Source organism: Caballeronia sp. LZ029, from assembly GCF_031451275.1.
In the GTDB taxonomy this organism is placed as follows: Bacteria; Pseudomonadota; Gammaproteobacteria; order Burkholderiales; family Burkholderiaceae; genus Caballeronia; species Caballeronia jiangsuensis.
The window spans coordinates 266,689-322,954 of the sequence record NZ_JARUXO010000004.1 but is presented as its reverse complement, the minus strand read 5'-3'; the positions used below and the strand labels follow the sequence as shown (position 1 = coordinate 322,954).

General features: G+C 62.4%; 56 protein-coding genes (2 of these 56 running past the window's edge). 30 read left to right on the top strand and 26 right to left on the bottom strand.

Annotated features, from left to right (window positions below; translation table 11 throughout):
- Positions 1–1,291: the 3' portion of an MATE family efflux transporter gene (locus QCE73_RS27440; RefSeq protein ID WP_309885266.1), read on the top strand. 74 nt of this gene lie to the left of the window's left edge; 1,291 of the gene's 1,365 nt are visible here — the last part of the coding sequence; its start codon lies off the left edge, out of view; the stop codon is at positions 1,289–1,291.
- 1 nt (position 1,292) lies between these two features.
- Here the strand turns inward: QCE73_RS27440 and QCE73_RS27435 are convergent, their stop codons facing one another.
- The gene (locus QCE73_RS27435; protein ID WP_309884427.1) at positions 1,293–2,342 is read right to left on the bottom strand and encodes an alpha/beta hydrolase; all 1,050 of its coding nucleotides are present in this window, start codon (positions 2,340–2,342) and stop codon (positions 1,293–1,295) included.
- A 137-nt stretch (positions 2,343–2,479) separates the two neighbouring features.
- Between QCE73_RS27435 and QCE73_RS27430 the strand changes: the two genes are divergently transcribed.
- The 3 genes from QCE73_RS27430 to QCE73_RS27420 are packed head-to-tail and all read left to right on the top strand — an operon-like array spanning position 2,480 to position 4,045.
- Complete coding sequence (locus QCE73_RS27430) at positions 2,480–3,238, top strand: DNA/RNA non-specific endonuclease (protein ID WP_309884426.1); 759 nt, start codon at positions 2,480–2,482, stop codon at positions 3,236–3,238.
- Entirely contained in the window at positions 3,231–3,491 is a 261-nt protein-coding gene (locus QCE73_RS27425; protein ID WP_309884425.1) for a hypothetical protein, read from the top strand. The genes QCE73_RS27430 and QCE73_RS27425 overlap by 8 nt, the downstream gene beginning before the upstream one ends.
- 38 nt (positions 3,492–3,529) lie before the next feature.
- Positions 3,530–4,045 (top strand): methylated-DNA--[protein]-cysteine S-methyltransferase, encoded by a 516-nt coding sequence (locus QCE73_RS27420; protein WP_309884423.1) that lies wholly within the window; start codon positions 3,530–3,532, stop codon positions 4,043–4,045.
- Between the two features lie 85 nt (positions 4,046–4,130).
- Here the strand turns inward: QCE73_RS27420 and QCE73_RS27415 are convergent, their stop codons facing one another.
- From QCE73_RS27415 to QCE73_RS27405, 3 genes are all read right to left on the bottom strand, one after another.
- Positions 4,131–4,667, bottom strand: coding sequence for an OmpA family protein (locus tag QCE73_RS27415; protein ID WP_309884421.1), 537 nt, complete (start codon positions 4,665–4,667; stop codon positions 4,131–4,133).
- 396 nt (positions 4,668–5,063) lie between these two features.
- Complete coding sequence (locus QCE73_RS27410) at positions 5,064–5,690, bottom strand: DUF2968 domain-containing protein (protein WP_309884420.1); 627 nt, start codon at positions 5,688–5,690, stop codon at positions 5,064–5,066.
- Between the two features lie 102 nt (positions 5,691–5,792).
- Positions 5,793–6,152, bottom strand: a complete 360-nt coding sequence (locus QCE73_RS27405) for a hypothetical protein (RefSeq protein ID WP_309884419.1) — start codon at positions 6,150–6,152, stop codon at positions 5,793–5,795.
- Between the two features lie 306 nt (positions 6,153–6,458).
- On the opposite strand from QCE73_RS27405, the gene QCE73_RS27400 reads away from it, so the two are divergent.
- The 3 genes from QCE73_RS27400 (at position 6,459) to QCE73_RS27390 (ending at position 8,664) form a co-directional block, all read left to right on the top strand.
- Complete coding sequence (locus QCE73_RS27400) at positions 6,459–7,970, top strand: ATPase domain-containing protein (protein ID WP_309884418.1); 1,512 nt, start codon at positions 6,459–6,461, stop codon at positions 7,968–7,970.
- Entirely contained in the window at positions 7,967–8,323 is a 357-nt protein-coding gene (locus tag QCE73_RS27395; RefSeq protein WP_309884417.1) for a response regulator, read from the top strand. Before QCE73_RS27400 ends, QCE73_RS27395 begins: the two co-directional genes overlap by 4 nt.
- An 86-nt stretch (positions 8,324–8,409) precedes the next feature.
- Positions 8,410–8,664, top strand: coding sequence for a CsbD family protein (locus QCE73_RS27390; protein WP_035502499.1), 255 nt, complete (start codon positions 8,410–8,412; stop codon positions 8,662–8,664).
- A 69-nt stretch (positions 8,665–8,733) separates the two neighbouring features.
- On the opposite strand, the gene QCE73_RS27385 is transcribed toward QCE73_RS27390, so the two are convergent.
- From QCE73_RS27385 to QCE73_RS27370, 4 genes are all read right to left on the bottom strand, one after another.
- The gene (locus tag QCE73_RS27385) at positions 8,734–9,441 is read right to left on the bottom strand and encodes a hypothetical protein (protein WP_309884416.1); all 708 of its coding nucleotides are present in this window, start codon (positions 9,439–9,441) and stop codon (positions 8,734–8,736) included.
- Positions 9,442–9,452: 11 nt separating this feature from the next.
- Positions 9,453–10,241 carry a fumarylacetoacetate hydrolase family protein gene (locus QCE73_RS27380; protein WP_309884415.1) on the bottom strand — a complete coding sequence of 263 codons (789 nt, stop codon included), beginning with the start codon at positions 10,239–10,241 and terminating at the stop codon, positions 9,453–9,455.
- Between the two features lie 270 nt (positions 10,242–10,511).
- The gene (gene frc, locus QCE73_RS27375) at positions 10,512–11,774 is read right to left on the bottom strand and encodes a formyl-CoA transferase (protein ID WP_187605218.1); all 1,263 of its coding nucleotides are present in this window, start codon (positions 11,772–11,774) and stop codon (positions 10,512–10,514) included.
- Between the two features lie 44 nt (positions 11,775–11,818).
- Positions 11,819–12,028, bottom strand: coding sequence for a hypothetical protein (locus QCE73_RS27370; RefSeq protein WP_309884413.1), 210 nt, complete (start codon positions 12,026–12,028; stop codon positions 11,819–11,821).
- Between the two features lie 160 nt (positions 12,029–12,188).
- Here QCE73_RS27370 and sucC point away from each other — a divergent pair, with 160 nt between their 5' ends.
- Entirely contained in the window at positions 12,189–13,379 is a 1,191-nt protein-coding gene (sucC, locus tag QCE73_RS27365) for an ADP-forming succinate--CoA ligase subunit beta (RefSeq protein ID WP_035502492.1), read from the top strand.
- A 12-nt stretch (positions 13,380–13,391) separates the two neighbouring features.
- Positions 13,392–14,264, top strand: a complete 873-nt coding sequence (sucD, locus tag QCE73_RS27360; protein ID WP_309884412.1) for a succinate--CoA ligase subunit alpha — start codon at positions 13,392–13,394, stop codon at positions 14,262–14,264.
- An 89-nt stretch (positions 14,265–14,353) separates the two neighbouring features.
- Here the strand turns inward: sucD and QCE73_RS27355 are convergent, their stop codons facing one another.
- The 5 genes from QCE73_RS27355 to oxlT all read right to left on the bottom strand — a co-directional run bounded on the left by QCE73_RS27355 (position 14,354) and on the right by oxlT (position 18,895).
- Complete coding sequence (locus QCE73_RS27355) at positions 14,354–15,097, bottom strand: GntR family transcriptional regulator (RefSeq protein WP_035502489.1); 744 nt, start codon at positions 15,095–15,097, stop codon at positions 14,354–14,356.
- Positions 15,087–15,308: a hypothetical protein gene (locus QCE73_RS27350; protein WP_075583861.1), complete on the bottom strand. Its 222-nt coding sequence runs from the start codon at positions 15,306–15,308 to the stop codon at positions 15,087–15,089. Before QCE73_RS27350 ends, QCE73_RS27355 begins: the two co-directional genes overlap by 11 nt.
- Before the next feature lie 114 nt (positions 15,309–15,422).
- Positions 15,423–16,436: a 2-dehydropantoate 2-reductase gene (locus QCE73_RS27345; protein WP_035502487.1), complete on the bottom strand. Its 1,014-nt coding sequence runs from the start codon at positions 16,434–16,436 to the stop codon at positions 15,423–15,425.
- Positions 16,437–16,597: 161 nt separating this feature from the next.
- Positions 16,598–17,536, bottom strand: a complete 939-nt coding sequence (locus QCE73_RS27340) for a LysR family transcriptional regulator (protein ID WP_309884411.1) — start codon at positions 17,534–17,536, stop codon at positions 16,598–16,600.
- A gap of 12 nt (positions 17,537–17,548) precedes the next feature.
- Positions 17,549–18,895 carry an oxalate/formate MFS antiporter gene (gene oxlT, locus QCE73_RS27335; protein WP_309884410.1) on the bottom strand — a complete coding sequence of 449 codons (1,347 nt, stop codon included), beginning with the start codon at positions 18,893–18,895 and terminating at the stop codon, positions 17,549–17,551.
- A 479-nt stretch (positions 18,896–19,374) separates the two neighbouring features.
- Here oxlT and QCE73_RS27330 point away from each other — a divergent pair, with 479 nt between their 5' ends.
- Both QCE73_RS27330 and QCE73_RS27325 read left to right on the top strand, forming a co-directional pair.
- On the top strand, positions 19,375–20,322 hold the full coding sequence (locus QCE73_RS27330; RefSeq protein WP_035502484.1) for a LysR family transcriptional regulator: 948 nt from the start codon (positions 19,375–19,377) through the stop codon (positions 20,320–20,322).
- A 97-nt stretch (positions 20,323–20,419) separates the two neighbouring features.
- A complete protein-coding gene (locus tag QCE73_RS27325; protein WP_035502482.1) occupies positions 20,420–20,758 on the top strand; it encodes a hypothetical protein in 339 nt (112 codons plus the stop codon).
- Between the two features lie 102 nt (positions 20,759–20,860).
- Here QCE73_RS27325 and QCE73_RS27320 read toward each other — a convergent pair whose 3' ends face one another.
- Complete coding sequence (locus QCE73_RS27320; protein WP_309884409.1) at positions 20,861–22,312, bottom strand: aldehyde dehydrogenase family protein; 1,452 nt, start codon at positions 22,310–22,312, stop codon at positions 20,861–20,863.
- A 623-nt stretch (positions 22,313–22,935) separates the two neighbouring features.
- On the opposite strand from QCE73_RS27320, the gene QCE73_RS27315 reads away from it, so the two are divergent.
- Together QCE73_RS27315 and QCE73_RS27310 are read left to right on the top strand one after the other, a co-directional pair.
- Positions 22,936–23,337 (top strand): hypothetical protein, encoded by a 402-nt coding sequence (locus tag QCE73_RS27315; RefSeq protein WP_309884408.1) that lies wholly within the window; start codon positions 22,936–22,938, stop codon positions 23,335–23,337.
- 218 nt (positions 23,338–23,555) lie between these two features.
- A complete protein-coding gene (locus QCE73_RS27310) occupies positions 23,556–23,897 on the top strand; it encodes a zinc ribbon domain-containing protein YjdM (RefSeq protein ID WP_309885265.1) in 342 nt (113 codons plus the stop codon).
- Between the two features lie 126 nt (positions 23,898–24,023).
- Here the strand turns inward: QCE73_RS27310 and QCE73_RS27305 are convergent, their stop codons facing one another.
- The gene (locus QCE73_RS27305; protein WP_309884407.1) at positions 24,024–29,951 is read right to left on the bottom strand and encodes a DUF3320 domain-containing protein; all 5,928 of its coding nucleotides are present in this window, start codon (positions 29,949–29,951) and stop codon (positions 24,024–24,026) included.
- Positions 29,952–30,246: 295 nt separating this feature from the next.
- Entirely contained in the window at positions 30,247–30,675 is a 429-nt protein-coding gene (locus QCE73_RS27300; RefSeq protein WP_309884406.1) for a hypothetical protein, read from the bottom strand.
- A gap of 332 nt (positions 30,676–31,007) precedes the next feature.
- On the opposite strand from QCE73_RS27300, the gene napE reads away from it, so the two are divergent.
- From napE to QCE73_RS27230, 14 genes are read left to right on the top strand one after another with little or no spacing between them, the layout of a single operon-like run.
- A complete protein-coding gene (gene napE / locus QCE73_RS27295; protein WP_035502476.1) occupies positions 31,008–31,166 on the top strand; it encodes a periplasmic nitrate reductase, NapE protein in 159 nt (52 codons plus the stop codon).
- A gap of 25 nt (positions 31,167–31,191) precedes the next feature.
- Positions 31,192–31,539, top strand: a complete 348-nt coding sequence (locus tag QCE73_RS27290) for a chaperone NapD (protein WP_035502474.1) — start codon at positions 31,192–31,194, stop codon at positions 31,537–31,539.
- Entirely contained in the window at positions 31,511–33,994 is a 2,484-nt protein-coding gene (gene napA / locus QCE73_RS27285) for a periplasmic nitrate reductase subunit alpha (RefSeq protein ID WP_309884405.1), read from the top strand. The genes QCE73_RS27290 and napA overlap by 29 nt, the downstream gene beginning before the upstream one ends.
- Before the next feature lie 11 nt (positions 33,995–34,005).
- On the top strand, positions 34,006–34,491 hold the full coding sequence (locus QCE73_RS27280; RefSeq protein ID WP_035502469.1) for a nitrate reductase cytochrome c-type subunit: 486 nt from the start codon (positions 34,006–34,008) through the stop codon (positions 34,489–34,491).
- Positions 34,492–34,500: 9 nt separating this feature from the next.
- Positions 34,501–35,106 (top strand): NapC/NirT family cytochrome c, encoded by a 606-nt coding sequence (locus QCE73_RS27275; RefSeq protein WP_284509012.1) that lies wholly within the window; start codon positions 34,501–34,503, stop codon positions 35,104–35,106.
- Between the two features lie 40 nt (positions 35,107–35,146).
- Positions 35,147–35,770, top strand: coding sequence for a cytochrome c biogenesis heme-transporting ATPase CcmA (gene ccmA / locus QCE73_RS27270; RefSeq protein ID WP_309884404.1), 624 nt, complete (start codon positions 35,147–35,149; stop codon positions 35,768–35,770).
- The gene (gene ccmB, locus QCE73_RS27265) at positions 35,767–36,435 is read left to right on the top strand and encodes a heme exporter protein CcmB (protein WP_035502462.1); all 669 of its coding nucleotides are present in this window, start codon (positions 35,767–35,769) and stop codon (positions 36,433–36,435) included. Before ccmA ends, ccmB begins: the two co-directional genes overlap by 4 nt.
- A gap of 4 nt (positions 36,436–36,439) precedes the next feature.
- Complete coding sequence (gene ccmC, locus QCE73_RS27260; protein ID WP_309884403.1) at positions 36,440–37,183, top strand: heme ABC transporter permease CcmC; 744 nt, start codon at positions 36,440–36,442, stop codon at positions 37,181–37,183.
- Positions 37,180–37,320 (top strand): hypothetical protein, encoded by a 141-nt coding sequence (locus tag QCE73_RS27255; protein WP_309884402.1) that lies wholly within the window; start codon positions 37,180–37,182, stop codon positions 37,318–37,320. The genes ccmC and QCE73_RS27255 overlap by 4 nt, the downstream gene beginning before the upstream one ends.
- The gene (ccmE, locus tag QCE73_RS27250) at positions 37,317–37,772 is read left to right on the top strand and encodes a cytochrome c maturation protein CcmE (protein WP_309884401.1); all 456 of its coding nucleotides are present in this window, start codon (positions 37,317–37,319) and stop codon (positions 37,770–37,772) included. The genes QCE73_RS27255 and ccmE overlap by 4 nt, the downstream gene beginning before the upstream one ends.
- A complete protein-coding gene (locus QCE73_RS27245) occupies positions 37,769–39,739 on the top strand; it encodes a heme lyase CcmF/NrfE family subunit (RefSeq protein WP_309884400.1) in 1,971 nt (656 codons plus the stop codon). The genes ccmE and QCE73_RS27245 overlap by 4 nt, the downstream gene beginning before the upstream one ends.
- Positions 39,736–40,275 carry a DsbE family thiol:disulfide interchange protein gene (locus tag QCE73_RS27240; protein ID WP_309884399.1) on the top strand — a complete coding sequence of 180 codons (540 nt, stop codon included), beginning with the start codon at positions 39,736–39,738 and terminating at the stop codon, positions 40,273–40,275. Before QCE73_RS27245 ends, QCE73_RS27240 begins: the two co-directional genes overlap by 4 nt.
- Positions 40,268–40,660, top strand: a complete 393-nt coding sequence (locus tag QCE73_RS27235) for a cytochrome c-type biogenesis protein (protein ID WP_309884398.1) — start codon at positions 40,268–40,270, stop codon at positions 40,658–40,660. Before QCE73_RS27240 ends, QCE73_RS27235 begins: the two co-directional genes overlap by 8 nt.
- Positions 40,657–41,679, top strand: coding sequence for a tetratricopeptide repeat protein (locus tag QCE73_RS27230; protein ID WP_309884397.1), 1,023 nt, complete (start codon positions 40,657–40,659; stop codon positions 41,677–41,679). The genes QCE73_RS27235 and QCE73_RS27230 overlap by 4 nt, the downstream gene beginning before the upstream one ends.
- 91 nt (positions 41,680–41,770) lie before the next feature.
- Here QCE73_RS27230 and QCE73_RS27225 read toward each other — a convergent pair whose 3' ends face one another.
- From QCE73_RS27225 to QCE73_RS27185, 9 genes are all read right to left on the bottom strand, one after another.
- Positions 41,771–42,895, bottom strand: a complete 1,125-nt coding sequence (locus QCE73_RS27225) for a porin (RefSeq protein ID WP_309884396.1) — start codon at positions 42,893–42,895, stop codon at positions 41,771–41,773.
- 57 nt (positions 42,896–42,952) lie between these two features.
- Positions 42,953–43,618, bottom strand: a complete 666-nt coding sequence (gene ribB / locus QCE73_RS27220) for a 3,4-dihydroxy-2-butanone-4-phosphate synthase (RefSeq protein WP_309884395.1) — start codon at positions 43,616–43,618, stop codon at positions 42,953–42,955.
- 49 nt (positions 43,619–43,667) lie between these two features.
- Positions 43,668–44,081, bottom strand: coding sequence for a GFA family protein (locus QCE73_RS27215; RefSeq protein ID WP_309884394.1), 414 nt, complete (start codon positions 44,079–44,081; stop codon positions 43,668–43,670).
- Between the two features lie 87 nt (positions 44,082–44,168).
- Positions 44,169–45,794 (bottom strand): 3-(methylthio)propionyl-CoA ligase, encoded by a 1,626-nt coding sequence (locus tag QCE73_RS27210; protein ID WP_309884393.1) that lies wholly within the window; start codon positions 45,792–45,794, stop codon positions 44,169–44,171.
- 12 nt (positions 45,795–45,806) lie between these two features.
- The gene (locus QCE73_RS27205) at positions 45,807–47,234 is read right to left on the bottom strand and encodes an aldehyde dehydrogenase family protein (RefSeq protein ID WP_309884392.1); all 1,428 of its coding nucleotides are present in this window, start codon (positions 47,232–47,234) and stop codon (positions 45,807–45,809) included.
- 132 nt (positions 47,235–47,366) lie between these two features.
- Positions 47,367–48,869, bottom strand: coding sequence for an MFS transporter (locus tag QCE73_RS27200; RefSeq protein WP_309884391.1), 1,503 nt, complete (start codon positions 48,867–48,869; stop codon positions 47,367–47,369).
- A gap of 88 nt (positions 48,870–48,957) precedes the next feature.
- A complete protein-coding gene (locus QCE73_RS27195) occupies positions 48,958–49,968 on the bottom strand; it encodes a flavin reductase (RefSeq protein ID WP_309884390.1) in 1,011 nt (336 codons plus the stop codon).
- 86 nt (positions 49,969–50,054) lie between these two features.
- Positions 50,055–51,119: an LLM class flavin-dependent oxidoreductase gene (locus QCE73_RS27190; protein ID WP_309884389.1), complete on the bottom strand. Its 1,065-nt coding sequence runs from the start codon at positions 51,117–51,119 to the stop codon at positions 50,055–50,057.
- A gap of 327 nt (positions 51,120–51,446) precedes the next feature.
- The gene (locus tag QCE73_RS27185) at positions 51,447–52,364 is read right to left on the bottom strand and encodes a LysR family transcriptional regulator (RefSeq protein WP_309884388.1); all 918 of its coding nucleotides are present in this window, start codon (positions 52,362–52,364) and stop codon (positions 51,447–51,449) included.
- A gap of 369 nt (positions 52,365–52,733) precedes the next feature.
- Here QCE73_RS27185 and QCE73_RS27180 point away from each other — a divergent pair, with 369 nt between their 5' ends.
- The 3 genes from QCE73_RS27180 to QCE73_RS27170 are packed head-to-tail and all read left to right on the top strand — an operon-like array spanning position 52,734 to position 55,911.
- On the top strand, positions 52,734–53,315 hold the full coding sequence (locus QCE73_RS27180; RefSeq protein WP_309884387.1) for a DUF3302 domain-containing protein: 582 nt from the start codon (positions 52,734–52,736) through the stop codon (positions 53,313–53,315).
- Positions 53,315–54,448: an HlyD family secretion protein gene (locus QCE73_RS27175; RefSeq protein ID WP_035502432.1), complete on the top strand. Its 1,134-nt coding sequence runs from the start codon at positions 53,315–53,317 to the stop codon at positions 54,446–54,448. The genes QCE73_RS27180 and QCE73_RS27175 overlap by 1 nt, the downstream gene beginning before the upstream one ends.
- Before the next feature lie 2 nt (positions 54,449–54,450).
- A complete protein-coding gene (locus QCE73_RS27170) occupies positions 54,451–55,911 on the top strand; it encodes an efflux transporter outer membrane subunit (protein WP_309884385.1) in 1,461 nt (486 codons plus the stop codon).
- A 301-nt stretch (positions 55,912–56,212) separates the two neighbouring features.
- Here QCE73_RS27170 and QCE73_RS27165 read toward each other — a convergent pair whose 3' ends face one another.
- A protein-coding gene (locus QCE73_RS27165; RefSeq protein ID WP_309884384.1) for a hypothetical protein crosses the window boundary here: on the bottom strand, positions 56,213–56,266 show its 3' end. Its footprint extends 225 nt past the window's final position; 54 of the gene's 279 nt are visible here — the last part of the coding sequence; the start codon falls outside the window, past its right edge; the stop codon is at positions 56,213–56,215.

Sequence of the window (56,266 nt, the reverse complement as noted above, 5' to 3'; positions counted from 1 at the left end):
GCTCGCGTTTCCGATCGTCCTCGCCAACCTCACGCAGCCGATTCTCGGCGCGGTCGATACGGCCGTCGCCGGGCACCTCGACGGGCCGCAGTATCTCGGCGGCGTCGCGCTCGGCGGGCTCGTGTTCAGCTTCGTGTTCTGGGGCTTCGGCTTTCTGCGCATGGGCACGACGGGACTCGTCGCGCAGGCGTTCGGCGCGCACGACGACGAGGCGTTGCGCGCGAGCGTGCTGCGCGCCCTGCTGCTCGCGCTCGCGATCGGCGCGGCGGTGCTGGCGCTGCAGGTGCCGATCATCCGCTACGGGCTCGTCGCGCTGGGCGGCAGCGCCGCCGTGCAGGACACCGCGAGCGCTTACTGTCATGCGCGCATCTGGGCCGCGCCGTTCGCGCTCGGCAATTACGTCGTGCTCGGGTATTTGCTCGGCTGTCAGCGCGTGCGGCTCGCGCTCGTCACGCAGATCTTCATCAATCTGGTGAATATCGTCGCGGTGCTGCTGTTCGTGTATCGCTTCGACTGGGGCATCGCGGGCATCGGCGCGGCGACGGCCTTCGCGGATTTTTGCGGCTTCGCGCTGGGCGTCGCGATCCTCTGGCATTCGCGTCCGCGCGGCCTCTCACCGCTCGCGCCGCGTGCGATCTTCGATGCGCACGCGCTCAGGCGGCTCGTCGCGATCAACCGCGACATCTTCATCCGCACGATCTGTCTGCTCGGCTCGTACGGCTGGTTCGCGCACCTGGGCGCGCGCGAGGGCGACGCGATCCTCGCCGCCAACGCCGTCCTGCTCAATTTTCAGACCTTCATGTCGTTCGGACTCGACGGCTTCGCGCACGCGGCCGAAGCGCTCGTCGGCGCGGCGGCCGGCGCGCGCGACCGTCACGCGTTCCGGCAGGCCGTCAAGATCACGATGTTCTGGTCGGCGATCGGCGCGGCGGGCTTCTCGGTCGTCTACTGGATGAGCGGCGAATGGATCATCGGCAAGCTGACCGATCAGGCCGTCGTGCACGCGGCGGCGGTGCGCTATCTGCCGTGGGCGTCGATTCTGCCGCTCGCATCGGTGGCGGGCTTTCAGCTCGACGGCGTGTTCATCGGCGCGACCCGCACGCATGAACTCATGAAAGCGATGGCCGTCTCGCTCGCGGTGTTCCTGCTCGCCGCCTGGGCGCTCGCGGGATCGCTCGGCAATCACGGACTGTGGCTCGCGCTCACGCTTTTCATGGTGGCGCGCGGCATTACGCTGGCGGTTCAGGTGCCCGCGATCGAGCGCGCGTCGTGCGCGCCCGATCGGACGTGAGTCACTGCGGAAGCGGCTTCACGGCGGCGAGCCCATCGAGCAGCGCCTTGTGGAACGCCGCCGGGTCCTGCATCTGCGGCGCGTGGCCCAGTTCGGGAAACTCGACGAGCCTCGCGCCCTCGATGCGTTCCTTCGCCAGCTTCGCGAGATCCGGATAACGGCCGAGCATCGGGCGAATCTCGGGCGGGGCGAAATCCTTGCCGATGGCGGTCGTGTCCTTGTCGCCGATCAGCAGCAGCGTCGGCGTTTTCAACTGATCGAATTCGTAGACGACCGGCTGCGTGTAAATCATGTCGTAAATCAGCGCCGAGTTCCACGCGACGACGTCCTTGCCCGGCCCGCGATACATGCCCGCGAGCATCTGCACCCACGGTTCGTAATCGGCGCGCCATTGGCCGGAGTAATACGTGCTCGTCTCGTAACGGCGGATGCCATCGGCGCTCGTTTTCAGCTCGCGCGCGTACCAGTCGTCGATCGATATCGACGGCACGCCTTTCGCCTTCCAGTCTTCGAGCCCGATCGGATTCACGAGCACGAGCTGCTCCGTCTCACGCGGATACATCAACGCATAGCGTACCGCTAGCATGCCGCCCGTCGAATGCGCGATGAGCGTCGCCTTCGATACGCCGAGCGCACCGAGCAGCGCATGCGTGTTGCGCGCGAGCTGCTGGAAGCTGTACTGATAGCGCGCGGGCTTGGTCGACTTGCAAAAGCCGATCTGATCCGGCGCAATCACGCGATAGCCCGCATCGGTCAAGGTTTCGATGGTCTGCTTCCAGGTCGCCGAACAGAAGTTCTTGCCGTGCAGAAGCACCGCGGTGCGGCCGTTCGGATGCAGCGGATGCACGTCCATATAGGCCATGCGCACGACCTGGCGCTGCGACGTGAGCGCAAACTGCGCAACCGGATACGGATAGTCGAAACCTTGCAACTCGGGACCATAGGCGGGACCGTCATTGCTGGTCGATTGCGCGGCGTCCTCGGCATGCGCGTGAAACGCGCAGGACAACGCGAGAGACAACACCAGAGAACGAAGAACGGACGAATTCATTTTTGGTTTCGGGATGACGTCGGCCGACGCATTCTAGCGCGCCTGAATTTCACACGCGCACGCGCGCTCGCCCGCCCCGCGCGCTGTCCCGAGCGCTTATACTTGCGGCCCCGAACGTCGACTGGACCTTCTCAAGCATGCCATTCCGCATCAAGGCATTCGCCGCCGCGCTCTTCGCATTCGTCTGTGTCAGCGCATCCGCGAACGACTGCCCGCAGTTCAGTCCGAACGGCCGCGCGCCCGTCGTCGTCAATTCGAAGATGCGCGCGGCGACGCAGGAAGTCTGCTACACCGACTTCGCGCTGCTTCACTCCGGCGTCACGAAAGGCCCGCTCTGGTCGGCGGAGCATCTGACCGCGAACAGCGTCGATGAAGCGAAGAACAACACGCGCACCAATCGCTTTTTCGTCGACAAGCGCCTGCCGCCCGGCGATAGCGCGCAGCTTTCCGATTACAAGAAGAGCGGCTACGACCGCGGCCACATGAGCCCCGCTGGCGATCGCGCGAGCAAGAAAGGCATGGCCGAATCGTTCTCGCTCGCGAACATCGTGCCGCAGGATCCGTCGAACAACCGGCGCATCTGGTCGCGCATCGAGCAAGCGGTGCGCAGGCTGACCGAGGAATCGGGCGAGGCGTTCGTCGTCACGGGGCCGCTTTTTTCAGGACGTCAGTTGCAGACGATCGGCGAATCGCGCGTGTTCGTGCCGACGCAACTGTATAAGGTGGTTTATCTGCCGCAGCGTCAGATCGCGTTCGCGTTGGTGGTCGAGAACACGCCGACCAACACCTACACGATGAAAACCGTGCGCGAGCTGGAAGCGATGAGCGGCCTCGCGTTTCCCGGCATACCGGACGCACTGAAGGACAAACGAATTGGAGGGTTGCAAGGTGTTTAAGCCATTTGCGAACGATACGGACGTGTTGAACATCGCGGGCGACGCGGTCAACATCGAAAACGGCGTGAAGCGCCTGACGATCAACGCCGATCTGACGATCGCGCGCGACAAGGCGGGACTCGCAAACGCGCTCGCGCTTCAGAAGGCGATCGGTGCGATCATCGAAGCATTGCAGAGCGATGCGTCGCTGCCCGCGAAGCTGCCCGACGAACCGGGCGCGCCGTCGGGCACCGCCGACAATCCGTTCATCTGAAGCGGCGATCGTCGGAAACAGCCGCGCGGAGAATCGAAGTGATCGAATGCCATGTCGGCCCGAGCCCGCTCGGGCACATCCTGTATCGCGCCGAAAACGACTGTCTGACGGGGCTCTTCTTCGTCGGACAGAAGCATTTTCCCGATGGTCTGCCGCAGCCGACGCTGTCCGACTCGTTGCCCAGATCGCGCGTGATCGGCGAGGCGCGCGAACAGATCGGCGAGTACTTCTCCGGCGTACGCAAGGAATTTTCGATCGCGCTGAACCTCGCCGGAACGGCGTTTCAGCGGCAAGTCTGGGATGCGCTGCGGCAGATTCCCTTCGGCGAAGCATGGACCTACGGCGATCTCGCGCGCCGGCTCGGTTTGCCTATGGGCGCGTCGCGGGCCGTAGGCGGCGCGAACGGCCGCAATCCGGTTGCGATCATCGTGCCGTGTCATCGCGTGATCGGCGGCGACGGGGAATTGACCGGCTACGCAGGCGGCGTGGAGCGCAAGCGTCACTTGCTCACGCTGGAAGGCGGGCCGGGCCGCGAGCAACTCACGCTCTTCTGAATCGGCCGTCGTCGGCGCGAAAAAGAAAAAGCCCGCGAACCGGATGGTTCGCGGGCTTTTTCGTGGGGCGCCGTACTTCGTGAGATTACGGCGTGAGCGTGACTTCCACGCGACGATTCTCCGCACGACCGACGTCCGTTGCGTTCGACGCGATCGGGTTCGCCTTGCCGAATCCCTTCAGCGAGTAGCTGTCGGCATGCAGGCCGCGCTCCTTCAGATAGCTGAGCACCGCTTGCGCGCGACGCTTCGACAGACCGACGTTGTAGGCATCGGGGCCCGTCGAATCCGTATAACCCTCGACGGTCACCGACGCGAAATTCGCACCCTTCGAGTCGGCGACGAGCTGATTCAGAATGCCCTTGGCCTTAGGCGTCAACACGGCGCTGTCGAACGCGAAGTTCGTTTTCTCGTCGAGCGAGATCTTGCGCGGCGCGGTGGCCATTGCCTTGGCTGGAGCCGGCTGCGGCTCCGTTGCCGGCATGACGGGAGCCGGCTGTGCCTGCTGTACCGGCGTCGCGCAATTGAAGATCACGCTGCGGGGATCCTTGGGCGCGTGCGTGCCGGCGAGCGCCTGGAGCACGTTGACCGGCTGATTGCCGCACATCTTTTGAGCAGCGGTCATACAGGCGCTGCCATTCTCAAAAACACCGTAGCATTCGGCGCGGTAAGCCTTTTGGCCGTCCGACGTCTGAATTTGACTGATATTGAACGCCGGTCCCGAGGTGGACGAGCAGCCCGCGAGAGCAGCAGCGGCGGTAAGACTAACGGCAAGAGTTTTCGTGAGCAATTTGGTGTACATGCGAGTCAATTTGAAAGCGCGAAGCCGCTGAAAGCGCGCCTTTTGTTTCCGGGCCCGGGAACATTCCCAAAGGCGGCAGGCAGATTCATGATTCGATTTCGGATGCGTTCAACTATCGATGAGCAATCCAAAAGCTGCGGGATTGTAGCCCGGCGTTTCGTGCGCCTTAAGCGGACAACTCCCAAATTGCAGGGGGCTGACGCGCGCACATCGAAATGCCTATTTGACCGGCGCGGGGAGATCGCCATCCGACTGTTTTTGCAGTTCCTGCACGCGCGTCTGGAGCGCGCGAAGCTGCGCCTGCGCGGCCGCCTGCTCGGTACGCAATTCACGGATCGCGTTCTGCTGCTCCAGCTGATGGGTCGTCACCTGACTTTGCTGCGCGCGAGCAATATCGAGATCCGTTTGCAGCCGATTGGCGCGTTCCTGCTGGACGGCAATTTGCCGGTCGGCATACGCCTTTTCTGCTTCGAGCTTGATGCGCTTGATTTCGGCATCGGCGAGCGTGGTCGATGTTTTCGCGAAATCGGAATAAACCGCGTCGGCACGACCGTCGTTTTGCGCTTTAAACACGCGCCAGATATTGTTTTGCTGAAACAGTGCGACGTAGTAAGTCATCTGCTCGGCATAATACGAAAGACTCGCGCCATAACTGCCATTGGAAGTCCTGCGCAATTCGACGATCTTTCCGGCAGTAATAAGCGTTTCGAGTTCCGCGACATCGCCGTTTGTCGTAACGGCCGTTGATGAACCAGCGCGCATATCGCCGGCGGCGCAGGCCCACGGAAGCGGCATAAACAAACTCGCCGCGATTAGCGCGATTTCCGCAATCACCAAACGCTTCATTGCGATTTTTCCTTAACGGTAAAGCACATTGCCCGAAAAGGATTATGGCGGTTTAATGCTATTAACTCCAGACGATCTAAATCGCTTATATCCGATCGCGACTCAAATCGTGGGCTGGCGTGTAAAACGTTCTGTCATCAATCGCGCTTCGCTTGCGCTGCGCACGGTTTCTGTCGGCTTGAAAATACGCGAGTCACCGTGTTCGACAGGCATGCGCGAGAAAATGTCGCGGTCCGCCCGGAAGTCGAACGGCGTGGCAGACAGAATGCGCGCGTCGGGCAAAGACTCGACCGCGTGAACCGGCACAGCGGACATGGCTAAAAACGCGAAAAAGCTGGCAATGGGCGCAAGAGCGCCCGGGATCGAGTGCGAACGGTGCATGGCAAGGAGAAGGCAATGAGGGCGCACGAGCGCCGGAATGGAGCCGCCGCGAGAAACATACGCGGCGTTCGTGTACTGCATCGTTCGGCATTTCATCAGTTGTCGCGCCACCTGCCCATGAGAGAGTTCTCAAACAATTCTGGCCCGCGGGCTGCCTATCCCATCCGATAGAGCGATCAGGCGTGAAAAATGCGGACAACAGGCGTTCGCTTGCCAGCGCAAGCATGGCCGCGCACGTCTCGTGGAGTGCAGCAACAGAGCAGAGACCGGCCCGGAAAAGGCGCGGCTGCGGGGATCGCCGGTGCGACAAGCAGCCACAGCTTGCCAAGAGTCCGCCATAATGCGCCTTCGCGAAAATGCCGATCGGCAAGTAAAAACGAAAATGCCATGACTCAAGACGACAAGCACTCGACCGATCAACCCAGACAGCCCGCCGCCAACGACGGCAACGTGACGACCGGCGTCGCGGGCCTGGACGACATCCTGGGCGGCGGTCTCGTCGAAGGCGGCCTGTATCTGATCGAAGGGATGGCGGGCGCGGGCAAGACGATTCTCTCGTCGCAGATCGGCTTTCACCGCGTCGCGCAGGGCGACATGGTGCTGTACATCACGCTGATCGCCGAATCGCACACCAAGCTGCTGTCCCACCTGCGGGCGCTCTCGTTCTACAACGCCGACGCCATCTCCGACCGGATGCTCTTCGTGTCCGGCTATCACGAACTGATGCGCGACGGCCTGTCCGGCTTTCTTGCGCTGATCGCCGCGACGATCAAGACGAGCCGCCCGCGCTTCATGGTCATCGACGGATTTCGCAGCGCGCGCGAATTCAGTTCGACGGAGCTCGAACTCTCGCAATTCATCCACGAGCTGTCGGCGTTCGTGAGCGCCGCGCGCTGCACGACGCTGATCCTCGCGCCGCTTTCCGGCAACGAGCCGCATCCGGAGCACACGCTCGTCGATGGGCTCATCGAACTGAACCGCTACAACACCGGCATGCGCCGCGCCCGCGAGATCGAGGTCCACAAGCTGCGCGCCCGCGATCATCTGCTCGGCAAGCACTTCTTCAAGATCACCGAAAACGGCCTCGTGACCTTTCCGCGCATCGAGGCGTCGCCCGCCAACGATCGCGGGACGCCGGACTTCAAGAGCAAGCTCGGCTTCGCGTTTCCCGATTTCGACCAGATGCTCGGCGGCGGCGTCGTGCGCGGCTCGACGACCACGCTCGTCGGGCCGTCGGGCGTCGGCAAGACGCTCATGTCGCTCAAGTTCCTGCAGGCGGGCGTGGAGCGCGGCGAGCGTTGCGTCTATTTCGGCCTGTACGAATCGCCCGAGCGGCTGCTGGCCAAAGCGCAGTCGGTCGGTATCGATCTCGTGCCGGCCGCGCAGGACGGACGTCTCGCGATTCACTGGCATCCGGCCGTCGAACTGGCGATCGACGAGCTCGCCGTCGAGCTGATGAACGCGGTAAGGGACTCGAACGCGTCGCGGCTCGTCGTCGACGGTATCGACGGATTCTTTCAATCCGCGAACCGCACCGAGCGCTTCGGGCTCTTTCTCAACGCGCTCACGCACCGCCTGCGCGATGCGGGCGTGACCACCGTCCTCACCGAGGAGTTGCCGCTCTACGGCGATGCGGGGCTGCCCACGACCCTGCGCGCGTCCGCGATGACGGAGAACATCGTGCTCATGCGGTACGTGGAGGCGAATTCCGCGCTGTATCGCATGGTGTCGATCGTCAAGCAGCGCGAAGGCCCGCACGATTCCGCGATTCGCCGTCTCACGATCGACGCGCGTGGCATGCATATCAGCGAAGGCTTCATTGGCCCGACGGGAATGCTCTCCGGACACCCGACGCTCGCGCCCGCGCTCTCTGTGTCGGATCCCGGCGCGCGCGCATGAAAAAAATCCTCGTCGTCGACGATGAATTCGACATTCTGACAACGTGGCGCCTCGTGCTCGAAATGGAGGGCTACGAGGTTTCAACTGCTTCCAACGGACGCACCGCGCTCGACGCGGCGCGCGCGAATCCGCCCGCGCTCGTCATTACCGACTGGATGATGCCGCACATGGACGGCGTCGAGCTGATCCGGCAACTGGCCGCGAGCGACGGGCTCGCGGGCGTGCCCGTGATCCTCATGAGCGCGGCGGCCAATGCGCCGGCGCTCGAACATCCGCACGCGCAGTTTCGCCGCAAGCCGCTTTCCATCGATGATCTGGTCGACAGCGTCAGAAGCCTTATCGGTCCGGCCTGAGCGGACTTAGGCACGCGGCGTGCTGTAGAGGTGCGTTCCGGCGATTCCGGAGTTACGAGAAACCGCTCAACCCGAAAGGAGGCACCATGGTGCAGGATCAAGTGGAAGGCGCGGCACAAAAAGTCGTCGGCAAGGTACAGGACGCGGTCGGCGCGTTGACCGGCGATGAAGCGACGCAAGCCGAAGGCAAAGTGCGGCAGGCCTATGGCAACTTGCAGCAGAGCTACGGTCAGACCGTCGACAACGTGCGCCTGGCGGTTGCGAATCAGCCGATTCAGGGCGTGCTGATCGCCGCGGCGGTCGGTTTCGTGCTCGGCGCGTTGTGGAACCGCGATCGTTGATGCGCGACTGGCAGAGCGCATGACGCATGGAAACGAAGCCGGCGTGGGCAACCACGCCGGCTTCTTCGTTTATTTCGCCTCGTGCGCGACGCCGGCGAGCGCCGCGGACCGCGCGCAACCGATGGCGATCGCGACGGCCGCCACGAGGAGCGCGCCATGCGCGCCGCCGAGCGCCGCCGCGACGGCGAGTCCGCACGACGCTGCCGCGCTCAAGGCGCTCGCGGCTGGCGCGCCCGCAGCGCCGCCCATCGCGAGCGACAAATGCGCGCCGATCAGCGCGACCATCGCAACGACCAGCACCACGGCGTGCGCGCCGGGTTGCGCGCCGAGCACATAGGCGAGCGCCGCGCACGCACCCGCGCAAACGAGATGCAGCGGTTGCAAGGACATGCTTTCGCGATTCGCCCGCGCGCAGACGAGATAAGCCAGAGCCGCCATCGCGCCGCCTGCGAGAACCGCATACGCGCCGTTCGCGCCCGGAAGCACCCATGCGACAAAAGCGATCGTGGTGAGCGACGCGTGCGTCGATGCACCCGAAGCGATCGAAGCGCTCCCGCCGAATCGATATCCGGCGAATCCCGCGACACCGGCGAGCAGGAGCGCGGCGGCCAGCGTCGTCATGGCGGCAGTCCCGCCGCTCGCGCAGGCCGCGACGACGATCACCGCGCCGGCGGCCGCCAACGCACGCGCATGGGCACGCGCCGCGCCCGCCCGCATCGACGAACCCGCCGACAACGCCGCGAGCACGCACAGCGCGCCGGCCAGAGCATCGGACATGCGTCGCTCCTTCAGACGGCCAGCACGTTCGACAGCGTGCCGATACCCGCGATCGACACATCCACGCGCGCGCCGTCCTTGATCGATCCGACGCCGATCGACGTGCCGCACGCGATCACATCGCCGGGCACGAGCGTCATGTCCTGCGACAGCATGCTCACCTGTTCGGCGGGCGAGAAGATCATGTCGTCGAGCGGATAGTTCTGACGCTCGACGCCTTCGAGCGTCGTGACGACGTTCGCTGTGCGCCAGTCGAAGCCGTTGCCCGGCGTGACGATCGCGGGGCCAAGGCACGTGAACGTGTCGAAGCCTTTCGAGCGGCACCACTGCGCGAAGTTGGGATCTTGCTGAAGCAACTCGATCGCGGTGACATCGTTCACGCACGTATAGCCGAAGATCGCCTCCTCCGCTTCCTCGACCGACGCCCCGCTCACCGTCTTGCCGATCACGATGCCCAGTTCGCCCTCGTAAGCGATCTTGCCTTGATAGCTCTTCGGCCGGCGGATCGACTCGTTCGGCCCGATCACCGACATCGGCGGCTTGATCAGAAAGAGCGGATGCTGCGGCGGCGCCTTGTCGAGCTTCTGCGACAGCGCGTAATAGTTGTTCCACAGCGCGATGACCTTGCTCGGCTGGCACGGCGCGAGCAGCGTGAGATCGTCGGCGGCGAAGGAAATGTCGGTCGGGCGCGGGCGGTCGAACATCGCGCCTTCGTGCTGCACGACGCGGCCCGAGTGCTGATCGAGCGTACCGAAGCCGATGCTGCCGGCGGCATCGCGAAAACGAATCCAGTGTGTCAAGTCTGTCTCCCTGAGAAAAGGAGCGCGGGCGTACATGGCCCGCGCTCTCGTCCCCTCCTCCTTACATCGGATCAGGCCCGCGCCGCGGGCCCACGTGTACTTCGCGCCGAGCACCATGACGGGCAATTCCGTGCATGGGCCGGCTGCTTTGCTTCGTTACAGGACAACCGTGCTGTTCATGTCGCGCGTCTCCGGTTTCCAGGGACGTGCCGGGTCCGCGCCGCCTTGTTTCGAAGGCGGCGGGAGGCAAAACAAGTGCGTGAGAGGCGTCTAGATCGCGCCGAGACTCTTCAGCGTGGCGACCTGATCGGGCGTGTAGCCGAGTTCGGCCATGACTTCGTCCGTATGCTCGCCGAGTAATGGCGAACGCACGACTTCCGTCGGGCTGTCGGACAGTTTGATCGGATTGCCGACCGTGAGATATTTGCCGCGCACCGGATGATCGACTTCGACCACCGTCCCGGTCTTGCGCAGCGACGGCTCTTCGGCGATTTCCTTCATCGAGAGAATCGGGCCGCACGGAATGTCGTGCTTGTTGAGGATTTCCATCGCCTGGAATTTGGTCTTCGACATCGTCCAGCGCTCGATCTCCGCAAAGATGTCCTTCAGATGCGGCAGGCGCGCGTTCGGCGTCTTGTAGTCCGGATGGTCGATCCATTCCTCCTTGCCGATCACCTTGCAGATTTCACCCCACACCGGCGCCTGCGTGATGAAGTAGATATACGCGTTCGGATCGGTTTCCCAGCCCTTGCACTTGAGAATCCAGCCAGGCTGACCGCCGCCCGATGCATTGCCCGCGCGCGGCACCGCTTCGCCGAACGAGCCGTTCGGGTATTGCGGATATTCCTTCATCACACCGGTGCGTTCCAGCCGTTGCTGATCGCGCAGTTTCACGCGACAGAGGTTGAGCACGCCGTCCTGCATCGCGGCGAGCACTTTCTGGCCGCGTCCGCTCGTGTTGCGCTGATACAGCGCGGTGACGATGCCGAGCGCGAGATGCAGGCCCGTGCCGGAATCGCCGATCTGCGCGCCGCTGACCACCGGCGGGCCGTCGTCGAAACCGGTCGTCGAAGCCGCGCCGCCCGCGCATTGCGCGACGTTTTCGTAGACCTTGCAGTCCTCATAGGGTCCGGGGCCGAAGCCTTTCACCGACGCGACGATCATCCGCGGATTCAACTCCTGGATGCGCTCCCACGTAAAGCCCATGCGATCGAGCGCGCCCGGCGCGAAGTTCTCGACGAGCACGTCGCATTTCTTCACGAGCGTCTCGAGCACCTTCTTCCCTTCGGGATTCTTGGTGTCGATGGTGATCGAGCGCTTGTTGTGGTTGAGCATCGTGAAGTAGAGGCTGTCGGCGTCGGGAATGTCGCGGAGTTGCTCCCGCGTGATGTCGCCAGCGCCCGCGCGCTCCACCTTGATCACGTCCGCGCCGAACCACGCGAGCAGCTGCGTGCAGGTCGGTCCCGACTGAACGTGCGTGAAATCCAGGATGCGCACGCCGTCCAGCGCCTTGCCAGAGTTGTTCACCGTCATGGCTTGTCTCCCAATTCTTTAGTTCGACGTTTATGGATTCAGATTCATTTGTACATCCTTTGCGCCATCGTGCCAGCCTTGCGCGCATCCTCGCGGCAGCTGCCGAGCATCTCGGCTCCCGTGATATACAATATTCCAGACACAATATTAGTCAACTGTAGTTCGGTCGGAACAAACCCTGTGATGCACTGCACGATTGTCTGAAAGGCTTTACCGATGGTGCTTTCGCCATCATCGATATTGCGTCGCAGCAACTACCGTATTCTTCCGAAGTTTCTTCCATTACCCGCGTCACTCCACCATACCCGCTAAAACCATTTGCTCGCCGTGAAATCTGATATACAGTATTTCAGCGCGACGACGGACACGTTTTTTCGCCGCGCCTACTCCCATTAGAGGACATCAGGAGACGCAATGAACATCCACGAATATCAGGCGAAGACGCTGCTGCGAAAGTACGGCGTCGCGGTTCCGGAAGGCCGCGTCGCCTTTTCCGCGCAGGAAGCCGCCGACGCGGCGCGCGCGATCGGCGGACCGGTCTGGGTCGTGAAGTCGCAGATTCACGCCGGCGGCCGCGGCGCGGGACGCTTTTCCAACGATCCGGACGGCAAAGGCGGCGTGCGCGTCGTGAAGTCCGTCGACGCGGTGCGCGAGAACGCGCAGAAGATGCTCGCATCGGTGCTCGTGACGAAGCAGACCGGGCCGGCGGGCAAGGAAGTGAAGCGTCTCTATATCGAGGAAGGCTGCGATATCGCGCGCGAGTTGTATCTCGGCATGCTGGTCGATCGCGCCACGTCGCGCATCACGATCATGGCGTCGACCGAAGGCGGCATGGAAATCGAGGAAGTGGCGCACCGCACGCCGGAAAAGATACTCAAGGTCGCGATCGATCCGGCGACCGGGCTGCAACCCTTTCACACGCGTCAGATCGCATTCGGCCTCGGCTTGAGCGGCAAGCAGGTCGGCGCGGCGTCGAAATTCATCACGGCGTTGTATCAGGCGTTCGTCGATCTCGACGCGTCCATCGTCGAAGTGAATCCGCTCGTCGTGACCGGTTCCGGCGACGTGATGGCGCTCGACGCCAAGCTCAATTTCGACGATAACGCGCTCTATCGCCATCCCGACATCGAAAAGCTGCGCGACGTGGACGAGGAAGATCCCGCCGAAATCGAAGCGGCGAAACACGGCCTGAACTACGTGACGCTCGACGGCAACATCGGCTGCATGGTGAACGGCGCCGGCCTCGCGATGGCCACGATGGACATCATCAAGCTATACGGCGGCGAGCCGGCCAACTTTCTCGATGTCGGCGGCGGCGCGACGCAGGAACGCGTCGCCACCGCGTTCAAGCTGATTCTGCGCGACCCGAAAGTGCGCGGCATTCTGGTCAACATCTTCGGCGGCATCATGCGTTGCGACGTCATCGCGCAAGGCGTCGTCGCGGCCGCGCGCGAAGTCGATCTGCGCGTGCCGCTCGTCGTGCGCCTCGCCGGAACGAATGTCGATGCGGGCCGCGAAATCCTGCGCACCTCCGGCCTCACGATCATCCCCGCCGAAAACCTCGCCGATGCCGCCGACAAGATCGTCGGCGCCGTCGCTCACTGAGAGGACACCAGCATGAGCGTCTTGATCAATAAAGATACGAAAGTGATTTGCCAGGGCTTCACCGGCGCACAGGGCACGTTTCACTCGGAGCAGGCGATCGCGTACGGCACGCGCATGGTCGGCGGCGTGACGCCCGGCAAGGGCGGCACGACGCATCTGGAGTTGCCCGTGTTCGACACCGTCGCCGATGCGGTCGCGAATACCGGCGCCGACGCGTCCGTCATCTACGTGCCGCCGCCCTTTGCCGCCGATGCGATCCTCGAAGCCATCGACGCGCAGGTGCCGTTCATCGTCTGCATCACGGAAGGCATTCCGGTGCTCGACATGCTGCGCGTCAAGCGCGCGCTCGCCGGCTCGAACAGCCGGCTCGTCGGGCCGAACTGTCCGGGCGTCATCACGCCGGGGCAATGCAAGATCGGCATCATGCCGGGGCATATTCACCAGCCGGGGAAAATCGGCATCGTGTCGCGTTCGGGCACGCTCACGTATGAGGCCGTCGCGCAGACGACGGCCGCCGGGCTCGGGCAGACGACGTGCATCGGCATCGGCGGCGATCCGGTGAACGGCACGAATTTCATCGACTGCCTCGCGCTCTTTCTCGAAGACGACGCCACGGAAGGCATCATCATGATCGGGGAGATCGGCGGATCGGCGGAAGAGGACGCCGCGCAATTCCTCAAGGAGTCGAAGACCAAAAAGCCGGTGGTCGGCTTCATCGCCGGGACGACGGCGCCGCCGGGACGCCGCATGGGCCACGCCGGCGCGATCATCTCGGGCGGCTCGGGCACGGCGAGCGCGAAAATCGACGCGATGAAGTCGGCGGGCATCCATGTCGCGGATTCGCCTGCCGCGCTCGGCGAAACGATGGTCCACGCGATACGCTAAGTCGTATCGGTTCAGCGAGCCTGAACGCAAAAAAGGCTGCGCGGCAAACGCCACGCAGCCTTTTTCATGACTCGAACTTCAATCCAGCATCAGTCCAGAAAGTCGCAATTCGCTTCGACGAACGCCGCCAGATCCAGCGAATGCTGCTTCACGAGCCGCTCGACCAGTTCGGTGTCCCGCTTCTCCAGCGCCTCGATGATGCGCATGTGATCGACGATCGAGCGCGACGCCCGGTCGCTCTGCGAGATCGTCATCTTCCGGATCGCGCGCACGTGCACGAAGATGTTCTTGATCGTCTCGAAGATGATTTCCGACTTCGACAGACGCACGATTGCGGAATGGAACGCGATATTCGCATCCGAATATTCGTCGATGTGCTCGGCGGGCGTCGAGTCGCGGAAGTTGTCGAACATGTGGCGCAGATGGGCGATTTCCTCGTCCGTCGCGCGCTGCGTCGCGAGCCGCGCCGCCATGCTTTCCAGCGCCGCCCACATGTGGATCATCTCGACGATCTCGCGCTTGGTCTTGCGCAAGATATAGACGCCCCGGCGCGGCACCGTGCGCAGGAAGCCTTCCTGCTCCAGCAGCGTCATGGCCTCGCGGATGGGTGTTCGCGAGACGCCGAGCGCTTCGGTCAGCTCTTTCTCGTCCAGACGGATTTCTTCCCGCGAGCGGTAGATGTCCGCCTCGGCGATCGCCTGCCGCAGTTTCGCGTACGCCTGATCGCGCAGCGAAACCGTGGCATTGATCGGCTCCAGCGAAAGCGTGAGCCCGGACGGACGAACGTCGGGGCGAACTTCCGGCCTGTCTACGGATTGAGTATCAGATGGCATTGATGGCTTGATTTCCCATGTGCGGACGGCGAGCGTCGACACGCTTGCCCGAACCGCCGTTCTGGTCATCCGCCGCGAGACCGGCGAAGCGACCGTGATTCTGTGCGCGCTGCAGCATGCTCTGCGGCACCGCCGACGCAATCATAAACGTAACACCCGTACCCACGGCAACCAGCGCGAATCCGACAACCACCAACAGGGCGATGCTCATTTCAGGCTCCAGTCAAATCACTCAAGAGCCCTCAGTATATGCTGCATCGCAACAGAGATCAACATATTTTGCATCTTGTATATCAGAAACAACGCTGGTGCCTTCGTCTGCAGTTTAGGCGGCTTTTTGAGATTGCGGGAGCGGCAGCGGCTTCGCCGTGCCCTGATTCACGCCTTCGCGCAGCTTGATCAATGCGAGCACCGCATCGAGCATCGGCGTGTCCACGTGGACGAGACGGCCGATTTCCTGCACGACGGTCATCAGCGGATCGATTTCCATCGGGCGATTGGCCTCGCAGTCCATCAGCATCGACGTTTTGTGCGCACCGACCGCGCCCGCGCCGTTGATGCGCCGCTCCACGTCGACGCGGAAGTTCACGCCGATCTTGTCGCCGATGGCCTTCGCTTCCAGCATCATCGCCTTCGAGAGCGCGCGCGTGCCGGGATCGCTCGTCAGGACGTCGAGCGTCGCGCCGGTCAGCGCGCTGATCGGGTTAAAGCACAGGTTGCCCCAGAGCTTCAGCCAGATTTCGTCGCGGATGTTGTCGCGCATCGGCGCTTCCATGTCCGCCTTGGCCATCATGTCGTGCAGCGCCTGCAGCCGCGGCGTGATTTCGCCGCTCGGCTCGCCGATCGGAAACTTCTTGCCGTAGTGATGCTCGATGACGCCCGGCTCAGCGATCTCCGCCGCCGGCAGCAGCACGCAGCCGATCGCGCGTTCCGGTCCGAACACGTCCCATTGACGGCCGCCAGGATCGACGCTCTGCAACTTCGTGCCTTCGAGCTCGCCGCCGTGCTTGTAGAAGTACCAGTACGGAAGACCGTTGACGGCCGTGACGATCGCCGTCTCCGGGCCGAGCAGCGGCGGAATCAGATCGACGACGCCGGGAATCGAATGCGCCTTGAGCGCGATGATCACGTAATCCTGCGGACCGAGTTCGGCGGGATTGTTCGTGCAGCGCACCTTGACGACGTGCTCCTGACCATCGATGCGCAGCTTCACGCCGTTCGCCTGCATGGCCGCGAGATGCGGCCCGCGCGCGACGAAACTGACTTCCGCTCCGGCGCGCGCCAGTTGCGCACCCATATATCCGCCGATCGCGCCGGCGCCGTACACGCAGATTTTCATGGTTCGTCTCCTGAGGGTTGTAGCCTTTTAGCTCTCTGATATACAAGATACTACATTCCGTATCGACCAAGAACAAGGCGAATCGTGTTCTTGCGGACGAGCGGAAACCCGCATGCGCGAGGCGCGCCGCGGGTTGGGATGAATACAGGGAAAAGCGCCGGTCAGGCGTCGACAGGCTGACCCGAGATCACAGTATGCGACGAGGCCGCCACGATGTGCGACCACACACTCGCCGCGCTCGCTCGCAACGCGCGGCTCTTGCGCCGCACGAGCATGATCGTGCGCGACGTGTCCGGCACGAGCGGGATGAAGCGCGCCTGCGCGCTGTCGCAGGCGGCGCGCGCGTGCATCGGCAGAATTCCGACGCCGAGTCCCGCTTCCGCCATGCGCGCAACCGCCGCCGACTGCGTGAGTTTCTGGCGAACCGCGCCGGTCACGCCGTGCAGCGCGAGCGCGGCTTCGATGGCGCCGAGGCTGCCGGTGTCGTCATCGAGGAGGAGCAGCGGCGTGCCGCGCAACTGCTGCCAGTCGATGCGCGCCGCCTCGCTGAACCGATGCGACGCGCTCACGACAGCCGCGAATCCATCGGCGAAAAGCGGTTCGGCGGCGAGTTCGTCGAGATTCTCCGGCGCGATCACGACGCCCAGTTCCGCCTCTCCAGAACGAACGAGTTGCAGCACGGCGTTCTGCGGCCGATCCATCATCACGATCGTGATATCCGGCAAGCGCTCGCGGCAGGACGCGAGCATGCCGGGCAAGACGCTCGCGGTGAGACCGCAACTGGTCGCGAGATTCACGACGCCCGGCTCGCCGCCCTCCTGCGCGCGCGGCCGCAGCGTCGCTTCCAGTTCCTCGACGAGCGGCGCTATGCGCGCGAGCAGGCGGCGTCCGGTGTCGGTGAGTGCAACCTGACGCGTGGTGCGATCGAAGAGCCGCAGCGCGACTTCGTCTTCGAGTTCTCTGATGCTGCGGCTGACTGCCGATTGCGTGATGCCGAATTCATCGCCCGCGCGCGTGAAGCTGCGATGCCGCGCGAGCGTGACGAACAATCTCAACTGATGCAGCGATACGCTGAGCGATGGAGACGGTTCGCGCGGCATGCCTCGACTGCCTTACTGAACCGTGTTGCGCGATGCGTCCCAGCCCGTCTGGAACGATGCGTTGACCGACGATTCCGCCGCCGTTTCCGTCAGCGTGTTTTCGATCCAGCGCTTGCGCATCGGTGCGAGGACGAACTTCGCGCACAGCCCCGCCGCGATCGACGTGACGGCCGCCGCGATGAACACCGCGTTCCACGAGCCGACCGACGCGAGCACCGATGCAAGCGGCACCAGCATCGACGCCGTGCCCTTCGCCGTGTACAGCGTACCCGCATTGGCGGCGGCGTACTTGCTGCCGAAGGTATCGGCGCAGGTCGCGGGGAAGATCGAGAAGATTTCGCCCCAGCACAGGAACGTCATCGCCGCGAACAGCATGAAGAGATACGGATCGTGCCCGAACTCCATCAGCCCCAACAGCGCGATGCCTTCGCCCAGGAAGATGATGAACATGGTGTTCTCGCGGCCGATCTTGTCCGAGATGAAACCGCACAGCGGACGCGTGAAGCCGTTGCACAGGTTATCGATGGACAGCGTCATCGCGAGCAGCGGCAGCGTCACACCGAGCAGGTTCACCGGCATCTTCGCGAATCCGTATTCCTTCGCGATCGGCCCGAACTGCGCGGTCGCGATCACGCCGCCCGCCGCGACGAACACGAACATCAGGTACAGCACCCAGAAGAGCGGCGAGCGCACCATCTGCCCTGTCGTGTAGTCGATTTTCGTCGACACGATGCGCTTGGCCGGCACGATGCCCTTCGGCGGATTGGGCCGCACGAGCATCAGCGCCAGCACGAAAATGCACGCGCCTTGCAGGATGCCGAAGAACATGAACGCGTGCTCGTAGCCCGAGCTCTGGATCATGTTGGAGATCGGAATCACGGTGACGGCCGCGCCCGCGCCGAAGCCCGCCGCCGTCATGCCCGCAGCGAGACCGCGCTTATCCGGGAACCACTTGAGCGCCGTGCCGACGCACGTGCCGTACACGCAGCCCGCGCCGATGCCCGCGACCACCGCCCCGATGTAGAGATGGATGAGACTCGTCGCGTTCGCGTCGATGATCCAGCCGAGCGCCGCGCAGATCGAGCCGCCGATGACGACCGGCCGCGGGCCGAATTTATCGACGAGCCAGCCCTCGACGGGCACAAGCCAGGTTTCGGTAACGATGAAAATAGTGAAGGCGGTTTGAATCGCCGCCTGACCCCAGTGATGCTTCGCATCCATTGGGACGACGAACAGGGTCCATGCGTACTGCAGGTTGGCGACCAGCCCCATGCATATGATGCCGATCACTAGCTGGAACCATCTGTTGTGATGACGCCCGTGCGATTGCCCGGACACAACCGTGTCTGCGCTTGCCATGTCTGTCTCCGTTATGTTTTCTAGCGCTCGTACGGCGCTTGATGTGCTGCGAGAAACCGGCGCGGGTGCGCCGGCGGCGAGCGGTCGGTCAGGGGAAGTGCTCGGTCCAGGCGGCGTGGGCGTGAGGCCGCCTGTCGCGCATGTCGCGCGTGCTGCACATACTGAAGTGGGCGATCGATTCGCACGTCAGGCAAACATCCGCGTCAGGCGATCGACGAATCATTTCAAGCGATTCCCAATAAAGTCCGGATGGTTGATGCGCCTTTGCAGGCTTCGGGTTTTTGCTGAGTCGTGCCGTGATACATGGCGAAAAGCGCGTGGCCGATGCTCGGGGTTAAGCATAACCGTTCGTGCTAACCGCGACCGTCCTCCTTACAACTTTTGGGGACGTGAAAGCATCGTGGGGGAGAAAAACGATTAAGGAAAGTTAGAAAAAATTATTGTATAAATTAGCTATCGTTAATGGATGAAGGATCGCCGTGCTCCGCAACGCTACCCTGCGTCAGTTGAAGATCTTCGAGACCGTTGCCCGTCGACTGAGTTTTTCTCGCGCCGCCGAGGAACTCTATCTCACTCAGCCCGCGGTCTCGACGCAGGTCAAGCAACTGGAGGAGCACGCTGGCTTGCCGCTCTTCGAGCAGTTGGGCAAGAAAATCTACCTCACGCCGGCCGGGAATGAAATGCTCCATTACAGCCGTGCGATCCTGGAGCAGTTCCGCGAAGCCGACGACGCGATGGCGCGGCTCAAGGGCATTTCGGGCGGCACGCTGAGCGTCGCGGTGATCAGCGCGGGCGATTATTTTTTCCCGCGCCTGCTTGCAGCGTTCACGCAGCGTAATACCGATGTCAGGCTCAACCTTGCGGTGCATAACCGCGAAGAACTGCTGCATCAGCTTTCCGACAATCTCACCGACCTCGCCGTGATGGTGCGTCCGCCGCGCGACATGGATACGGTCAACGTTTCCTTCGCCCCGCATCCATACGTGATCGTCGCGCCGCCGGATCATCCGCTCGTCGGACGCAAAAACGTGCCGCTCGAAGCACTGGCCGACGAGCCGTTCATCGTCCGCGAGCGCGGTTCGGATACCTGGAATTCGATGGAAGAAGGTTTCGCCGGGCGGCTCTCGAACCTGAACGTCGCGATGGAAATCACCAGCACGGAGACGATCAAGCAGGCGGTAATTGCCGGCATGGGCGTGAGCTTTCTATCCGCGCACACGATCAGCATGGAGCTGCAGGTCGGCAAGCTGGCGGTGCTCGATATCGAGGGTTTTCCCGTGATGCTCAACTGGTTCGTCGTGCATCGGAACAACAAGCGTCTGCCGCCGGTCGCGCTCGCGTTCAAGCAGTTTCTCGTCGAAGAAGGCGCCGCGCAGATCGAAGCGATCACGCAAATCGTCGCGAAGACCGGCAAGCCCAATTCATAACGCTTACTGAATAGATAAGCGAAAAAACTTTAACTATCGTATATGGGTCGTGTTCCCTATCCTGCATTCATGCCCCCCGGCCATACAGGAGACGATCATGATCCATGCAATGTACAGCGATGACCGCGAAGTTCAGGCGCAAGTCTGCGCATTCAATACCGCTTTCGAAGAACTCGATCTGATGTTCCGCTGGGATGCGCAGACCTATCTCTCGCTCGCGTCGGCGGACAGCGACTACGGGAAAATCGCGCAGTACATCGAGACGCACTCCCCGCATCTCCTGAAGGCGTACAGCGCGGAGTTTCTCTGCCAGGCGATCGTCGAGCGCAAGAATTCGACCGTCGAAGCATGCCGGCAAAACACCGTTCAATATGAAGACAGCACGCAGCGGGCGCGGCTTTGGCGAGCGCGCAACCAGGAAACGGCGCGCGCTTAAGGCGCTTCACTCTCGATATGGGCGGTCCGGGAATTCCGGATCGCCCTTTTGCATTTTTCGTGTTTGCATGATTCGCCGCGGTTGCCCGCGGCGGCGTCGAACTCAGGGCGTCAGTGCGACCCAGACTGCCTTCGGCTCGGTGAAGTTCTCGATGGCGACATCGCCATGTTCGCGGCCGAAGCCGGAATCGCCTGAGCCACCCCACGGCAGACGCACATCGGTGAAGCCGTAGGTATTCACCCAGACCGTGCCCGCCTTGAGTTCGGCGGCCATGCGATGCACGCGGCCGATATCCGAGCTCCACACGGCCGCGGCGAGACTGTATGCGGTGCCGTTGGCGATGCGCAATGCGTCGGCTTCATCGTCGAAGGGGATGACGCTCGCGACCGGCCCGAAGATTTCTTCTTGCGAGATGCGCATCTCGTGTTCGACGTTCGCAAACACCGTCGGCTCGACGAAGAAGCCGCGCTCGCCTGAGCGCCTGCCGCCCGTCACGAGCGATGCGCCCTCTTCCTTGCCGATGTCCACATAGTCCAGCACGCTCTTCATCTGCTTGGCGGAGATGAGCGGGCCCATATTGGTATCGCGGCTCGACGGATCGCCGAGCTTGATCGTCCGCGCGCGCTGGGCGAGGCGCTCGACGACTTCATCGTAGACGGCGCGTTGCGCGAGAATCCGCGAGCCCGCCGAGCAGACCTGGCCGGCGTTGAAGAAGATGCCGGAGGCTGCCGCGCGCACGGCGCCATCGAGATTCGCGTCCGCGAAAATCACGTTGGCGGACTTGCCGCCGAGTTCGAGCGTGACGCGCTTGAAGTTGCCCGCCGCGCCCTGCAGGATGCCGCGTCCGACCGACGGCGACCCGGTGAACGTGACCTTGTCGACGCCGGGATGCGCGACGAGCGCGTCGCCGACGACCGAGCCCTTGCCGGTCACGATATTGAGCACGCCCGGAGGCACGCCGGCTTCGAGCGCGAGCCGTCCGACCATCAGCGCGGAGAGCGGCGTGATTTCGGCGGGTTTCACGATCAGCGTGCAGCCGCATGCGAGCGCGGGCGCGATCTTCCACATGCCGATCATCAGCGGGAAATTCCACGGCACGATCGCCGCGACGACGCCGACGGGTTCGCGCACTGTATAAGTCAGCGCGTCGGGGCGCGCGGGCACGACCTGGCCGTTGATCTTGTCGCACCAGCCGGCGTAATAGGCGAGTGTGTCGATGGCGGCGGGCACGTCCTGGCGCTGCACGCCCGCGATCGGCTTGCCTGCGTCGAGACTTTCGAGCGCCGCGAGTTCTTCCTGATTTTCGCGGAGCAACTCGGCGAGCTTCATCAGGATGCGGCCGCGCTCGGCTGCACGGATTGCGTTCCACGGTTTGAGCGCGGCGCGCGCGGCCTGCACTGCGCGATCGACATCGGCGGACGTACCTTGTGCCACGCGGGATATCGGGTTTTCGGTGGCGGGATCGAGGTTCGTCGAGTATTCACCTCCGCTCGGAGGAACGAATTCGCCGTTGATCAGCAATTCGTAGCGCTTGAGGTCCGTGTTGTTGTCCATGTCTCGCTCCATATGTTTTTCAGAATCACCTCATGTTGGCGCAGAACCACCATCCACGAAAGCAAAACATTCTTATCGTTTATATAGGACGGAATGTATGAACGGATATAGCGGCGAGGGTGAGGCTGGGGCTGGTGCGGCACAGTTGCTGCGCCGGTCATGGAAGGTGCGGAAGTAGTCGGCATTGGCACGGACGACGGTGAGCCGCGAGTTCGGCGGCGACTATTGCAGGCGAGATGGAATGAGATGGCGAAATACTCGATTGAAACGACGACAGGACGCGTCGGCTGCGGATCATCACTATTTCACTATTGCATCGAATTAGGAATTCTTATGTTGTTGCGCATAGGTATGACATTGGAGAAAATCCCCGATTTTCAGGAAGCTCCGTGACTGCCCTTCCGCGCCCAGTACTTCGCTCATGCTTTTTGGCCTTTACCGCGACGGCTCTTGCTGCATGTGGACTCCTTCCGCAACCCTCACATCAGGTCACGACGGAAACGCCTCAATACGAACCTGCCACGTCGTCGCGCATCCGCCTGCTCTCGGGGAACGGCACGCGATCCACCTCGTACATCCCCAATAGCGCTTGCTACAAAGGCTGGGGGCAGGACAAAGCGCTGGTGCGCGCCGACGATGGCTATCTGGCAGCCTGGAAGTATTCTTCGCGCAGCATCACCATCGGTATGCCGCCTAGCCCACGCGATTACATGCGCGTGGATGGCCTCGACTTCAAGGATTCGATTCGGGAATACGTGGTGGCGAGCGGTGAGCCAATGGTGATTTCGATGGGCATGAGCGGCACCATAGGAAATGCGTCGTGGACATGTTCGCCACCGCGGATTACGTTCACGCCAGTGGCGGGTCACGACTACGAAGCTTTCCTGGAGATGCCAAGCAGGCGTTGCTGGATCGCGGTGCGCGAGATCGACGGGCGTGGCCTCGATGCGCCTGTACCGGTCCAGGCGGCAAAGAAATGCGCTGCGACTGATGCCGGTGCGGCAGCAGATCATGCCGCGAAATAGCGCCGTGACATCACGCGCATTTGAGACGCGTCAAAGAGAAGGTACGACTCGTACATCGGCGTAGCGCCCCCGCATTCCGTAGCCGACGATCCGATGTAGAAATCCGACTTAGCGCTGAGCCTTCGTGCCTCAAGCACGCGGCTCATTGCATGGCCTTGACCATCGGACGGCGCTATACTGCGGGCCTTCAAATTTCCGCAAATCATCGAGCGATACGTATGAACCCACTACCTCCCTGCCCTCAGTGCCAATCGGCATTCACCTACGAAGATGCGGGCATGTATATCTGCCCCGAATGCGCGCACGAGTGGTCCGCGCAGACGGACAACGCAGCGGAACCCGCCGCCAAGGTCTTTCGAGATTCCGCTGGGAAAGTTCTTCACGATGGCGACACGGTCACCGTCATCAAGGATCTGAAGCTCAAAGGCGGCGGCGGCGTGGTCAAGATGGGCACGAAAGTCAAAAACATTCGGCTCGTCGATGCCGATCATGACATCGACTGCAAGATCGATGGCTTTGGAGCCATGAGTCTCAAGACGGAATTCGTCAAAAAGGCTTGACGTAGTCTACGTTCCAGGAAGCCTATACGCGACGAATTGTGTAGGCATCCTTATATGATCTGATTTTGCGAATGCGGAGCTACATCTTGACGACTCGTACTCCACGCATCGCATACGATTCTGCTATTACGGAAGTCTCAATAAGCTCCCGCTGACTATCACGGCCCCGCTAGTTACAAGCCGGGCTATTGCAAGCCCGACCCGAGCTTCGGCGTCTCCTGGCGTGCGCGACATGCCAATCAACCGGCACACAGATTTTGCGACGTCCGAGCTTGGCGCACTGCCCATTTCTTCAAGCACGTGAAGCACGCCATTAGCCAGTTCCTCGACGCAAACATCATCGACTTTCCGGCGTGACGTGTCCTCATCCGATGCCCCACGAAAGACGGTCCACTCTGCGGGACTCACATTGGCTGGCCAGTAAAACGTCGCCGTTCCGTCCGATGTTCGACCTTGCTCGCGCGGCGTCAATGTTCGCAGACGACTGACGATTCGCGTACCCGTTCGCTCCAAACCCCATGCTCTCGCGACCCTGCGATGAAGGACGTTTTCGTGGATCGGCCCTTCTGCTTCGATAACCTCAACGAGTTGCTCCGTCAGCTTCCGACCGTGCGCGAGGTCGTAAAAGTCTTCCGGACTGCCCCCCGTCGGGATCATGACCTTGTACTTGGGTAGAGATACCTCAATGTCCTTTGCAACGAGGAGCTGAGGATCGCTATCGCCCATTACTGAAACCGCTGTTTCCGGGAATGACTCAACTGCCGGTGTTTCCTGGTTGGCATCATCATCAAGCAACGCGTTCAAGCGAGCGAGCAACTTCTGAATCTCTACGTTGGGACTCAACCACCAGTCGGTGGACCAGATCCTGTGCAGGCGCCATCCCAGTCCTTCGAGCACAACCTGACGAAGGCGGTCGCGATCACGCGCAGTCGCACCCGAGTGATAGGCTCTACCGTCGCACTCGATCCCGATGAGATAACGGCCCGGCGCACGTGGATCGACAACGCCAATGTCGATGCGATATCCGGAACAGCCTACCTGAGGATGAACCATCCAGTTGTGGTCACGCAGGGCCCTGATGACCTGGCTCTCGAACGGACTGTCCGGCTCCATCCCGGTGGGCAACGATTGCTCCAAAAGCGCTTTCGGCCCCTTCAGTGCGAACTCCAGGTAGTGCTTCAGGTCGCGCACGCCCGCGGCCCTCACGCGGGAAAGATCGATCTGTTCCGGTCGAAGCGTGCTGAAAATGACCACTCTTTCGCGTGCGCGGGAGATCGCCACGTTGAGCCGTCGCTGACCACCCTCACTGTTGAGTGGCCCGAAGTTCATGGTGATTTTCCCCGCTGCGTCCGCACCATAAGTAATCGAGAAGAAAATGACGTCGCGTTCATCGCCCTGGACGTTCTCGAGGTTCTTGACGAACAATGGCTCGCGCTCGCGCGGCTGGGCAGAAATCGCCTTGTCAAGCGCGGCATTGGCTCTGCGACGCGCGTCGAGCAGCGACTCGATGAGCGCCTGCTGCGGCTGGTTGAATGTGACGACGCCCAAGGTCAGATGCTGCTTATCCCGATCCAGATAGTGTTGTTCGATTCCGCGCACGATCGCCTCGGCTTCTGCCCGGTTTGTCCGACTTCCACCTCGGTCGTACATGCCCGCTACCTGCTCGAGACGCACCGCAACATCATCCGTTACCGGAGACGGAAACGTGATGAGCTGCGAGTCGTAATACGTAACGTTGCTGAAGGTGATCAGGCTCTCATGCCGGCTACGGTAATGCCACTGGAGCCGCTGACGATTCATCCCTGCGCCCAGACATTCGTCCAGAATGCTTTCGAGGTCTTCGATTTGCGCATCGTCGCCGCCATTGTCGTCAGATTCCGTCGACTTGCTGAAGAAGCTCGTGGGCGGTAGTTGTTTCGTATCTCCGACGACGACCAGTTGCTTGCCGCGCGCGATCGCACCGACGGCATCCCACACGGGAATCTGGGAAGCCTCATCGAAAACGACGGCGTCGAACTGTGCGTGGCCCGCGTCCAGATACTGAGCGACAGAGAGTGGCGACATCAAAAGGCACGGCTTTAGCTTGGGAAGCAGGCTCGGAAGCCCATGCATCAGTTGTCGGACTGGCGCATGGCGCGTCTTCTTTTGCAGTTCCCTCCGCAACAGTCCCAATTCGCTATCGCCGCTCACTACCATGCCTTTGGCGGCAGGCACCTTGCCCGCAAGCATCGCAACGAGGTATTGGGATGTCAGACGCTGAAATCGCTCATCAGACTGACGGAACTCACGAATCTTCCGTTCGTGGTCGGCGCTGGAGAAGGTACGCAGAACGGAATCTTTGTCGATGACCTTCTTCACCCACCAACTCTGGTAGCTGAACTCAAAGTGCTTCTCGACCTGATCCAGCGGCACGCGGCCGCCTTCCAGCGAAGTCACGACGCCCTGCAACCCCAGATGAATCGCCTGCTCCCGGGCCTGCCGCCACAGGCACCAGGACTTGAACTGGCTCGTCGCGCGTTGCCAACCCGCAGTTACGCCGAGCATGCGCTCAAGCGCACCCTCCAGGTCGGATGGGCCTGGTAACGGTACGGTCGGTTCGGCCAGTGCTTCCAGCACCGACAGTCTGGAACGTACTTCGCGCCACGCATCGCGATACGCAACCAGTGATTTGCTCAACGGGCCTCCGGATTGCAACAATGCGCGGTTTTCAACGACCAGATTTTGAAAACGGGTTCGCAGTTCCCCTGCCGCGACCGGATCGCGAGCAGCGAGGGTGACCGCATCCGAGAATCGTTGCGCCCATTGCTCGCATCGCAGCACCTGGTCCCAATCCGTCTTCACGCCATTGAACGTATCCTGCAGCACGCGTTCCGCGTTGGCTTTCAAAGCGAGCATCTGCTCGTCCTCGGCATTGAGGACTGCAAGATGGGGCAACATGTCTCCGATCGCTTCCTCCGTCGGACGTGTGCCGGTCGTGCTGTAGCTCGCAAGCCGCGTGCGAATGGCGCGCTTTTTGATCGCTGACTTGGGCCACCACGTGCTCACGGCTTGCGTCCACTCCTTTTTGAGCGACTCTGCGCTGTTCTCCGAGATCCGCTCCGTCCATGTCGTCTTGAGATTGCTCCACGACTCGTTACGCGCTTTCCCATGCCGGGCAAGCCGTTGCAGTTGGGCCCTGACTTCAGCGTCGTAAGCATGAGCAGCAATGCCTTGAGGCACCTGGGGCACACCCAGAAGAACGTCTGCCAAACGGTCGACCTTCTCGTATCCGTCCACGCTTAGACCGGAAACCGGAATTCCCAGGCCGCTCTCCGCCTCGGCCGCACTGCTTTTGAATGCTTGTATGGCCTGTTCGAGGGACCGCGTAGTCGCCAGGAGTTCGTCCTGCCAGGTCGGGCTCCACTCGGTCTTCCCAATATGCTCGAGCGGATGGCCATGCGGCACGACGAGCGCTCCGGAAAGCGTAGCCATCCGTCTCGACGTTTCTCGCAGGCTGTCAAGAGATTTATGGTCATGCGCGGATGCATCCGCCCAAGGCATCAGTGACGCTTCCTCGCCGGCCTGTTCAATACAGGTTCCGATAGCCTGATAAACGGTAAGCCCATTGGAATGCTGACGATGCAGTGCGTCGACCAGACCGTTCAACTCCTGTCGCAACTGACCCAGACGTTCGGCTTCCCTGCTCCAGTCATCGCTTGTGCGCTGGCCGCTCAAATCGAGTGCTTTGCCGAGTTGCTGCAAGACTTCCGACTTGCGTGCTTTGGACGAATGCAGTTCAAGGCAAAACGGCCCCAGACCGACCGATTCCAGCCGGCGATGCACGACTTCCAAAGCGGCCATCTTCTCGGATACGAACAGGACCGTCTTGCCCTTGGCCAGTAAATGAGCAATCAGGTTTGTGATCGTTTGGCTTTTACCCGTACCGGGAGGGCCCTCGAGCACAAGATCACGCCCGGCGTCGACCACACAGACGGCCTTTAGCTGCGACGAGTCGGACAGCATTGGCGTAAACAGGTCTTGAGGCTTGTGCGTTTCGTCCAGCCTCTCGTAACGTTCGCCGCCCTCCTCTTTCTCGAATGCTTGCCCGGGATTATCGATGAGATGTCGAACTACGCGATTCGCCTTGAGTTGCTCCGTCCGGTCCTGGAGATCCTTCCACATCAAATACTTGGTGAACGAGAAAATGCCCAGGTGGGCCTGCTCGACGACCTCCCACTTGGGGATCTCGCGAACGGCCAGGCGAAACGCCTGCAGCACCCTTTCGACGTCCACGCCCTTCTCGTCCATCGGCATGATGTCCAGCCCCGGAATGCGCAACTCGAAGTTCGAGCGCAGCATCTGCAACAGCGTGGGGTTGATGATCGTCTCATCATCGTGACGACTGAGCCGGAAGCCGCTTCTGACCGACTGGCGCTGCAGCGTCACGGGAACCAGAATGATGGGCGCTTGATGCGTGCTCTCGGCACTCTCCGTTTCCGTCCAGCGCAGCATGCCCAAAGCGAGATAGAGCGTGTTTGCGCCGCCCTCCTCCAGACCGGTCCGTGCAGCACTGAAGATACTCAGAAGGTTGCCGTCCAGGTTCTCCTGTGGCATCCGCGCGATCAACTCTTTGTTGTCCAGAGCGCTGAGCGCCACGTCGTCGAGAGGTTGACGTCCACTTCGATTGACATGGACTTCAGCCATGCGGGGATCATTCCCCTCCATCAAAGTCGGCAACGGCCGGACGCGGAAGTCGAGGCCTTCGGCGATGGCGTCTTCGAGCCTGCCCAGATCCGGGGCAACCAGCGCGAGCGTGGATTTGGTCGACTTGAAGTTGAGAAGCCGGTTACGCAGCGTCAGATCCAGCAAGCGCGATTTCCACTTCGAAAGACGCCCTTCCGGCGTCTCGTCACCCGTCATATCGAGCGGCGTAAGAAACTCCGGGTCAAGAGGCGGGAGGACCGGCGCCGGTTCGATGCCCGCTGGCATATCCGCGTCGTCAGTCGCGGATTGCTTCAGACCTGCGACCCGGGAGGGCAATGGCCTGATTTGCAGTTCACGCGAACGATGAATATCGACCGCGTAGCGAAAAGTGCCTTCTTCGAGCAGGTGCGCGGCGCCTTGTTCCAGGGCAACGCGCAGCGACGGGCGACGGCTCGAGTGTTGGGCAACCGCAGTGGCTTCGAATACGAGAAACTCGCCGCTATCCACGCGCTTTCGGGCCGCCTGAACATCGTCGGTGAGAGGGTCCGGGAAACAAGCCTGGTGAAGCCATACACCTATCCAGGCGTGGCCGTCCTTGATCAAGACGACGGGACGTAGACCGGCCTGCTCCAGGCAGGACGAGAAAAGCATCGCGAGGTCAAGGCAAGTGGCCACCCTTCCTTTGAGGACACGATCCGGGGTTCGAATTTTCTGACCATCTACGCCAAAGGAAGCCGGCGGTTCGGCGTATTGCAGATTCTCTGCAGCGAGCGTGCTGTAAATTGCGGAAATCTGCTTCCACACCACGTCGCGACTCTTCGACTGATACCCGTTCATCGACAGATCGCGATTCTGCTCGCGAAGCAACTTCGACGCCTTTCCAATGAGGATGTCGACCGCCGGGTTGTTCGGCATCGAGAAGCACGCGAGCAACTCGGGCATTGCGCGCGCACCGGCCCATTGGTCGTAGGCCAGAATCTCGATGGATTGACTTACCCGTGCAAGCTCTATATCGCCTGTCTGTGCGATCACCGTGACCGCGGCAGTTACTGCCTCCGGAAGGACAGCGAGATAACCATGATCGGGTAGCAGATCTAAAGGGGATATGCGCCTGCTTTCACCCGGCGCGAGCCTTGCAAAACGAAGTTTCGCGCCTTGCGCGAAGCCAGGATTGCAGCTGACCAGAACCTCCAGTTCCTCGATATGTTCACTGCTGCGGTTTGTTACGCGCAAGGCACGGACTATGGGCACGGAATTCTGAATAGACGCGTAGCCAAGCGTTGGGTCGGCCTCGATCTCCAGAAGCAGCGGGGCAAGCGTCTTTTCCTCGGCGGTTCCGGATTCGACGTCCGGTTCTTTTTGGATGTCCATCGTATTTGCGTTCTTTTTAAATCGTTCTCGGGTTTCGAACACAAGAATACGCCAGATTGACCATTAGTCGGGAAAAGCAAAATCGCATATTTCGTTGCATTGAATGGCGGAATGTTGCAAGCCGTCTGGCCAGCATGCAACGTCGCCAGCGTTACAAGCGAATGCGTGATCACGCCCGCGCAGGGCCCGGCGGCGGGGTGACATTCAGGATCTGACGAGTAAATTCCGAGCGGCACGATCAGCGTGCCTGCGGCCTACCCAGAGCACCACCGCCATGGCGGTCCTTATTCGTTCCTCACGTCCCACACACCGGCGGCCGATAACCCGGAATCTGCCGCAACGCACGATCGCAAGCCGCCGATAGCGCCGCCAGCCGCTCCACATTTGCGCGCATGTCGACTTGCGTCTGCGTGATCGTCTCGCGAAGTCTTTCGAGACGCGGCATGATGCCCTCCGCAATCACGCTGCGCTCAGCCTCTTCACCAAGACACGCTTGCGCATCCTCGCGCGCTTCGTGCAGCTCCATCACCGAAACCTTGTTCTGTGCGAGAAGACGCGCATAAGCTTGCGCCAATTCACCAAGACCCATCGATTGCATTCGCGCGACGAAATCCCGCGTCGATCGATAGGCGAGCTCGCCCGCGTCATAGGCCATGAATTGAGTGTCGAGGATGGAGAGCGAGAGACGTCCTTCGGGGGTTTCGAATTCGAGCTTGGTCGGCATGATCCGGATTACGTGATTTGGGATGCCCGAATTCTATGAACCCGGCCGTCATGCGGCTTTCGGAAGACGGCGAAAGTCATGGCGAAGACATGCAATGCAACGTTGCGACACACAGGCGCGCAACGAACCGACTATTCAATAATCCGAAACGATAACGGCTTGTCGCACCGCAATCGGATACGTCTCGCCCGACAAGACTTAATTAGCCGTTACACGAACCGCATCGCGAATAACGCATTTTCACCTTGAAAAGATGTATTCCCTATACCAACAATAAAGTCATCCTTCGTGCTGGCCGTTCCCACATTGCCAAGCGAGATCCGAAGCGCCCCATGGATGAGAAAAACGAAATACGCCAATCCGAAGAGTTGCGCAGCTTTCTGTTTCTGACCGTCGTGATGGTTCCCGTGCTCACGGTCATGATCATTGCCGCTTATGGATTCGCGGTCTGGTTCTATCAGATGCTGGTTGGCGGCCCGCCGCATCATTAACGAGCGTCGCGATTATTTCAATTAAATGAAGCTCAAGCTCGTCGACAGCAGTCATCGTTTCGACGATAAGACGGACCAGTCTTGCGAATATCACATTGCCGGAGTCGTTGTATACGCGCGGATAGAAGCCTTGGCACGCGTCACGCAGGCGCTCGCCGCATTGCCCGGCGCACAGGTCCACGGATCGAGTGCCGAAGGCAGGATCGTGCTCACGCTCGAAGCGGACCGCTCATCCCATGTCGCCGATCAATTGCACGCGGCGCAGTCGATACCCGATGTCGTGAGCATCGCGCTCGTCTATCAGCATCACGAACACGCCGATTCGCTGAACGAGGAAATCCCCGATGAAACTGACTCGTCGCGCGTTCATTAAGCAGACCGCCGCCACCACGGCCGCCGCGTCCGCGGGCATCACGCTGCCCGGCATGGAGGCCGTCGCACAGAGCGACGACATCGCGTGGTCCAAGGCGCCCTGCCGCTTCTGCGGCACGGGATGCGGCGTGCTCGTCGGCGTGAAGGGCAATCAGGTGGTCGCGACGCAGGCGGACCCGCAAGCCGAAGTCAATCGCGGGCTCAACTGCGTGAAGGGCTACTTCCTCTCGAAGATCATGTACGGCCAGGATCGCCTGACCACGCCGCTCATGCGCATGAAGAACGGCAAGTTCGACAAGAGCGGCGAGTTCCAGCCCGTCTCGTGGGACGTCGCGTTCGATACGATGGCCGACCAGTTCAAGCGTGTGCTGAAGGAAAAAGGCCCGACCGCCGTCGGCATGTTCGGCTCCGGGCAATGGACCGTGTGGGAAGGCTACGCAGCCGTCAAGCTGATGAAAGCGGGCTTTCGCAGCAACAACCTCGACCCCAACGCACGGCACTGCATGGCCTCGGCCGTGACGGGCTTCATGCGCACCTTCGGCATGGACGAGCCGATGGGCTGCTACGACGACATCGAAGCAACCGATGCCTTCGTGCTGTGGGGCTCCAACATGGCGGAGATGCATCCGGTGCTGTGGACGCGCGTGACGGCGCGGCGGCTGTCGAACCAGAACGTGCGCGTCGTCGTTCTCTCGACGTTCGAGCATCGTTCGTTCGATCTCGCCGACGAGACCATCATCTTCACGCCGCAATCCGATCTCGCGATCATGAACTACATCGCGAACTACATCATCAAGAACGGCAAGGTGAACCGGGCGTTCGTCGACAAGCACACGAATTTCAGGAAGGGCAACACGGATATCGGCTACGGGCTGCGTCCCGAGAATCCGCTGCAAAAGGCGGCGAAGAACGCCGGCGATCCGAACGGCTCGCAGCCGATCAGCTTCGACGAGTTCGCGCAGTTCGTCTCGCGCTACGACGCGGCCTATGTCACGAAGCTCTCGGGCGTGCCGAAGAACAAGCTCGATCAGCTCGCGAAGCTGTACGCCGATCCGAAGACCAAGGTCGTGTCCTTCTGGACGATGGGCTTCAATCAGCACACGCGCGGCACGTGGGCCAACAACATGGTCTACAACCTGCATCTGCTGACGGGCAAGATCTCCACGCCCGGCAACAGTCCGTTCTCGCTGACGGGACAGCCTTCGGCATGCGGCACGGCGCGCGAAGTCGGCACGTTCTCGCATCGGCTGCCCGCCGACATGGTCGTGACCAACCCGAAGCATCGCGAGGAAGCGGAGCACATCTGGAAGCTGCCCGAGGGAACGATTCCCGACAAGCCGGGCTTTCACGCCGTCCTGCAAAACCGCATGCTGCGCGACGGCAAGCTCAACGCCTACTGGGTGATGGTCAACAACAACATGCAGGCCGCCGCGAACATCAACAACGAGGCGTTGCCGGGGTATCGCAAGGAATCGAATTTCGTCGTCGTGTCGGATGTCTATCCGACGGTCACGGCCGTCGCCGCCGACCTGATCCTGCCGTCCGCGATGTGGGTCGAGAAAGAAGGCGCGTACGGCAACGCGGAGCGGCGCACGCAGTTCTGGCATCAACTGGTGCAGGCGCCCGCCGGCGCGCGTTCGGATCTCTGGCAGATCGTCGAGTTCTCGAAGCGCTTCAAGGTCGAGGAGGTCTGGCCCGCCGAACTCATCGCGAAGAAGCCGGAGTACAAGGGCAAGACGCTCTACGACATTCTTTATCGGAACGGCCAGGTCGACAAGTTTCCCGCATCGCAAGTGGACGCGAAGTATCGCAACAACGAAGCCGCGGCGTTCGGCTTCTACGTGCAGAAGGGTCTGTTCGAGGAGTACGCGAGTTTCGGGCGCGGCCACGGTCACGATCTCGCGCCGTTCGACATGTATCACCAGGCGCGCGGCATCCGCTGGCCGGTCGTCAACGGCAAGGAGACGCTCTGGCGCTACAAGGAAGGCTCTGATCCCTACGTCAAGGCCGGCGCCGACTGGCAGTTCTACGGCAATCCGGATGGCCGCGCCGTGATCTACGCGCTGCCCTACGAGCCGCCGCCCGAATCGCCGGACAAGGAATATCCGTTCTGGCTCGCGACGGGCCGCGTACTCGAACACTGGCATTCCGGGTCGATGACGCGCCGCGTGCCGGAGCTCTATCGCGCGTTTCCGAACGCCGTATGCTTCATGCATCCCGATGACGCGAAGGCGCTCGGCATCCGGCGCGGCGTGGAAGTGCGGGTGATATCGCGGCGCGGCGAGATGCGCACGCGCGTGGAGACGCGCGGCCGCGACAAGCCGCCGCGCGGGCTCGTGTTCGTGCCGTGGTTCGATGCGAGCCAGCTCATCAACAAGGTGACGCTCGACGCCACCGATCCGATCTCGTTCCAGACCGACTACAAGAAGTGCGCGGTCAGGATCGTGCGGGTCTAGGAGCACATGTCATGCGCACGCTGATCGCTCTCGTCATCGCATCGCTGCTCGCGCTCGCCGCGATCGCGATCGCGCAGCCCACCATCCCCAATCTGCCGTTCCACGACTCGCTGCGGGGCACGACGCCGATCGGCGAAGAGACCCGTGCGCCGCTCCTCGCGCCCACCGAAAACAAGGACGTGATACGCGGCCTCAACTACGCGCAGCAACCGCCGACGATCCCGCACAAGATCGACAATTATCAGCTCGACAAGAACGCGAATCGCTGTCTCGCGTGTCATGCGCGCAGCCGTGTCGAAGAGAGCGGCGCCGTGCCCGTCGCGGTATCGCATTACATGGACCGCGAAGGCATGGTGTCCGGGCATCTGTCACCGCGCCGCTATTTCTGCACGCAGTGCCACGTTCCGCAGGCGGATACGAAGCCGCTCGTCGGCAATACGTTCGTCGCTGTCGAAGACATCAAGCGGCAGCCGGCATCCAAGAACCAGAAACGATGAGCGATCGCCATGTGGGCACTGATCAAGCGCTACTGGATCACCATCCGAAGGCCGAGCCTGTATTACAGCCTCGGTTTTCTGACCCTGGGCGGCTTCGTCGCGGGCGTGATCTTCTGGGGCGCCTTCAATACCGCGATGGAACTCACCAACACCGAAGTCTTCTGCACCGGCTGTCACGAGATGCGCGACAACACCTATGCGGAGCTCAAGAACACGATCCACTTCAGCAATCGCACCGGCGTGCACGCCAAGTGCTCGGACTGCCATGTGCCGCACAACTGGACCGACAAGATCGCGCGCAAGATGCAGGCGTCGAAGGAAGTGTGGGCCAAGGTATTTGGCACGGTGAACACGCGCGAGAAGTTTCTCGACAAGCGGCTCGAACTCGCCGAGCACGAATGGACGCGCTTCAAGGCCAACGATTCGCTCGAATGCCGCAATTGCCACTCGTTCCAGTACATGGACTTCACGCGCCAGAGTCCGCGCGCGCAGGAGGCGCATCAGCGCTTCCTGGAGACGGGCGAGAAGACGTGCATCGATTGCCACAAGGGTATCGCGCATGAATTGCCGAACATGGTGAAGGCTCAGGAGATCGAGGACAGAAAGAAGAAGTAAGCGACGCTCGGCCACGCCTTCGAGGAGAGAGGAAACATCGATGCTCAGCGCCCGGCAACTCGACGTGATACGCGGCAGCCGCACCATCGTGGCCGGCGCGGATTTGTGTGTCGATAGCGGCGCGGCGCTCGTCATCCACGGTGCGAACGGAAGCGGCAAGAGCTCGCTGATCGCCGCGCTCGCGGGCCTGCTGCCGCTCGCGGCGGGACGCGTGTCGTGGCGCGGCATCGACGTGCGCGACGATCCTTCGCGCTTTCGCCGCGACTTGGCCTGGCTCGGCCATGCGGACGGCTTCAACGGTGAACTGACCGTCGCGGAGAATCTGCGTTTCGCCGCGTTGCTCGGCGCGAGCGCGGCCCACCGGAACGAGCGCGACGTGCTCGACCGCGCCGGCGTGCTGCCGCTCATGCACACGCGTCTCAACCGGCTCTCGCAAGGGCAGCGAAGGCGCGTCGCGCTCGCGCGTCTCGTGCTGTCAGGCAAGCCGCTCTGGCTGCTCGACGAACCCACCGACGCCATCGACGACAGCGGCGCGCTCTGGTTCGCCGCGTGCATCGACGATCATCTGCGGGAAGGCGGCACGCTCGTCGCGACGACGCATCGCCCGTTGCCCGTCGATGCCGCGCGCGCACGGCATCTGCATCTCGCGCGAGGCGCGGCATGATCGGGCTGACGCTTCAGGTGATTCGCCGTGAACTGCGCCTGAACTGGCGCTCGCGCACGCTGACGCTGTCGGTGCTGCTGTTCTTCGTATTGGCGTCGAGCCTCTTTCCGCTCGGCATCGGTCCCGATCCGAAGCTCCTGCACGCGATCGCGCCGGGCGTGCTGTGGGTCACGGCATTGTTCGCGGCGTTGCTTTCGGCGGGCCAGCTCTTCAGCAACGATTTCGCGAGCGGTGCGCTGGAGCAGATGCTGCTTTCGCCGCAGCCTCTCGCGGGCATCGTGTTCGGCAAGATCGCCGCGCACTGGCTCACGACGGGTCTCGCGCTCGTCGTGCTCGCGCCGGTCGTCGCGCTCGAATATGGGCTCGATGCGCGCACGATTCTCATGCTGATGGCCTCGCTCCTGATCGGCACGCCGCTGCTGTCGCTGATCGGTTCGATGGGCGCGGCGCTCACGCTCGGCGTGCGCGGCGGCAGCGTCGTGCTCGCTCTGTTGATCCTGCCGCTTTACGTGCCGGTGCTCGTGTTCGGCGTCGGCGTGGCCGATCCGGCGGCGAGCATCGCATGGTCGAACGCGAATTTCTCGCTGCTCGCGGCGGCCCTCTGTCTTGCGCTGTGGCTATGTCCGTGGGCGAGCGCCGCGGCGCTGCGCATATCGATGGAATAGCGCCATGAACTGGTTCCGCTATGCGTCTCCGCGCAACTTCGAACGCTTCGCCGTGCGCGCGGCGCCGTGGTTCGGCATCGCGTCCATTGTGTTGATCGCGACGGGGCTCGTCATCGGCCTCGCCATCGCGCCCGCCGATGCGCTGCAACGCGACATCTACCGCATCATGTTCGTGCACGTTCCCGCCGCGTGGATGTCGATGTTCATCTATCTCGTGATGGCCGCATACAGCGCGCTGCATCTCGCGATGAACACGCGCCTCTCCGCGATGATGGCGCGCGCGCTCGCCCCGACCGGCGCGCTCTTCACCGCGATCGCGCTGATTTCCGGCGCGCTGTGGGGCAAGCCGACGTGGGGCACGTGGTGGGTCTGGGACGCACGGCTCACGTCCGAGCTGATCCTGTTCTTCCTGTATGTGGGCTTTCTCGCGCTGCATGCCGCGATCGACGGCGCGCGCCGCGCGGATCGCGCGTGCTCGGTGCTCGCGCTGATCGGCGTCGTGAATATCCCGATCATCTATTTTTCCGTGCAGTGGTGGTACACGCTGCATCAGGGGCCATCGCTCGGCTTCGGCAGCGGCGTGTCGATGAGCGCGTCGATGGCATGGGGCATCGTCGTGATGAGCGCCGGATTCTGGTCGTACGCGATCGCGATATCGCTCGCGCGCGTGCGCGTCGTCATGCGCGCGGCGGATCGCGTGCCTGCGGGCGATGAACGTCCGTCGCGAATCGAGGAGCATGCCGCATGAGCACGTTCGAGGCCGTCATCGCGATGCTCGCCGCGAATCCGATTCTCTGCGCCGCGCTCGCGATCACTTTTCTGCTGATGGGCGCGGAAGCCTGGCTCGTGTTCCGCGCGCTGCGCGAACCGGCGTTACGCCGATGAGAGCGCGGCAGCGCCGCTTCGCGTTCATCGCGCTCGGCGTCGGGAGCGTCGCGCTCGCGTGCGCGTTCGTACTCGATGCGTTTCGCGCCAACGTCATGTTCTTCGTGAGCCCGAGCCAGATCGCCACGCACGAAGCGGCGCGCACACAGCGCTTCCGGCTCGGCGGACTCGTCGAACGCGGCTCGCTCGTGCGCGATCGCGATGGACGTGCCGTGCGCTTCGTCGTCACGGATGCGCGCGCATCGGTGGAGGTCACGTACGCGGGCGCGCTGCCCGATCTCTTCCGCGAAGGCAGCGGCGTCGTCGCGCAAGGCACGCTCGGCGCCGATGGCCGCTTTCACGCCGACGAAGTCCTCGCGAAGCACGACGAGAAGTACACGCCGCCGCAACTGGAACGCGCGCTGCGCGAAGTGCGTGCGGCAGCGGACACGAACCCGGGCGCGCGCCGATGATTCCCGAGCTCGGTCACTTCGCGCTGATTCTGGCGATGCTGCTCGCGCTCGTCGCGGGCATCGTGCCGATGCTCGGCGCACGATTCGGCATCGAACGATGGATGCGCGTCGCCGCGCCCGCCGCGTGCGGGCAGTTCGGCTTCGTCGCGATCGCGTTCGCCTGTCTCGCGGCGTCTTTTCTGCACGACGATTTCTCGGTGATCTATGTCGTCGAAAATTCCAATTCGGCGCTTCCGGCGATCTATCGCTTCACCGCCGTCTGGGGCGGCCATGAAGGCTCGCTGCTGCTCTGGGTGCTTCTGCTGACGCTCTGGATGATCGCCGTCGCCGCGTTCGGCTGCCGGCTGCCGCGGCCGTTCGTCGCCCGCGTGCTCGGCGTGATGAGCTGGATCGATGCGGGCTTCCTGCTGTTCATGCTGCTGACGTCGAATCCGTTCACACGCATCATGCCTCCCGCGATGAACGGCCGCGATCTCAATCCGCTTCTGCAGGACCCGGGCATGGTGATTCATCCGCCGTTGCTGTACATGGGCTATGTCGGCTTCTCGGTGGCTTTCGCATTCGCGATCGCGGCGCTCCTCGACGGCAGGCTCGATGCCGCGTGGGCGCGCGCATCGCGTGCCTGGACGCTCGCCGCATGGATGTTTCTCACGCTCGGCATCATGCTCGGCAGCGGCTGGGCGTACTACGAACTTGGCTGGGGCGGATGGTGGTTCTGGGACCCGGTCGAGAACGCGTCGTTCATGCCGTGGCTCGTCGGCACCGCGCTGGTTCATTCGCTCGCCGCCACCGCGAAGCGCGGCGCATTCCGCGCGTGGAGCGCGCTGCTCGCGATCTGCGCGTTCTCGCTGTCGCTGCTCGGCACCTTTCTCGTGCGCTCGGGCGTCGTGACATCGGTGCACGGATTCGCGTCCGATCCCGCGCGCGGCGTCTTCATCCTCGTGCTGCTCGCGCTTTTTTCGGGCGGCGGCCTCGCACTCTTCGCCTGGCGCGCGCCGCGCGCTGCATCGTCGACAGCGGGATTCGAGCCGGTGTCGCGCGAAGCGCTGTTGTTGTCGAACAATCTGCTGATGCTCGCGGCCGCCGCTTCGGTGATGCTCGGCACGCTCTATCCGATGATCCTCGACGCGCTCGGCCTCGACAAGATTTCCGTCGGCGCGCCCTACTTCGACAGCGTGTTCGTCCCGCTGATGGCGCCCGCCGTGTTCCTGATGGGCGTCGCGCCGCTCGCGCGCTGGAAAGCGGCCCGGCTGCCGGAGATCGCGGTGCGCCTGCGCTGGGCGGCGCTCGTGAGCGTCGTGTCGGCGTTTCTGCCGGGCGTGTCGCGCCCGCTCGTGAGCCTGGGCTTCCTGCTCGCCGCATGGACCTTCGCGACGATCGCGACGGGCATGTACCAGCGATTCGCCGGCGGCGCGCGCCGCGTGCGGCTCGCGACCATCGGCATGTGGCTCGCGCATGCGGGCGTCGGCGTGTTCATCGTCGGCGTGACGATGGTCAAGGGCTTTTCCATCGAACACGATGCGCGGCTCGCGCCCGGCGACAGCGTCGATATCGGCGGCTATCGCTTCCGTCTCGACGATGTTCGCGCGAGCGACGGCCCGAACTACCGCGCGACGCGCGCGACCATCGGCGTGACGCGCGATGGCCGCGCCATCGCCACGCTGCATCCGGAGAAGCGCGAGTTCATCGTCTCGAACACGCCGACGACCGAAGCGGCCATCGATCAAGGCGTGCTGCGCGATCTCTACGTCGCGCTCGATCAGCCGGCGGGCGGCAACGCGTGGACCGTGCGCATCCAGATCAAGCCGTTCGTGCGCTGGATCTGGGGCGGCTGCATTCTGATGGCGCTCGGCGGCCTGCTCGCGGCGGTGGACCGGCGTTACATGCGGCAGCGTGCGCCGCAATCCCGGCGCGCTGAGGCGACGCCTGCCGAAACGCCGCAAGCCCTCGGCGAGACCGGACGATGAAACGCTTCCTGATCCCGCTCGCCGTGCTGGGACTCCTGGTCGCGGTGCTGGCGGCGGGCCTGAGACACGATCCGCGCCGGCTGCCTTCGGCGCTGATCGGCAAGCCCGCGCCCGCGTTCGATCTGCCGCGCCTCGATACGTCCGGGCAGAAGATGTCGTCGGATGCGCTGCGCGGACAGGTGTGGATTCTGAACGTGTGGGCGTCGTGGTGCGAGGCGTGCCGCGACGAGCATCCCGTCCTTATGAACGTCGCGGCGAGCGGCGCGGTGCCGGTGTACGGCCTGAACTACAAGGACGAGCGCGCGCCCGCGTTGCAGTGGCTGGACACGGCGGGCAATCCGTATGTCGCTACGCTCGTCGATCGCGACGGCAGCACGGGCATCGACTATGGCGTGTATGGCGTGCCGGAAACGTTCGTGATCGATCGGGCGGGCGTCGTGCGATACCGGCAGGCCGGGCCGATCACCCGCGCGTCGCTGGAGCGCGTGATTCTGCCGCTCGTCGGCAAGTTGCAGAAGGAGAACGCTCGTGATTAGGCGGATCGCGTTGCTGCTCCTCACGCTCGTGGCGTGCGCTCATGCGCAGGAATCGCCCGTCGACGAGCGCGCGCGCCGTCTTGCCGAGCATTTTCGCTGCGTCGTGTGTCAGAACCAGAGTCTCGCCGATTCGAACGCGAGTCTCGCCGCCGATCTTCGCGCGCGCATTCGCGAGCAGGTGGAGCACGGCGCGAGCGACGAACAGATCGAGTCCTACATGGTGCGCCGCTATGGCGATTTCGTTCTCTACCGGCCGCCGGTGAAGCCGGTCACATGGGCGCTGTGGTTCGGACCGTTCGCGGTGCTGGCGGCGGGCGCGATCGCGATGGCGCGACATGTTCGACGCGCGCGCAATGCCCGGCGCGAGAGGAGTCTGTCTCCATGATGGCGTTCTGGCTGATCGTCGCCGCGATGTTGACGGGCGCGCTCGCGTGCGTGGTGCCGCCGCTGCTGCACGGGCAGGCTTCGGGGCGCGGGACGTCGCACGCGGCGCTCGCGGGCTTGCTGATCGCGCTCGTGCCGGCGTCGGCGCTGACGCTGTACATGCGCATCGGCGATCCCGCGGCGCTCGCGATTCAGGAGGCGGCGAGCGCACCGACCCGCGAACATGCGGACACGCCGGCATCGATGGAAGCGGCGGTCAGTCTTCTGGCTGCGCGATTGCAGCGAGATCCGAACGACGCGCAAGGCTGGTCGATGCTCGCGCGCTCTTACATGGTGCTCGATCGTCCCGGCGACGCGACCGAGGCGTACCGCCGCGCCGTCGCACTGAATCCGCGCGACGCGGAACTGCGCGCCGATTACGCCGACGCCATCGCAAGCGCGAACGACGGCAATCTCGACGGCGCGACGTCGAAGGTCATAGAATCCGCGCTCGCCATCGACGCGAATCAGCCGAAAGCGCTGGCGCTGGCGGCGTCGGCGGCATTCGACCGGCGCGATTTCGCGGGTGCGATCCGATACTGGGAGAGGTTGATGAATGTGCCGGATCTGGCGCCGGAGATTGCGCAACAGGCCCGGAAGAATATCGACGAAACGCGCGCGCTTGCCGCGAAGGGAGCGTCGGTGAATGTGCGTGTGAGTCTGAGCGACGAACTCGAAAAGCGCGTTCGTCCGACCGACACGGTTTTCGTCTACGCGCTCGCCAACGATGGTTCGCGCATGCCGCTCGCGGTGCAGCGCCTGAGCGTGAGTCAGTTGCCCGCGACCGTGCGTCTCGACGATTCCATGTCGATGACGCCGGGGCGTCGGCTGTCCGATTTCTCGCGTGTCAGTATCGATGCGCGCGTCTCGGCGTCGGGACAGGCGCGACCGACGTCGGGCGATATGACGGGGTCGAGCGGGGTCGTGTCGTTGGAGGGGGCCGGGGTTGTCGAGGTGAGGATCGGTGATGTGGTGCGGTGAGCGGGACGATCGCTTTTGATTTGTGAAGTCGTGAAGCGGGGCCAGTGGGTCACGTGACCCGCATCATCGTTGCCGAAACCGTACCGTGCGCCTAGAACTTCTGACGCAAACCGACCATGACAGCCGTCGTCGCCATGCCAGGCGCGACCGGCTGACCGTAAGCGATCGTCTGGGTCATCGTTCCTCTGTTGTTCACGTGCCCGACTTCTCCATACACCAACGTCGCCTTCGACAGGCTGTACTCGCCCCCCGCCGCGACTTCGATGGACTTGTTCGCCGAATTGTTGCGGTCCCTGAGGTAGTAGATGCCGCTCGTCACCCTGAACGCGGGCGTGAACAGATAGCCGAGGCCGAAGGTGTACATGTCGATGTTCACCTGATTCGAGCGCGCCGGGTTCTTGCCGTTGGTGTACGACGCCGATACCGAGAAGTCATGCAGCGTGTAGAACGCGCCGAGATAGAGGAGCCGATTGTTGGCGAGACCCGTCGGCACCGCGTTCGGACCGGGGTTGGTGTCGTGGCCGTTGTAATAGGCAGCCGCGAGTCGCAGTCCATAGTTCGCGTACTTCAGCACCGCCGACTCGCGCGTGTTGCCCTGAAAGCTCCCCGCGACGCCGCCGGGCGCGTATTCGAGCGAAGCCTTCACGCCGCCGAAGCTCGGCGATTCGTAGATAAGTGCGTTGCTGTCGTAGAGTGCGCCGATCGGCCCGTTGGTGCTTGTGCCCGTCCAGCCCCCCGCCTGGTTCATGCCGAGCCACGACGTGAGGATGCTTCCGAACCACCTGCCGCCGCGGACATCGGTCTCGCTCATCGCGATGGCGAGCGGCGCGATCTGGCGCCCGGCATTGAACGATCCGAACGGCCCCGATATGCCGACACTCGCGATCTGGTTGAATAGTCCCGTGACGCCCGGGGTATCGGTGATGCCGGCCTTGCCGGTGCCGGTATCGAAGGTTCCCTGAAGCTTGAAATTCGCGCGATAGCCGCCACCGAGATCTTCAGTGCCGGTCAAGCCGAAATTGCTCGAGTAAATGCCGGCGTCCTTGAAGCGATACAGCTTGCCCAGATTCTTCGATGCCGGATTGAACGATGCCGCCGATGTGCTTTGATACATCAACCCGGCATCGAGCACGCCATACAGCGTCACCGACGATTGTGCCTGTGCTGCGCTGCCGATTGCAACGCCTGCGGCCGCAGCCACCCATTTCAGATTCATCTCGTCTCCTTATATCTTTGTATTTGGATCAAACTTCATTAACGGCGTGCCGCGCTATCAGGAAGCCACGGCTTCGCACTCGCTCGTCGCCACTTCATACGAACGCTTGCGGTATGCGATCAGGTCGCGAATCGAGACGATCGGCAAGCCGTGCAGGCGTGCGAATCGAATCAACTGCGGCAAACGTGCCATGCTGCCGTCGTCGTTGACGATTTCCGCGAGCACGCCTCCGTCGCGCAGACCCGCCAGTCCGCACAGGTCCACCGTCGCCTCGGTGTGCCCCGGGCGACGCAGCACGCCGCCCGGCACCGAACGCAACGGGAACAGATGACCGGGCCGGTTGAAATCGGAGGCGCGGGCCTGCGGATCGACCAGCGCGCGAATCGTCGTTGCACGGTCGGCGGCCGAAATGCCGGTGGTCGTGCCGTGCCGGTAGTCGACCGTCACCGTGAACGCGGTTTGCATCGAATCGTTGCCGCGCGCGACCATCATCGGAATCTGCAGCGCGTCGAGCCGCTCGCCCGACAGCGCCACGCAGAGCACGCCGCTCGTCCAGCGCACCATGAAGGCAATCGCCTCCGGCGTCGCGAGTTCCGCGGCCATGATGAGATCGCCTTCGTTTTCGCGATCTTCGTCGTCCACCACCACGACGAGCGAGCCACGCCGGATGGCCGACAGCGCATCCTCGATCCGATCGATCGATCCTAGTTCTTCAATTTCCATCTCATGCATTCCTGATTAATTGGATTGGCGTGCGCGCGGCGCTGTGGATTCAGGCCGGGGGATTGCGATCGAAGCAAACGGCGCCCTCGGAAACCTGCCCCCAGGATTTCGCCGAACAACGCCACATATGCACTTGCGGCTGCACCCACGAAGGGTCATCGAGCGTACCGGCCTTGATCGCGACGACATCCGGATTGGCGTCCAGTTCGGTGTACACCGGCGAGCCGCAGTTCCGGCAGAAGTGGCGTTTGACGCCTGCGCCGCTTTCGCCTACGTCATTGAACGTGGCGAGGGTCGATGCCGCAATCTCGAAGCCCGCGGAAGGCACGACCACGTTGGTCGAGAACGCACTGCCGGACTGCTTCTGGCAATGGATGCAATGGCATACCGCGCTCATCAGAGGCGCTTGCGCCGTTTCATAGCGAACGCTGCCGCACAGGCAGCCACCCTTGATCTCATTCATGTTTTTTCCTGATGGAAGCTGATGGCCATCGGCCGTCAGCCCGTTGTGAAAGCCGCCTCGTCGCACGAGAACGTGCAGGCAAACTAATTAAGCCGAACGCGTCAGCACGTTCGCATACTGCTGGCGCAAATCCATTTTCTGTACCTTGCCCGTCGCGCCGATCGGCAGTGCGTCGAGGAAAATCACTTCGTCGGGTAGCCACCACTTCGCGACCTTGTCCTCGAGGTAAGCGAGAATCTCCGCCTTGTCCACGGTCTGCCCGGGCTTCGTCACGACGAACATCACCGGCCGCTCATCCCACTTCGGATGTTTGACGCCGATCACCGCCGCCATCGACACCGCCGCATGTCCGATGGCCGCGTTCTCCAGGTCGATCGAACTGATCCACTCGCCGCCGGATTTGATGACGTCTTTCACACGATCGGTGATCTGCATGTAACCGTCGGCATCGATGGTGGCGATATCTCCGGTCGGAAACCAGCCGTCACGCAACACCGACTGCTCGCCCTTGAAATACGCCGCGGCAATCCACGGTCCGCGAACCATCAGCTCGCCGGCGCTCTTGCCGTCGCGCGCTTGCTCGTTGCCGCTTGCATCGACGATCCGCATTTCGACGCCGAACACCGCACGCCCCTGCTTCGCGCGCTGCGCGCATTGCTGCTCGATCGTCAGGTTCGCGTGCTTGGGCAGCAGGCTTCCCTGCGTGCCGAGCGGGCTCGTTTCCGTCATCCCCCACGCGTGCCGCACCTCGACGCCGAACTTTTGTGTCCACGTGCGAATCAGTGCTTCGGGCATCGCCGAGCCGCCGACCACGGTGCGCTTCATCGTCGAAAGCGAGAGATCGTGCTGCTCCATGTGTTGCGTGAGGCCGAGCCAGATGGTCGGCACGCCGGCGCTGCATGTCACCCCTTCGCCCTCGATCAGCTCGTACAGGCTCGCGCCATCGAGCTTCGGTCCGGGCAGCACCAGCTTGCAGCCGTTCATCGCGGCCGCGTAGGGAATGCCCCATGCGTTGACGTGAAACATCGGCACGACCGGCAGGAGACAGTCGTGCGCGGAGAGCGAAAGCGTGTCGGGCAGGCTGACCGCGAACGTGTGGAGTATCGTCGAGCGATGTGAGTAGAGCACGCCCTTCGGATTGCCCGTCGTGCCCGACGTATAGCAAAGCGAGCTCGCCATGCGCTCGTCGAGTTCGGGCCAGACGAAGTCATCTTCACATGCCGCCAGCAGGTCCTCGTAGCAAACGAGATTCGGGAAACGATCGTCGTTCGGCATCTCCTGCGGGCCACCCAACAAGACGTAGTGGCGGATCGTCGGGCAATGCGCCGCAATCGCCTCCACCAGCGGCAGGAAAGCGCTGTCGAAGAGCAGCACTTCATCTTCCGCGTGGTTGACGATATAGACGAGCTGCTCCGGATGCAGGCGCGGATTGCAGGTGTGCAGCACCGCACCGCTGCCCGACACGCCGAAGTACGCTTCCAGGTGCCGATGGTCGTTCCATGCCAGCGATGCGACACGGCTTCCATTCTTCACCCCGAGCTGCGCGAGCGCGCGAGCCAGTTGTCGCGCTCGCTTCGCGGCATCGGCAAACGTGTACCGGTGTAACGCGCCGCTCGCTTCACGCGATACGATTTCGCTATTCCCGAACTGACGCTCGGCGTGCTCGAGCAGGGACGAGACCAGCAACGGTCGGTCCATTATTGATCCAAACATGAGATCGTCCTTTCACTGAACGGGTAACTGCACGGCCTTGAATTCGAGGTATTCCTCGAGGCCGTACTTGCCGAACTCGCGGCCGTTGCCCGACTGCTTGTAGCCGCCGAACGGCGCAAGCAGATTGAACGGCGCCCCGTTGATATCCACCTGACCTGTGCGCAGACGGCGCGCGACGCGCTTCGCACGCCCGACATCGGCCGACCAGACCGCGCCGCTCAAGCCGTAGATCGAGTCGTTGGCGATGCGCACGGCATCGTCCTCATCTTCATAAGCAAGGATGCTCAGCACCGGACCGAAGATTTCTTCCCGGGCAATCGTCATCTTCGATGTGACGTTCGCGAACACCGTCGGCTTGACGAAGAAGCCTCGTTCCAGCCCTGCGGGCGCGTCCGGACCGCCGCTCACGAGTTCGGCGCCCTCTTCCATGCCCTTGCGGATATAGTCCCGCACGCGTTGCCGCTGCACAGCAGAGATGACCGGGCCGATCTGGGTCTGTTCGTTCAGGGGACTGCCTACTTTCATGCCGCCGACCAATCGAGCGGCGATCTGCTTGACCTCTTCCATGCGCGCTTTCGGCACCAGCATGCGCGTATGGGCAAAGCAGGTCTGACCGTTGTTGAGAAAGCACGCGTTGATCGCGCCGGGGACTGCGGCGGCGAAATCGGCATCGTCGAGGATGATCGCGGCGGACTTGCCTCCCAGTTCGAGCGCAACGCGCTTGACGGTCTGCGCACCGAGTTCGGTGACCCGACGGCCCGCGCCTGTCGAGCCCGTGAACGACACCATGTCGACCTCGGGGTGCGACACCAGCGCCTCACCCACTACCGGACCGAAACCCGGCACCATGTTGAATACGCCCGCCGGCAAGCCTGCCTCGTGGATCACGTCGGCGAGAAGATAGGCCGTGAGCGGCGCGACTTCCGACGGCTTGAGCACGACGGTGCAGCCCGCGGCCAGCGCCGGCGCGACCTTGGCCGCGATCAGGGTGAGCGGGTAATTCCACGGCGTGATGCAGGCCACGACACCGACCGGTTCGCGCAGCACTTCGGAATTGCCCACGGTTTCGGCAAACTCGAAGCCGCCGAGCAACTGCGCCGCCACGGCGAAATGCCCGATCGCTGCGCCGGTCTGCGCAAACTGCGACCAGCCGATCGGCGTGCCGACTTCATCGCTGACGAGTTGCGCCACTTCCGCGGCGCGAGCTTCGAGTCCCTGTGCAATCTTGGCGATCCATTCGGCACGCTGCCCCGGCGTGGTTTGCGACCAACGTTCGAACGCAGCGCGGGCGGCGCGCACGGCGTGGTCGGCATCGGTTGCGTCGCCGAGGCGCACGCGTCCGATGACGTCTTCCGTGGACGCGTTGGTCACATCGGCATATTCGCTACCGTGCGGGTCGATCCATTTGCCGTTGATATAAACCCGATCGAAAATTTTCACGGTTCCTACTCCTCAATTAACCTGGTTATCGAGATATCGAATCTTTAGAGCGCACGAGGCCTTGCCCGGCTTTCGCCGTGCATGCTTCGTGACGCAGACAGTTTTGTTTGGTTCGCTACCGACCGCGTAGCGTCAGCGGACCGGCGCGCTGGCCTTCGACGCCGCTTGCCCGATTGCGGCAACGGGCACGGGATGCCAGTCGGCCGCGTTCTTCAGCGTGTTGCGATACGACGCGAAGCCGAATCGGAAGATGAGTGCGGCGATCATGCCGCATGAGAAGCAGAGGATTCCGATCGAACGCCCGACCGCGCTCGGATCGCGGAACACGTGGTCGGTCAGAATGCCTATCGCGACCGGACCGCAACCCGCGCCCATCAGGTTCACGATGCCCGTATAGAACGCCGCGAACTGGCCGCGCATGGGGCTCGGGGCAATTTCCTGAACCGCCAGCGGCCCGGCGGCAAACATGAGAAACGTGAAGCACGTCGTCAAAGTCATGAAGACGAGCGCCAGATTTGCGTTTGGCATGCTTATCATCCCGACAGTCGACACAGCAATGCCGACACCGCCCGCCACGGCAACGCGAAGGTAGCCGTGAGGCACGCCGCGACGCGTCCAGAAGCCGCCGAGCCAGCCACCGAACATCGCGCTGAGCGGACCGATCACAGCCAGCAGCACGCCCAGCACCGCGCCGATCTGCGGGTACTTCCAGCCGAATTCACGCACGAAGTACGTCGGCGCCCAGGCGGCCCAGCCGTACACGCAGGCATTGAAAAACCCTGCGCCGATCATGAGCGCGATCATCGTCCTGCGGTTCTCGGCGATGTAGCGCCTGACCAGAGCCACTTCCACGCCTTTCGGTTGCGCGTTCGTGTCGTCGGAAGAGTGGATTCCGGCAGCGCGGCGCGCATTTCTGGGTTCCGGCACAGCCAGCATCATCAATGCGACGATCAGACCCGGCAGACCCAGAACCATGAACGTAGCCTGCCACGGATGGAGCGCGCCCAGCCACGGCAGCACAGGAGGCGAAACGTTGAACACGCCCAGAATCAATCCTCCCGCGATCAGCCCGGCGCCGGAGCCGAACGATCCGCTCGCGCCGAACAGGCTCATGGGACGACCACGCCGGCCGGCCGGGAACAGATCGGCGATGAGGGACACGGCGCCCGGAATCAGGACCGCTTCGCCGACCGCCACACCCACGCGGGCGAGCAGCAGATGCCAGTACTCGGTCGCGAGGCCGCCGGCGGCGGTCGCGAGACTCCACAGGGCGATGCCGATCGCAATGATCAAACGCCGGTCGCCGCGATCGATGATGCGGGCAATCGGCAATCCCATCAGCGCATAAAAGACCGCGAAGGTGAAGCCGTGCAGCGTTCCTATCAGCGTGTCGTTGACGTGCAGTGTCTGCTGAATCGGGCCTACCAGCAGCGTGAGGATCTGCCGATCCATGATGGAAAAAATGTAGGCAACCAGCAAGACGCTGACCGCATACCAGGAACGGCCCGCACTCGTACTTGAAACTTCCCGCCGACCAGCATACTTGTCCTGGCGCGGTTCAATTGTCTCTGCTCTCATGTCTGTCTCCCCTTCATCGGATCGCCTGATTTTTTTTATTGGCGATCGATCGGGCATTAATTAGGTATAAGTCTGGCGATTGTCACGCAGCGTAGCTGAACGCGACTTTCGATGGCTCTGGATATCTTTCTGGCGCTTCAGCGCGTCATGCCGCGTTGGGCGATGCGGTGTCGTTCCAAAGATTGTTGCCCCGCCAGAAATGATTCTTCTGCCAATGGTCGGGAAGCGTTGCAGCCGTCGAGCGGATGACGCGCTTCAGCAACAGCGTCATGACTTGCGCCTCGCGGTAGTCGAGATCGCTTTCCGCATCGCTCTGCGCCGCCTTGGCGATGGCCAGCAACTCGAATACGTAAAGGCGGCCAGCCTCGGTGAAGCACACCACGCGCTCGCCGTGATCGCTCACTTCCAGCGCGAGGAGACCGCCCTCCACTAGCTTGTGGATATCGCCTTCCGACACTCGCGAGCCGGAAATCGACACGAGTTGATCGAGCTCCGCGATCGTTCTTCTATCGCCCATGCTCAGCACGGTCAGGATGTCGTAGTCGATGTCGCGCAGGCCATTGCTGCGCAGGTTCTGCCTGACCGGCATCAATAACTGATAATAGGCGCGAGCCAGCAAAAAGCCGAGCCAGCCGTTACCGAAGCTCGAATTCGCATCGGCGGCGTCCTCCGCCTTCTTCATCACCAAACCGTAGTTTCCTCCGTGAAAAACCAGCGGCGGCTGCTCGAAGCTGTCGAAGTTCATGACTTCTCCGACGAAGATGACGTGGTCGCCTCCTTCGTACTGGTGAACCACGCGGCATTCGAACCGTGCCGAGCAGCCTTCGAGCAACGGGACGCCGCCATCGCCGCGCGCGAGCTTGCAGCCCGCGAACTTGTCGGTTCCGCTCTTCGCAAACTGATTCGACAGGCGTTCCTGATCGGCCGCGAGGATATGCACCGCGAAATGCCCGGTGGCCGCAAAGACCGGCAGGCTGGAAGATTTCTTTCCCAGACTCCAGAGCACCATGGGCGGGTCCATCGAAACGGAGTTGAAGCTGTTCGCCGTCAGTCCGTAGTCTTTTCCGTCTTCACCTTTAGTGGTGACGATCGTGACGCCCGTGGTAAATGAGCCGAGGGCCTTGCGAAATTGTTTGGCGTCGATTGCCGTATTCATGTCTGTCTCCGTCTCTATGTCCCGGCCGATTAGTTGTTTTGATCGTGTGGGCCGGGACTGTAATGTCTTGCTTGGATGTGCTCTCGTTACCGCTTCAGCAGCGGCATGACCAAACGTCCGAAGCGCTCGGCTTCTTCGTGATGCGGGTAGCCCGACAGGCAGAATCCACTGCAACCCGCGTCGACGAACTCCAGGAGTTGCGCGGCCACCTGCTGCGGATTGCCAACTACCGCGACGCCCGCACCGGGGCGCACTTCCGTGATGCCGGTCCACAGATGGGGCGTCATCTTGCTGCCGACCGTCTGCGCCAGTTCACGCTGGCGCTGGTTGGCAACCGAATTCATGTTCGCGCTCAGGTTCGTGGCCTGGTCCTTCCAGCCTTGCGCGCCCTCGACCAGTTGATTCGCCGCTTCCCATGCTTCGTCTTCGGTCTCGCGGCAAACGATCTGCAAGCGCATGGCGAAACGCAGTTCGTCTTCGCGGCCGTACTTCGCGGCACGGGCACGCATCTCCTTGACTTGCCCGGCGATGCGCTCCGGATAATCGCCCCAGAAAAGATGCACGGCCGAGTGGCGAGCGGAGATCTCGGCTGCCTGTTCCGAGCCGCCGCCGAGGAAGATCGGCGGATGCGGGTGCTGCACCGCCTTCGGAATGATCAGCGGCTTGTCGACCTTGTAGTACTTGCCGGAGTATTCGACATGCTCCTCCGACAGCAGCTTCTTGATGATGACGACCTCTTCTTCGAGCTGCTCGTAACGCGCCTCTTTCGAACCCAGTTGCCCCTCGGCGATAGCGTCTTTTTCGCTGAGACCGGCAATGAGATTGATGTAGATGCGCCCGTTCGACATCTGATCGAAGGACGAGATCATCTTGGCCTGAGCGACCGGATGGATGAAGCCGGGCTTGACGGCGATGAGGGCCTTGATCTTCGATGTGCGGCTGACGACGAACGACGCCGCCACCCACGCATCCCAGCAGTACGGCGTGACCGGCACCAGCATGTAGTCGAAGCCGGCATTTTCGGCGGCGCGGGTGACGCGCTCGAAGTGCTCCATCGACTGAGGAAAGGCCTTGGACGGATCGCCGAATGCGCTCGTGTCGCCGAGCGTGGGGCAGAACCAGCCCATCGAGAGGGGAACTGCGTGACTCATGTGTGTCTCCTTGTTGTGCGTGCTCAATGCCTACATAACATCAGCGACACATACATAAGTAAAATGAAGTGTTCTAATTTGTCACATGCACACGATTAATACCCGACTGTCCGCATGGAAATGCGCACGATGACCCGCGTGGGAGCAAGGGAAATCACTGATGTCGGGAATGAGTTCGAACGCAGGCGCAAGGCCCGTCGAGCTCGCGTTATCCCTTAGTTCAAGTGGTGAATGAAGCGCGCAAGGGGAACTGTTCGAGCTGTCGTAGTCGAGCACGCTCGCTTCAAGACTCGTCGGGTCATGACGCCTGCGTGAGTGTCGTCGGCCTCAGGCCACGGACACGACGAACCGGATCTGATCCAGGAACCACGCGTGCGCGGGATCCGCGTCGAATCGTCTATGCCACGACATGAACAGCGGAGATGTGTCGAAGGCGATGGGAGGCTCGTGCACACTCAGTTCGAACAATTCCGCGAATGTGCTGGCCATGCGGCTCGGGACATTGCAGATGTATCCCGTTCTGGCTGCGACCATCGGCATTGCCATGAAGTTCTGCACCACCGCACCGATTTGCCGCTGCAAACCGCGTTGCGCGAGCGTCTGATCGACGATCGATCCTTGCCGATCTGGCAAACGGATCACCACGTGGGGTCGCTTCAGATACAAGGCGAGAGGAAACCGGGGCTTGCTCAGGTTTTCGCGCTTCCAGACCAGGGTGAGCAGGTCGATCTGCGCGAGGGTTTCGTCGTGGACGCCCATCTCCTTGATGGGCTGACCACTGATGACCGCATCGAGATCGCCGGACTCCAGGCGCTGGTACGCGAGCCCTTCTTCCGGGACAGGTCCCAGCCGCACGACGATGCCGGGAGCCTGCTGCCGGATATGTTCGACCAACTCGGGAATGAACGAAAACTCCACCAGGTCGCCTGCCGCGATATTGAACTCTCTTCGAGCCAGCGAGGGAACAAATGTCTCCTGATCTCGAAGGGCGCCGTGGATCTTTTCCAGCGCTTCTCTGACGGGGCCTATCAGCGCCTCGCTTCGCGAAGTCGGCACGAGTCCGCCTTTCGCGTTCACGAACAATTCGTCGCCGGTTGCATCGCGCAAGCGACGCAGCGCATGGCTGACCGCAGGCTGTGTCAATGCCAGCCGATCGCTTGCTCGCGTCACGCTTCGGGTATCCCAAAGCATCATGAAGACCGCAAGCAGATTCAGGTCCAACGACTTGGTATTAGCTTGGCGCATAGTGCCATCGATAATACTTCATTTCACTTTTTCACCAAGGGCTGTTCGCAACTCGCAATAAACACCGAGACGAGCTTTCCGTCGATTTTTTCTGTTTCCGCTTCATCGACGCTTTCTTCAATGTCTTAGTAAATGACCAAGGTAGTCTCTCAGATCATGGATGCATCGACCGCGTTGATGGCATGCGTCGAGTGCAACTTTCCCTTTGTCCGTTTCGTCGCGCCTCGGCGTTTTTATGCTCTCCCCCGTCTAGCACCTTTGCGTCGAACACAGTCTGTGATATCGATGAGTCAGGTCTCAGTTCACCACCAGCGTATTCGTTTGTGGCGTGCAGAAAGAATGAAAATAAACGCTCAGAGGTACCGATTAATGACGGTAGTCAACGAGCGATCCTTTAGGGGGTTCGACGCGATGAAGGCCAATCACACGCTCCTTGGCGTTCTTCTGTCATTCATTCCTTCTTTTGGCTTTGCACATGCGTCCAGCGAAACGGTGGACAAGATTGCTGACTGGCTAGCCATCTTCGTTATTTGCTTTGCGCCGGTCGCGTGTATCACGATCCTTTTACTTATTCACGTGCTGCCCGAAAAAATCGCGGAGAGGCGTCATCATCCGCAAAAAGAAGCAATCCAGATGCTGTGCTTTCTCTCACTGGTGTTCGGCGGACTCCTCTGGCCGATTGCATGGCTCTGGACGTATTTCAAACCGCTTGGCTATCGCATGGCTTACGGCACCGATAAGCACGATGACTTCTTCCTCGAAGCCGTCCGTCGGGCAAGGCTCGGCACATTACCCAGCGATGAGCTGGGCTATATCCTCGGCGAACTCGACAGCATCGCTGCCCGACGCATTCTGCCGCCGGAACTGCGGCGCGCGCGCGACGCACTAGAGGCGCTTCAGTCGAATGCTCCACCGCCTGTACAAAACTCCAAGGAAGCAGGAGAAGCCTGATGGAAATCCTTCTTCTCGCCATATACGCGACGATCGCGTGGCTCATCTTCGGCAAGTTCAGGTGGCTGCCCTGGAATATCGTTACCGGCTCGATCACGATCGTCCTGCCGATCATCGCGCTCACCATCCTGATTCTGACGCTCAATGTGGTCGCGCCTGCATCGGAAGACGTGCGCGTCATTCGATACGTAGTGCAGATCGTTCCGCAGGTTCGTGGCCGTGTCGTAGAGGTGCCGATCACGGGCAACACGCGCATCAAAAAGGGCGATGTGCTCTTCAAGATCGATCCGACGCCCTTCAACCTGCAAGTGAAGGCGCTCGAAGCGCAGCTCGTGAACGCACAAGGCTCGGCGAAGAAGCTCAACGAAGACCTGTCAGCCGCCACCGCGAAGAGCGATGCCGTGCGCGCGCAAATCGATCTCGCGAAGCGGCGCGTATCGGAGAACCGTCAGCTTGTCGATCATGGCGCCGGCGATCGTTTCGCGCTCGAACAAGCGGAGACGAACCTGAAGTCGCTGCAAGCCGACCTCGCCGCCGCACGCGCACAGGAAGCGCAGGTGCGCGCGGTGCTGAACGCGACCGTCGACAACGATCAGGCCGAAGTCGCGCAGATTCGCGCGCAACTCGAATCCGCGCGATGGGATCTCTCGCAGACGACGGTCGTCGCACCGGCCAACGGCGTCGCCATCAATCTGCAGTTGCGGCCGGGCTCGATCGTGACGCCGCTTCTTCAGAACCCGGCGTTGAGCTTTGTCGAGGACGATTATCAGGTGATCGCGCTGTTCGAACAGAATGAATTGCGGATGGTTGTCCCCGGCGACGAAGCCGAGATCGCGCTTCAGACGATACCGGGGAAGGTGCTGAAAGCGCACGTGGTATCGGTCGTGTGGGCGCAGGGTCAGGGTCAACTCACACCGAGCGGCACGCTTCCGATCACCGGCACGGAACCGACGCCGGCCGCGCGTTTCGCCGTGCGGCTGCGACTCGACGACAGAGAGCGCGACGTTTTCCTCGCCGCCGGTGCGCGCGGACATGCGGCAATCTACACAGACCATATCGAGGAGATCCAGATTCTGCGCAAGGTGATCATCCGGGTCGGCGCGTATATCAACTACCTCGTGCTGAAGGTGTGACGGTGCGTACGCGCTGCTTTCTCCTGATCGCGTTGCTGCTCGGTGCAGGCGGCTGCGCGCTGAAGAATCCGCCGGACGCCGCGGACATCCGGCGCGATAGCCTGAGCAATGCGCACGTCCCGACTGCGTGGACCGCGCAGGGCGCCACGTCCGGTCTCGTGCGCGCCGACTGGATCGACACCTTCGGCGACCCTGCCTTGAACTCGCTCGTGGACGAGGCGATCGCCTATAACGCGAACCTGCGGATCGCGGCCGCGCGCGTTGCGCAGGCGGCGGCGCTCGTCAAGGTGGCAGGCGGCGAGCTCTATCCGGCCGCAAGCTTTCTCGCGCGGCCGGGCGGCAAGCTCGGCGGTGACGGATCGGGACTGAAGGGCTGGCTCGTATCGGCTTCGTGGGAAATCGATCTATGGGGACGCGTACGCTACGGCGCGCGCGCAGCCGAAGATCAGTATGCGTCCGCACAAGCCGATGCCGATTACGCTCGCCAGTCGATCGCCGCGTTGGTCGTGAAGGCATGGTTCGGCGCAACCGAAGCGCAGATGCAATATGCCATTGCCGATGACATGGTTCGCCACGCCGATGCATTGCGCGACCTCGCAGGACATCGTCTGCGCATCGGCAAAGGCTCGCAGATCGAGGTGACGAGCGCGCAAGCGGCTGCGCAGTCGTATCGCGATACCGCGCGGCAGTTGAAGCTCGCACGCGAGCAGTCGCTGCGCGCGCTGGAGTTGCTGCTCGGACGTTATCCGGCGGCAGAAGTTGCGGTCCCGGCTAACCTGGGTCCGCTGCCGCCGGTGCTGCCAACGGGTGTTCCTGCCGATTTGCTCGAGCGTCGGCCTGACATACTGGCTGCACAACGGCGGATATCGGCCGCATTCGATCTCGCGCGCCAGGCCGATGCCGCGCGACTGCCACGCGTCACCCTGAGCGCGGGTCTTCTCAGTGTGTCGAGCGAGCTGTTTCTGCTTGCCGATCGTGACAACCCGAGCTGGAGCGTCGGCGCAGGCATCCTGTTGCCGCTTTTTCGTGGCGGCGCATTGAAGGCTCAGGCGGACTATCGGACTGCGGAGCAGGATCAGGCGCTCGCGAGCTATGGACAGGTTGCGTTGCAGGCTTTCGGTGAAGTGGAAAATGCGCTTGCCGCCGAGAGCGCGCTGCGCGAGCGGGAGACAATTCTCGCGCGCGCGGTTTCGGACAATGCAAAGCTCTTCGATTTGCAGCAGGTGCGCTACAGGATCGGCTCGGGGGATCTCGTCGCAGTGACTCAGCAGGAAATCGCTTACGCGTCATCGCGTTCCGGACTGGTGCGCGTGCAAAGCGAGGAGCGCATGCAACTCGCGAATCTGTATCTGGCGCTCGGCGGCGGGATTGATATGACAGACGCTTCGGCTTCGGCTTCGGATCGATCGCGCCGAACGGCGACACCTGAATCACGTTCAACAGACGCGACGGCGGCGCGGTAAACAGCACCACCTCCAAGCAGAAATTCCCCTCGCTCGCGGAATCGCACGCGAGCTTCGCATCCTATGCGATGTCACCGGGCGCGGCCTACGGCAGCGCCGCACCCACCACACCGAGCGCCCCCGTCGTGGATATGGCGGACTGCGCTCGGCTCGTCTGCGTCTTCCAAACCAGATCGATGAGTTTCGGCAGCGAGCATCTCATGACGCCGCTGAGTGTGAAACCACGACATGACTCGAGCGTTGAGCAAGAAACATCGTGACGAATGTTTCAGTGTTATCCGATGGGACGCCAATGCTCCCATCAGCAGAATTTTTGCTCGACTGCGATGCGTTTCCGGATTCCAGCGACCACTGC

What these genes read in the sequence shown, in the direction of transcription:
- QCE73_RS27310 (WP_309885265.1), top strand. Translation starts at nt 23,556, where the DNA reads ATGAACCCACTACCTCCCTGCCCTCAGTGCCAATCGGCATTCACCTAC.
- QCE73_RS27435 (WP_309884427.1), bottom strand. Translation starts at nt 2,342, where the DNA reads ATGAATTCGTCCGTTCTTCGTTCTCTGGTGTTGTCTCTCGCGTTGTCC.
- QCE73_RS27255 (WP_309884402.1), top strand. Translation starts at nt 37,180, where the DNA reads ATGAGCACGTTCGAGGCCGTCATCGCGATGCTCGCCGCGAATCCGATT.
- QCE73_RS27430 (WP_309884426.1), top strand. Translation starts at nt 2,480, where the DNA reads ATGCCATTCCGCATCAAGGCATTCGCCGCCGCGCTCTTCGCATTCGTC.
- QCE73_RS27200 (WP_309884391.1), bottom strand. Translation starts at nt 48,869, where the DNA reads ATGCCCGATCGATCGCCAATAAAAAAAATCAGGCGATCCGATGAAGGG.
- QCE73_RS27190 (WP_309884389.1), bottom strand. Translation starts at nt 51,119, where the DNA reads ATGAGTCACGCAGTTCCCCTCTCGATGGGCTGGTTCTGCCCCACGCTC.
- QCE73_RS27415 (WP_309884421.1), bottom strand. Translation starts at nt 4,667, where the DNA reads ATGACCGCTGCTCAAAAGATGTGCGGCAATCAGCCGGTCAACGTGCTC.
- QCE73_RS27385 (WP_309884416.1), bottom strand. Translation starts at nt 9,441, where the DNA reads ATGTCCGATGCTCTGGCCGGCGCGCTGTGCGTGCTCGCGGCGTTGTCG.
- QCE73_RS27210 (WP_309884393.1), bottom strand. Translation starts at nt 45,794, where the DNA reads ATGTTTGGATCAATAATGGACCGACCGTTGCTGGTCTCGTCCCTGCTC.
- QCE73_RS27320 (WP_309884409.1), bottom strand. Translation starts at nt 22,312, where the DNA reads ATGGACAACAACACGGACCTCAAGCGCTACGAATTGCTGATCAACGGC.
- QCE73_RS27345 (WP_035502487.1), bottom strand. Translation starts at nt 16,436, where the DNA reads ATGAAAATCTGCGTGTACGGCGCCGGCGCGATCGGCGGATATATGGGT.
- ccmA (WP_309884404.1), top strand. Translation starts at nt 35,147, where the DNA reads ATGCTCAGCGCCCGGCAACTCGACGTGATACGCGGCAGCCGCACCATC.
- QCE73_RS27350 (WP_075583861.1), bottom strand. Translation starts at nt 15,308, where the DNA reads ATGAGCATCGCCCTGTTGGTGGTTGTCGGATTCGCGCTGGTTGCCGTG.
- QCE73_RS27355 (WP_035502489.1), bottom strand. Translation starts at nt 15,097, where the DNA reads ATGCCATCTGATACTCAATCCGTAGACAGGCCGGAAGTTCGCCCCGAC.
- QCE73_RS27300 (WP_309884406.1), bottom strand. Translation starts at nt 30,675, where the DNA reads ATGCCGACCAAGCTCGAATTCGAAACCCCCGAAGGACGTCTCTCGCTC.
- QCE73_RS27195 (WP_309884390.1), bottom strand. Translation starts at nt 49,968, where the DNA reads ATGAATACGGCAATCGACGCCAAACAATTTCGCAAGGCCCTCGGCTCA.
- QCE73_RS27395 (WP_309884417.1), top strand. Translation starts at nt 7,967, where the DNA reads ATGAAAAAAATCCTCGTCGTCGACGATGAATTCGACATTCTGACAACG.
- QCE73_RS27245 (WP_309884400.1), top strand. Translation starts at nt 37,769, where the DNA reads ATGATTCCCGAGCTCGGTCACTTCGCGCTGATTCTGGCGATGCTGCTC.
- ccmB (WP_035502462.1), top strand. Translation starts at nt 35,767, where the DNA reads ATGATCGGGCTGACGCTTCAGGTGATTCGCCGTGAACTGCGCCTGAAC.
- QCE73_RS27185 (WP_309884388.1), bottom strand. Translation starts at nt 52,364, where the DNA reads ATGCGCCAAGCTAATACCAAGTCGTTGGACCTGAATCTGCTTGCGGTC.
- sucC (WP_035502492.1), top strand. Translation starts at nt 12,189, where the DNA reads ATGAACATCCACGAATATCAGGCGAAGACGCTGCTGCGAAAGTACGGC.
- napA (WP_309884405.1), top strand. Translation starts at nt 31,511, where the DNA reads ATGAAACTGACTCGTCGCGCGTTCATTAAGCAGACCGCCGCCACCACG.
- QCE73_RS27280 (WP_035502469.1), top strand. Translation starts at nt 34,006, where the DNA reads ATGCGCACGCTGATCGCTCTCGTCATCGCATCGCTGCTCGCGCTCGCC.
- QCE73_RS27410 (WP_309884420.1), bottom strand. Translation starts at nt 5,690, where the DNA reads ATGAAGCGTTTGGTGATTGCGGAAATCGCGCTAATCGCGGCGAGTTTG.
- QCE73_RS27290 (WP_035502474.1), top strand. Translation starts at nt 31,192, where the DNA reads ATGAAGCTCAAGCTCGTCGACAGCAGTCATCGTTTCGACGATAAGACG.
- QCE73_RS27325 (WP_035502482.1), top strand. Translation starts at nt 20,420, where the DNA reads ATGATCCATGCAATGTACAGCGATGACCGCGAAGTTCAGGCGCAAGTC.
- ccmC (WP_309884403.1), top strand. Translation starts at nt 36,440, where the DNA reads ATGAACTGGTTCCGCTATGCGTCTCCGCGCAACTTCGAACGCTTCGCC.
- QCE73_RS27405 (WP_309884419.1), bottom strand. Translation starts at nt 6,152, where the DNA reads ATGCAGTACACGAACGCCGCGTATGTTTCTCGCGGCGGCTCCATTCCG.
- frc (WP_187605218.1), bottom strand. Translation starts at nt 11,774, where the DNA reads ATGACGGTGAACAACTCTGGCAAGGCGCTGGACGGCGTGCGCATCCTG.
- QCE73_RS27305 (WP_309884407.1), bottom strand. Translation starts at nt 29,951, where the DNA reads ATGGACATCCAAAAAGAACCGGACGTCGAATCCGGAACCGCCGAGGAA.
- QCE73_RS27230 (WP_309884397.1), top strand. Translation starts at nt 40,657, where the DNA reads ATGATGGCGTTCTGGCTGATCGTCGCCGCGATGTTGACGGGCGCGCTC.
- ccmE (WP_309884401.1), top strand. Translation starts at nt 37,317, where the DNA reads ATGAGAGCGCGGCAGCGCCGCTTCGCGTTCATCGCGCTCGGCGTCGGG.
- QCE73_RS27390 (WP_035502499.1), top strand. Translation starts at nt 8,410, where the DNA reads ATGGTGCAGGATCAAGTGGAAGGCGCGGCACAAAAAGTCGTCGGCAAG.
- QCE73_RS27340 (WP_309884411.1), bottom strand. Translation starts at nt 17,536, where the DNA reads ATGCCGCGCGAACCGTCTCCATCGCTCAGCGTATCGCTGCATCAGTTG.
- QCE73_RS27180 (WP_309884387.1), top strand. Translation starts at nt 52,734, where the DNA reads ATGACGGTAGTCAACGAGCGATCCTTTAGGGGGTTCGACGCGATGAAG.
- QCE73_RS27400 (WP_309884418.1), top strand. Translation starts at nt 6,459, where the DNA reads ATGACTCAAGACGACAAGCACTCGACCGATCAACCCAGACAGCCCGCC.
- QCE73_RS27240 (WP_309884399.1), top strand. Translation starts at nt 39,736, where the DNA reads ATGAAACGCTTCCTGATCCCGCTCGCCGTGCTGGGACTCCTGGTCGCG.
- QCE73_RS27275 (WP_284509012.1), top strand. Translation starts at nt 34,501, where the DNA reads ATGTGGGCACTGATCAAGCGCTACTGGATCACCATCCGAAGGCCGAGC.
- napE (WP_035502476.1), top strand. Translation starts at nt 31,008, where the DNA reads ATGGATGAGAAAAACGAAATACGCCAATCCGAAGAGTTGCGCAGCTTT.
- QCE73_RS27215 (WP_309884394.1), bottom strand. Translation starts at nt 44,081, where the DNA reads ATGAATGAGATCAAGGGTGGCTGCCTGTGCGGCAGCGTTCGCTATGAA.
- ribB (WP_309884395.1), bottom strand. Translation starts at nt 43,618, where the DNA reads ATGGAAATTGAAGAACTAGGATCGATCGATCGGATCGAGGATGCGCTG.
- QCE73_RS27225 (WP_309884396.1), bottom strand. Translation starts at nt 42,895, where the DNA reads ATGAATCTGAAATGGGTGGCTGCGGCCGCAGGCGTTGCAATCGGCAGC.
- oxlT (WP_309884410.1), bottom strand. Translation starts at nt 18,895, where the DNA reads ATGGCAAGCGCAGACACGGTTGTGTCCGGGCAATCGCACGGGCGTCAT.
- sucD (WP_309884412.1), top strand. Translation starts at nt 13,392, where the DNA reads ATGAGCGTCTTGATCAATAAAGATACGAAAGTGATTTGCCAGGGCTTC.
- QCE73_RS27175 (WP_035502432.1), top strand. Translation starts at nt 53,315, where the DNA reads ATGGAAATCCTTCTTCTCGCCATATACGCGACGATCGCGTGGCTCATC.